At 63.9% G+C, this 43,196-nt stretch carries 46 protein-coding genes and 1 tRNA gene (1 of these 47 cut by a window edge); 24 read left to right on the top strand and 23 right to left on the bottom strand.

The window, feature by feature from the left end; all coding sequences use genetic code 11:
* Nucleotides 1-336: 336 nt before the first annotated feature.
* Both BMW89_RS33060 and BMW89_RS37590 read left to right on the top strand, forming a co-directional pair.
* A complete protein-coding gene (locus BMW89_RS33060; protein WP_143062876.1) occupies nucleotides 337-924 on the top strand; it encodes a hypothetical protein in 588 nt (195 codons plus the stop codon).
* A gap of 148 nt (nucleotides 925-1,072) precedes the next feature.
* The gene (locus BMW89_RS37590; protein WP_143062875.1) at nucleotides 1,073-1,372 is read left to right on the top strand and encodes a hypothetical protein; all 300 of its coding nucleotides are present in this window, start codon (nucleotides 1,073-1,075) and stop codon (nucleotides 1,370-1,372) included.
* A gap of 39 nt (nucleotides 1,373-1,411) precedes the next feature.
* On the opposite strand, the gene BMW89_RS33055 is transcribed toward BMW89_RS37590, so the two are convergent.
* Nucleotides 1,412-2,008 (bottom strand): hypothetical protein, encoded by a 597-nt coding sequence (locus BMW89_RS33055; RefSeq protein ID WP_092034520.1) that lies wholly within the window; start codon nucleotides 2,006-2,008, stop codon nucleotides 1,412-1,414.
* A 752-nt stretch (nucleotides 2,009-2,760) separates the two neighbouring features.
* Between BMW89_RS33055 and BMW89_RS33050 the strand changes: the two genes are divergently transcribed.
* Complete coding sequence (locus tag BMW89_RS33050) at nucleotides 2,761-3,213, top strand: VOC family protein (RefSeq protein WP_092034519.1); 453 nt, start codon at nucleotides 2,761-2,763, stop codon at nucleotides 3,211-3,213.
* Between the two features lie 292 nt (nucleotides 3,214-3,505).
* Nucleotides 3,506-4,144, top strand: coding sequence for a glutathione S-transferase family protein (locus BMW89_RS33045; protein ID WP_092034525.1), 639 nt, complete (start codon nucleotides 3,506-3,508; stop codon nucleotides 4,142-4,144).
* Nucleotides 4,145-4,260: 116 nt separating this feature from the next.
* On the opposite strand, the gene BMW89_RS33040 is transcribed toward BMW89_RS33045, so the two are convergent.
* Together BMW89_RS33040 and BMW89_RS33035 are read right to left on the bottom strand one after the other, a co-directional pair.
* On the bottom strand, nucleotides 4,261-4,506 hold the full coding sequence (locus BMW89_RS33040) for a hypothetical protein (RefSeq protein WP_092034518.1): 246 nt from the start codon (nucleotides 4,504-4,506) through the stop codon (nucleotides 4,261-4,263).
* Between the two features lie 25 nt (nucleotides 4,507-4,531).
* Nucleotides 4,532-4,606, bottom strand: a tRNA-Glu gene (locus tag BMW89_RS33035).
* Between the two features lie 223 nt (nucleotides 4,607-4,829).
* On the opposite strand from BMW89_RS33035, the gene BMW89_RS33030 reads away from it, so the two are divergent.
* The 8 genes from BMW89_RS33030 to BMW89_RS32995 all read left to right on the top strand — a co-directional run bounded on the left by BMW89_RS33030 (nucleotide 4,830) and on the right by BMW89_RS32995 (nucleotide 11,744).
* On the top strand, nucleotides 4,830-5,084 hold the full coding sequence (locus tag BMW89_RS33030; protein ID WP_092034517.1) for a PilZ domain-containing protein: 255 nt from the start codon (nucleotides 4,830-4,832) through the stop codon (nucleotides 5,082-5,084).
* 113 nt (nucleotides 5,085-5,197) lie between these two features.
* Nucleotides 5,198-5,836, top strand: coding sequence for a hypothetical protein (locus BMW89_RS33025; protein ID WP_092034516.1), 639 nt, complete (start codon nucleotides 5,198-5,200; stop codon nucleotides 5,834-5,836).
* A 165-nt stretch (nucleotides 5,837-6,001) separates the two neighbouring features.
* A complete protein-coding gene (locus tag BMW89_RS33020; protein WP_177196498.1) occupies nucleotides 6,002-6,628 on the top strand; it encodes a PilZ domain-containing protein in 627 nt (208 codons plus the stop codon).
* Between the two features lie 122 nt (nucleotides 6,629-6,750).
* Entirely contained in the window at nucleotides 6,751-7,764 is a 1,014-nt protein-coding gene (locus tag BMW89_RS33015) for an acyl-CoA desaturase (protein WP_092034514.1), read from the top strand.
* Nucleotides 7,765-7,859: 95 nt separating this feature from the next.
* A complete protein-coding gene (locus tag BMW89_RS33010) occupies nucleotides 7,860-8,117 on the top strand; it encodes a hypothetical protein (RefSeq protein ID WP_092034513.1) in 258 nt (85 codons plus the stop codon).
* 615 nt (nucleotides 8,118-8,732) lie between these two features.
* Nucleotides 8,733-9,773 carry a PrsW family glutamic-type intramembrane protease gene (locus tag BMW89_RS33005; RefSeq protein ID WP_092034512.1) on the top strand — a complete coding sequence of 347 codons (1,041 nt, stop codon included), beginning with the start codon at nucleotides 8,733-8,735 and terminating at the stop codon, nucleotides 9,771-9,773.
* A gap of 69 nt (nucleotides 9,774-9,842) precedes the next feature.
* Complete coding sequence (locus BMW89_RS33000) at nucleotides 9,843-10,421, top strand: HdeD family acid-resistance protein (protein ID WP_092034511.1); 579 nt, start codon at nucleotides 9,843-9,845, stop codon at nucleotides 10,419-10,421.
* 237 nt (nucleotides 10,422-10,658) lie between these two features.
* Nucleotides 10,659-11,744 (top strand): 3-deoxy-7-phosphoheptulonate synthase, encoded by a 1,086-nt coding sequence (locus BMW89_RS32995; RefSeq protein WP_092034510.1) that lies wholly within the window; start codon nucleotides 10,659-10,661, stop codon nucleotides 11,742-11,744.
* A gap of 54 nt (nucleotides 11,745-11,798) precedes the next feature.
* Here the strand turns inward: BMW89_RS32995 and BMW89_RS32990 are convergent, their stop codons facing one another.
* The 3 genes from BMW89_RS32990 to epmA are packed head-to-tail and all read right to left on the bottom strand — an operon-like array spanning nucleotide 11,799 to nucleotide 14,245.
* On the bottom strand, nucleotides 11,799-12,050 hold the full coding sequence (locus BMW89_RS32990; RefSeq protein WP_092034509.1) for a hypothetical protein: 252 nt from the start codon (nucleotides 12,048-12,050) through the stop codon (nucleotides 11,799-11,801).
* A 39-nt stretch (nucleotides 12,051-12,089) separates the two neighbouring features.
* Nucleotides 12,090-13,184, bottom strand: coding sequence for a lysine-2,3-aminomutase-like protein (locus tag BMW89_RS32985; RefSeq protein WP_092034508.1), 1,095 nt, complete (start codon nucleotides 13,182-13,184; stop codon nucleotides 12,090-12,092).
* Entirely contained in the window at nucleotides 13,181-14,245 is a 1,065-nt protein-coding gene (epmA, locus tag BMW89_RS32980; RefSeq protein WP_092034507.1) for an EF-P lysine aminoacylase EpmA, read from the bottom strand. The genes BMW89_RS32985 and epmA overlap by 4 nt, the downstream gene beginning before the upstream one ends.
* Before the next feature lie 162 nt (nucleotides 14,246-14,407).
* Between epmA and efp the strand changes: the two genes are divergently transcribed.
* From efp to BMW89_RS32965, 3 genes are all read left to right on the top strand, one after another.
* The gene (gene efp / locus BMW89_RS32975; protein ID WP_092034506.1) at nucleotides 14,408-14,974 is read left to right on the top strand and encodes an elongation factor P; all 567 of its coding nucleotides are present in this window, start codon (nucleotides 14,408-14,410) and stop codon (nucleotides 14,972-14,974) included.
* A 25-nt stretch (nucleotides 14,975-14,999) separates the two neighbouring features.
* The gene (locus BMW89_RS32970) at nucleotides 15,000-16,622 is read left to right on the top strand and encodes a M23 family metallopeptidase (protein WP_092034505.1); all 1,623 of its coding nucleotides are present in this window, start codon (nucleotides 15,000-15,002) and stop codon (nucleotides 16,620-16,622) included.
* 168 nt (nucleotides 16,623-16,790) lie between these two features.
* On the top strand, nucleotides 16,791-17,699 hold the full coding sequence (locus BMW89_RS32965; RefSeq protein ID WP_092034504.1) for an amino acid ABC transporter substrate-binding protein: 909 nt from the start codon (nucleotides 16,791-16,793) through the stop codon (nucleotides 17,697-17,699).
* A 97-nt stretch (nucleotides 17,700-17,796) separates the two neighbouring features.
* Here BMW89_RS32965 and BMW89_RS32960 read toward each other — a convergent pair whose 3' ends face one another.
* Both BMW89_RS32960 and BMW89_RS32955 read right to left on the bottom strand, forming a co-directional pair.
* On the bottom strand, nucleotides 17,797-18,300 hold the full coding sequence (locus tag BMW89_RS32960; RefSeq protein ID WP_092034503.1) for a cupin domain-containing protein: 504 nt from the start codon (nucleotides 18,298-18,300) through the stop codon (nucleotides 17,797-17,799).
* Between the two features lie 20 nt (nucleotides 18,301-18,320).
* The gene (locus tag BMW89_RS32955) at nucleotides 18,321-18,800 is read right to left on the bottom strand and encodes a carboxymuconolactone decarboxylase family protein (protein WP_092034502.1); all 480 of its coding nucleotides are present in this window, start codon (nucleotides 18,798-18,800) and stop codon (nucleotides 18,321-18,323) included.
* 54 nt (nucleotides 18,801-18,854) lie between these two features.
* Here BMW89_RS32955 and BMW89_RS32950 point away from each other — a divergent pair, with 54 nt between their 5' ends.
* A complete protein-coding gene (locus BMW89_RS32950) occupies nucleotides 18,855-19,382 on the top strand; it encodes a MarR family winged helix-turn-helix transcriptional regulator (protein ID WP_092034501.1) in 528 nt (175 codons plus the stop codon).
* Here the strand turns inward: BMW89_RS32950 and BMW89_RS32945 are convergent.
* From BMW89_RS32945 to BMW89_RS32935, 3 genes are all read right to left on the bottom strand, one after another.
* Nucleotides 19,379-19,564 (bottom strand): hypothetical protein, encoded by a 186-nt coding sequence (locus BMW89_RS32945; RefSeq protein WP_092034500.1) that lies wholly within the window; start codon nucleotides 19,562-19,564, stop codon nucleotides 19,379-19,381. The two genes, BMW89_RS32950 and BMW89_RS32945, sit on opposite strands and share 4 nt — an antisense overlap.
* An 85-nt stretch (nucleotides 19,565-19,649) precedes the next feature.
* On the bottom strand, nucleotides 19,650-19,901 hold the full coding sequence (locus tag BMW89_RS32940) for a hypothetical protein (protein ID WP_092034499.1): 252 nt from the start codon (nucleotides 19,899-19,901) through the stop codon (nucleotides 19,650-19,652).
* A gap of 62 nt (nucleotides 19,902-19,963) precedes the next feature.
* Nucleotides 19,964-20,224 (bottom strand): hypothetical protein, encoded by a 261-nt coding sequence (locus tag BMW89_RS32935; protein WP_092034498.1) that lies wholly within the window; start codon nucleotides 20,222-20,224, stop codon nucleotides 19,964-19,966.
* A 122-nt stretch (nucleotides 20,225-20,346) separates the two neighbouring features.
* Here BMW89_RS32935 and BMW89_RS32930 point away from each other — a divergent pair, with 122 nt between their 5' ends.
* On the top strand, nucleotides 20,347-21,576 hold the full coding sequence (locus BMW89_RS32930) for a lytic murein transglycosylase (protein ID WP_092034497.1): 1,230 nt from the start codon (nucleotides 20,347-20,349) through the stop codon (nucleotides 21,574-21,576).
* A 6-nt stretch (nucleotides 21,577-21,582) separates the two neighbouring features.
* On the opposite strand, the gene BMW89_RS32925 is transcribed toward BMW89_RS32930, so the two are convergent.
* From BMW89_RS32925 to recJ, 3 genes are all read right to left on the bottom strand, one after another.
* Nucleotides 21,583-22,380, bottom strand: coding sequence for an aldolase (locus BMW89_RS32925; protein ID WP_092034496.1), 798 nt, complete (start codon nucleotides 22,378-22,380; stop codon nucleotides 21,583-21,585).
* Nucleotides 22,381-22,476: 96 nt separating this feature from the next.
* The gene (locus BMW89_RS32920; RefSeq protein ID WP_177196497.1) at nucleotides 22,477-23,286 is read right to left on the bottom strand and encodes an SDR family NAD(P)-dependent oxidoreductase; all 810 of its coding nucleotides are present in this window, start codon (nucleotides 23,284-23,286) and stop codon (nucleotides 22,477-22,479) included.
* A 49-nt stretch (nucleotides 23,287-23,335) separates the two neighbouring features.
* Complete coding sequence (recJ, locus tag BMW89_RS32915) at nucleotides 23,336-25,177, bottom strand: single-stranded-DNA-specific exonuclease RecJ (RefSeq protein WP_092034494.1); 1,842 nt, start codon at nucleotides 25,175-25,177, stop codon at nucleotides 23,336-23,338.
* Nucleotides 25,178-25,456: 279 nt separating this feature from the next.
* Here recJ and BMW89_RS32910 point away from each other — a divergent pair, with 279 nt between their 5' ends.
* The 4 genes from BMW89_RS32910 to BMW89_RS32895 all read left to right on the top strand — a co-directional run bounded on the left by BMW89_RS32910 (nucleotide 25,457) and on the right by BMW89_RS32895 (nucleotide 28,563).
* Nucleotides 25,457-26,533 carry a methyl-accepting chemotaxis protein gene (locus tag BMW89_RS32910; RefSeq protein ID WP_092034493.1) on the top strand — a complete coding sequence of 359 codons (1,077 nt, stop codon included), beginning with the start codon at nucleotides 25,457-25,459 and terminating at the stop codon, nucleotides 26,531-26,533.
* Between the two features lie 229 nt (nucleotides 26,534-26,762).
* Complete coding sequence (locus tag BMW89_RS32905) at nucleotides 26,763-27,143, top strand: hypothetical protein (protein ID WP_143062873.1); 381 nt, start codon at nucleotides 26,763-26,765, stop codon at nucleotides 27,141-27,143.
* Nucleotides 27,144-27,390: 247 nt separating this feature from the next.
* Nucleotides 27,391-28,134 (top strand): SDR family oxidoreductase, encoded by a 744-nt coding sequence (locus BMW89_RS32900; protein ID WP_092034491.1) that lies wholly within the window; start codon nucleotides 27,391-27,393, stop codon nucleotides 28,132-28,134.
* Nucleotides 28,135-28,146: 12 nt separating this feature from the next.
* Nucleotides 28,147-28,563, top strand: coding sequence for a cupin domain-containing protein (locus BMW89_RS32895; protein ID WP_092034490.1), 417 nt, complete (start codon nucleotides 28,147-28,149; stop codon nucleotides 28,561-28,563).
* 25 nt (nucleotides 28,564-28,588) lie between these two features.
* On the opposite strand, the gene BMW89_RS32890 is transcribed toward BMW89_RS32895, so the two are convergent.
* From BMW89_RS32890 to BMW89_RS32865, 6 genes are all read right to left on the bottom strand, one after another.
* A complete protein-coding gene (locus BMW89_RS32890; protein ID WP_092034489.1) occupies nucleotides 28,589-29,593 on the bottom strand; it encodes a 4-hydroxythreonine-4-phosphate dehydrogenase PdxA in 1,005 nt (334 codons plus the stop codon).
* Nucleotides 29,590-31,128, bottom strand: coding sequence for a tripartite tricarboxylate transporter permease (locus BMW89_RS32885; RefSeq protein ID WP_092034488.1), 1,539 nt, complete (start codon nucleotides 31,126-31,128; stop codon nucleotides 29,590-29,592). The genes BMW89_RS32890 and BMW89_RS32885 overlap by 4 nt, the downstream gene beginning before the upstream one ends.
* A gap of 11 nt (nucleotides 31,129-31,139) precedes the next feature.
* On the bottom strand, nucleotides 31,140-31,622 hold the full coding sequence (locus tag BMW89_RS32880; RefSeq protein WP_092034487.1) for a tripartite tricarboxylate transporter TctB family protein: 483 nt from the start codon (nucleotides 31,620-31,622) through the stop codon (nucleotides 31,140-31,142).
* Between the two features lie 154 nt (nucleotides 31,623-31,776).
* Nucleotides 31,777-32,769, bottom strand: a complete 993-nt coding sequence (locus BMW89_RS32875; RefSeq protein WP_092034486.1) for a Bug family tripartite tricarboxylate transporter substrate binding protein — start codon at nucleotides 32,767-32,769, stop codon at nucleotides 31,777-31,779.
* A 53-nt stretch (nucleotides 32,770-32,822) separates the two neighbouring features.
* Entirely contained in the window at nucleotides 32,823-34,082 is a 1,260-nt protein-coding gene (locus BMW89_RS32870) for a CaiB/BaiF CoA transferase family protein (RefSeq protein ID WP_092034485.1), read from the bottom strand.
* An 11-nt stretch (nucleotides 34,083-34,093) separates the two neighbouring features.
* The gene (locus BMW89_RS32865; RefSeq protein WP_092034484.1) at nucleotides 34,094-34,888 is read right to left on the bottom strand and encodes an enoyl-CoA hydratase/isomerase family protein; all 795 of its coding nucleotides are present in this window, start codon (nucleotides 34,886-34,888) and stop codon (nucleotides 34,094-34,096) included.
* A gap of 115 nt (nucleotides 34,889-35,003) precedes the next feature.
* Here BMW89_RS32865 and BMW89_RS32860 point away from each other — a divergent pair, with 115 nt between their 5' ends.
* A complete protein-coding gene (locus BMW89_RS32860; protein ID WP_092034483.1) occupies nucleotides 35,004-35,669 on the top strand; it encodes a GntR family transcriptional regulator in 666 nt (221 codons plus the stop codon).
* Nucleotides 35,670-35,931: 262 nt separating this feature from the next.
* Nucleotides 35,932-36,915, top strand: coding sequence for an MBL fold metallo-hydrolase (locus BMW89_RS32855; protein WP_092034482.1), 984 nt, complete (start codon nucleotides 35,932-35,934; stop codon nucleotides 36,913-36,915).
* 46 nt (nucleotides 36,916-36,961) lie between these two features.
* On the opposite strand, the gene BMW89_RS32850 is transcribed toward BMW89_RS32855, so the two are convergent.
* Nucleotides 36,962-40,102 (bottom strand): efflux RND transporter permease subunit, encoded by a 3,141-nt coding sequence (locus tag BMW89_RS32850; RefSeq protein WP_092034481.1) that lies wholly within the window; start codon nucleotides 40,100-40,102, stop codon nucleotides 36,962-36,964.
* Between the two features lie 5 nt (nucleotides 40,103-40,107).
* Nucleotides 40,108-41,310 (bottom strand): efflux RND transporter periplasmic adaptor subunit, encoded by a 1,203-nt coding sequence (locus BMW89_RS32845; protein WP_092034480.1) that lies wholly within the window; start codon nucleotides 41,308-41,310, stop codon nucleotides 40,108-40,110.
* A gap of 270 nt (nucleotides 41,311-41,580) precedes the next feature.
* Between BMW89_RS32845 and BMW89_RS32840 the strand changes: the two genes are divergently transcribed.
* The gene (locus BMW89_RS32840; protein ID WP_092034479.1) at nucleotides 41,581-42,156 is read left to right on the top strand and encodes a TetR/AcrR family transcriptional regulator; all 576 of its coding nucleotides are present in this window, start codon (nucleotides 41,581-41,583) and stop codon (nucleotides 42,154-42,156) included.
* A 37-nt stretch (nucleotides 42,157-42,193) separates the two neighbouring features.
* Here the strand turns inward: BMW89_RS32840 and BMW89_RS32835 are convergent, their stop codons facing one another.
* Nucleotides 42,194-43,196: the end of an Ig-like domain repeat protein gene (locus tag BMW89_RS32835; protein WP_244547750.1), read on the bottom strand. It continues 1,151 nt past the right edge of the window; the window shows 1,003 of its 2,154 coding nt (coding positions 1,152-2,154); its start codon lies beyond the right edge, outside the window; the stop codon is at nucleotides 42,194-42,196.

Genomic DNA, 43,196 nt, shown 5'->3' with positions numbered 1-43,196 from the left:
GGAAACTGACGGTTCTTCCCTCTTGCTGCCACAGGTCATCCTCGGAATGCCTGTCACCGAGATTATCGTGTCTCACTCGAGGGGTGCAGTCCAGCCCTGTCACCGTAATTCTCGTTCTTGAGCTGCTGGCGCCGAGCTTCCTTCGCCGCATTGTGGATGTCGGTCAGAGCGTCGATCTATTGCTCCGACAGATTCATGCTCGAAAAGGCAGCAGTGAATTCAGCGCTCAGGCGGTTGTGAGGCTTGGCCATAGAAAGTCCCGCATCGAAATTGCTGGACAACCTTAGGGCGCTCGGCTCAGTTTCTCGCCCCTTACAACAGGGCATAGGGGGCACAGTGGCCAAGTTTCACGTTCAGGGACACCGCAAGCTGTACATCCACAACACGCTCGATCAGGGCGCGGACAATGCGAGGTCAGATATTGAGAAGAAGCTGAAGGACGGAGACCGCACAGGGATCGGCTTCGATTACATGACGTGCGGCATCATGCTGGCGTTCACCTTCGAGGCGCAGGTCAACTTCATGGGTACACGCTTCTGTACCCCCTGGAGTTACTTCGGGGTGTGGAAGGCTAAGGTCGAGACTGTCTTCAATGCACTAAAGATGGAATACGATTGGGCTAAGCGCCCCTTCATCTCGGCCCAGAAGATGAAAGTATTCCGTGACACCCTCGCGCACGGCAAGCCGGTTGACGAAAATCTCAACGAGGACTTTGAGGCAGCCACGATGGAAGAGGCGCGCGCGAAGTACAATTTCAAGCAAGCTTGGGAGGCGATGATGACCCACGAAGAGATCATGCAAGCCTACGACGACAACCAGCAGGTTTGGAAAATGATGCTCGAAAAATCCGGCATCAACATCATGGATACGCTCGATCAGATGAACCTCACCATTCACGCGATCAATCCGCCTTTACAAGGCTGACATTCTTGTGAGAGCTTGCTTCCCGGGCGCCCCGCCTTTCGTTGCAGTTCGGAGGGGCGCTCTCTCATTTCTGAGAGACGTGAATTTTCCCTTTTGAAGTATACAGACGGCGGCGTGATGATTCCTTTGCAACGAAAGGAAACTCATTATGCAAGACATCGGCTACGAATCTTATGCGGCACTGGCGCAAAGCCCGACTTGCCCGTCTAATCAACGTGACACACAATGCGCTTACGAAGTCCGCCGCCGTACATCGGGGCGCGGGGATAAGCTGTTGGCTGAATTAGAGACCGAGGAAGACGCCCTCGCCTACGTGGCCAACTTAGACCACGAGATCTGCGCCGAGATCACCATTCACGAGTTGAGCGACGAGCACCTGGGCTTTGACGAAATCTGCCTCGGACACTTCGTGTGGGATGCCGAGAGCGGCAAGTACGTTCAAGCGTAAGCGGAGGCGGTAACAGGCTGCACTGCGAAAAGCTGAGGGCTAAGCGACCTTTCTCCCGAGCTTCTTTAGATCCTTTATTGCCGCCGCCAACTCGGATCGAACGACGTGGATGTCAGACGCAATATTGCGCGCACTGCCTCCGTAAACAGTAGCCTCGCCGCTTATGACAAGCATAAAATTTTCCGATCCCGGCTTGAGATCGATTTCCGTTGGCTCGGAAGCGTAGTCCCAAGTCCCATAAACCGATAATCGCTGCGCCAGCGCCATCGAGTACCAATGCAGGATCGACTCCGTGCTGCGATCATCGCTGCTAAGCGCCATCTCGGCAACGGGTGTATCGCGAGTTGCGTCAAAGGCTTTACGGGCAGCATCTAGGAGACCGATCATTTCTGGCTCGGGAATATTTGCCGTGGCCGTGATCGATGGGAGTGCCGTGCTCGGCGGCACTTTTTCCAGATGAGCATTCCGATCCTTAAGGAAATCGATCTGCTTACGGACCCCCTCGTAGTGCCAACGGGCTAGTAAGTAACCAACGATCGCACCGATCAGAAGGACACCTCCAAACACGGCGAAGTTTGCCGAGATCAAATCCCAGCGACTAAGTAGATACTCCAAAACCTTATCGGGAATAGACATGGCTACGCTCGCTCCAACATCGGACAATACTCCATCGTGGCGCGAACCGGCATCGCGCGCGTGATTGACAGAAAGCCTGGGTGGAGCGAGAACCTTCGTTGTTCAGGCGGAGAGTCCTTCGGGATCCTCCACCCAGGCGTCGGACGATTCGCGTCGTCCGGCGCTTTTTTTATCCGGGAGTCGCGTGAATAGTCAGCGGCGGTTCACCAGTTTCCTCCAGTTTTACCCGGAAAGTTGTGGAATACCGCCATATACTTTGTGGATATCTCGAAAAGTTCAAAGGACAGAGTGTCCTAGGCTGTGGGTGGATTTGCCCCGAAACGATCACCGCAAACCAATATCGTTGACAAACAACGTAATCACCGAAATCGACACCGCAAACTTACACCGCAAATCATCACCACACACAGACACGTACAGACGACGACGCAAAGCATCACGCACGTCATCACCACGCCGATCATCGAAACGATCACCACAAGTAGCCATCAGCTATTGGTTATCCAACGCCCCGCCTTCGGCGCTATCCCCACCCTCCGCCCATGGGGGCGTATGAGCGGATGCTGACAGACACGGGCGATGCTGAGAGATCGGTGGATGGGCGCCTACGCCATCCCCAGAACAAACCAAGGTGAAGCCGCACGTAATCCGCACGTATGGTAGTGCCCCGATGCGGATTTTACTGCTATTTGTTGCCCCGTCGTGCCGGAATGGGCGGAAATTCTCACAACGTTCTCAGAAGGATAAGAAAAATGCGATACCTCCACACCATGCTGCGCGTGCGCAATCTCGATGTTGCGCTGAAGTTTTATCAGGATGCGCTGGGGCTCAAGGAGGTGCGGCGGATCGAGAACGACAAGGGGCGGTTCACGCTTCTCTTCCTGTGCTCGGCGGACGATCTCGAGGCGCTGAAGAAGCAGCCGCAGTCGCGCGGCGCGCCGCTGGTCGAGCTCACCTATAATTGGGACGAGGAGAAGTACGGCGAGGACCGCTTCTTCGGCCATCTCGCCTATGAGGTCGACGACATCTACGCCACGTGCGCGCAGCTGCAAAAGGCCGGCGTCACCATCAACCGTCCCCCGCGCGACGGCAACATGGCCTTCGTCCGCTCGCCGGATCTGCACTCGATCGAGCTGTTGCAGAAGGGCGAGCCGAAGGCGCCGGCCGAGCCGTGGTTGTCGATGCCGAATATCGGCCATTGGTAAGGCCCTTTCCGCAGGAACCAGCCCCCCTCGCGTGCGTTCTCTCTTCGACAATGCAATTGGAGGAGGACGCAATGGGACGAGGATTACTGCTGTGGATGCTGGGCGTGCCGATCCCGGTGATCATTCTGCTGTGGCTGTTCTTCGGCCACTGATCGACAGGCTCAATTTGCAAGGAAAGCTCCGCCGATGGCGGAGCTTTTTGCATGAGGGGCGCGCTGCAATGCGCGTCGCTCGTGGAATGAATTTCCGCTATCACCCCGCGGCAAGCGAAGAACGCCGCGGGAGGAATTTCATGCCGGACCACAAGCTCACGATCTGGGGCCGCGCCAATTCGGTCAACGTGCAGAAGGTGCTGTGGTGCCTGACCGAGCTTGGCCTCGCCTATGAGCGCATCGACGCCGGCATGGCGTTCGGCAAGACCCGCGAGGCCGACTATCTCGCGATGAACCCCAATGCGCGGATCCCGACGCTGGTCGAGGGCGATTTCGTGCTGTGGGAGTCGAACTCCATCATGCGCTATCTCTGCCTCGCGCATGGAAGCGGCACGCCGATCTATCCCGAAGAGCCGAAGAAGCGCGCCGGCGTCGACCGCTGGCTCGACTGGACGCTGTCGATGGTGCAGCCGGTCGACCGCCCGGTGTTCTGGGGCATCGTGCGCACGCCGCCCGCGGAGCGCGACATGATCAAGATCCAGCAGGACGCCGATGCAGCCGCAGAGGTCTGGGCGATCGCCGACCGCCTGCTGGCCACGCGGCCGTTCGTGGAGGGCGATGCGTTCACGCTCGCCGATATCGCGATCGGCTCTTATGCGCGGCGCTGGCTCGGCGTCGAAGGCATCACCCGGCCGGCGCAGCCGAACCTGACGCGCTGGCTCGCCGAGCTCGGCAAGCGGCCCGGCTTCGCACAGTTTGTCGCACCGCCGATGTCGTGAGCCGGTGGCGCGGCATAAGTTGCTCGAAGCGCGCGATGAATCGCCGCTTTGGCGCAGGCGCCGCCGCACTTGACGGCTACTGTGCATGGGGTTGTTTTCGCGGTTTTGTTCCGGGCCTAGCGCCGGACCGTGGTCTCGACGCTGACCGAGCCGCCGATCTTCACGCAGGTGCCGGTCGCCTCGACCATATGGAAGCCACGGCCATAGGAGGCGCAGGAGCCCGCCTTCGCGGTCCCGGCCGTGCCCTTCAGGGGTAAATTCTTGCCCGCCTGCGACGGCTCTGAGGCCGGAAGGCGCAGGCTCTCGGCGGCAGAAGCGGACGTCGTCAGGAGCGAGACGAGGATGAGGAGCGGGGCACGCATGGCCTCGGGTTCTAACCCGGACAGTTGGCGCTCCCTAGCGGAATCGAACCGCTCTCTCCACCGTGAAAGGGTGGCGTCCTAACCGATAGACGAAGGGAGCAAATGCATGGCCTCACCGCTTTGGACGGCACGGCCGCGCCGCACGAGTCGTGCCCGGCGGTTTGCAGCGGGCGAACGTATAATGTCCTTTGGGCCGGTGGGCAAGCCGTTCGGAACGGTCTTTTGGAACCGGTGGATAGCGCCGCCCCCGGCACCATTCGGCGGCGATTTCAACGGTTTCTTAGGGTTCCCTGAGTTAGCGCTGGAGCGGGAGATCTTTGCCGATGCCACCGCCCAAGAAGCGCGCAGCCCGCAAGCTGCTGTCGCAGCATGCCTGGATCACGCTCGACGGCGGGTTCGCGGCACGGCATTGCCTGGTCCAGGACATCTCGGCCTCGGGCGCGAAGATCACGATGGACGATGATGCAAGCCAGCTCCCGGGCGTGATCCGGATGGCGTTCGCGCGCGATGCCCGCACCGGGCGGAGCTGCCAGGTGGTCTGGCGCCGCGGCAAGTCGGCCGGCATCAAGTTCATCTGATCCTGATTTGATCCCCGGCGCACCGACGTCCCCTGGCTGGCGCGCACGGGCTGACGCCGATTTCCACTTCTCCGGCATGAACCTTCCCGACCCTCGCTGGCGACCAACAGGCCATGGAGCAGCGCAAATCAACCCCGGACGGCCCGTCGGCTGCGCCGCCGCCCTGGATACAGCGTGCGACGCCTTACGCGCCAGGCCGGCGCGCCAAGATGCTCGAGCACATGGCCCGCGCCAGATCGCTTCCGCAGCCGCAGACCGTGCCTGCGACGACGCGCGCGCGCACGAGCGGCATGGACATTCTCGGCGATGCCTTCGGTTACGCGGTCCTGTTCGGGGCCATCGCCCTGCTCTTCCAGTCGCGCATCCCGCTCTACCTCGGCGCCTTTCTCTTCCTCGACGACGGCGAGCGCATCGAGCTTGCGCTTGCAAGGATCGGCATCCGGTTCGAGCCCGATACGGTCGGCCCCGACATCATCAAGACCTTCGTATCGCTGTTCGGATGGTTCGCGTTGCTCGCGGCGTTGAGAGCGCCTGCCCCCGCCTGGCTCGCCGCGTGGATGCCGCCGGACACATCGTGGTCTTTCATCGCCGGCACCGCGCTTGCGTTCGCCATCGTCGAGGCGCTCGCAACGCTGGTGATGCGGCGCGCATGGCCATGGTTCGGATTTCAGACCAGGCCGAACAACCTGACCTGGGCGGCGATCAAATTCGCCATGGCCATTGGCGTGCTGGCTCTGCTGGTGCTCGGGTGACGCAATCGTGAGATCGCGGGCCACCTAAACGCGGCGCTATGCCGCCCAATCCGACTTGCGCATTTACCGGAAATTTACCCCTGCTCATGAGTGCCGGTATCATTTGCTTAGAATTTGATTGCTACCGTGAATCTACGGAAATACTCCGAAACACGATTGGCCCCCATGTCCGTCTCCGAGTTCCTCAGGCAGCGCGCAGTGGAAGTCACCGTGAGCGGCAGTTACTCGCTGCCGCGCTGGTACGATTGCGAGGGTAAGCTCCGCACCTTCGCCTGCCGCACCAAGCGTGTCTCGCCGTTCCGCATGATCGTGGACGTGCCCGTCGTCGGCAAGATCGGCGAGCGTGTCACCTCCTATTTCCAGGACTTCGGCGAATTCCAGTGCACCATCAGCGCAACGCTGAAGGCAGGCTTCCTGATGGAACTCGACATGACGCGGGCACGGCGCGCCTGGATGTCTGAAAAGCTCACCTGGCTGGAGAAGAAGCAGAAGGACGCCAGCGTCCTGGAGCATCGCAACGACGCCCGCTTCGTTCCGCAAGTCTCGCACACCTTCCTGACGCTCGCCGACGGCAGCACTCATTCCTGCTTCATCATCGACGTCTCCACGGCCGGGGTCGCGATATCCTGCGAATACGACCCGCCGATTGGAACCCCGCTTGCGGTGGGCGCCTGCGTCGGGCGCGTGATCCGCAAATTCGACAACGGCTTTGCGGTCAAGTTCGCCGAGAAGCAGCAGCGCGACGACCTGGTCCGGCTGATTGTCCGCTCGCCCTTGCTGCAATCGGCCTGATCCGGCCCGATCGATCTTAACTCTTTTTTAACTAAGGACTGGAGGTGGTGACCCCTGCGCGATAGGGTGTGACCCAGTACGTCCGCAATCATTGCGGGCTCTCACGTATTGGAAGTCCTGGAATGTCTATCGCTGATGCCGGGCTCACCCCGGCAGAGATCGCCCAGAGCACGAAGACCGCGCCCAAGCCGCAGCTTCCACCCGGCGTCATCACCGAGGGACCACTGGTGCAGGCCAAGCTGCGCGAGAGCTATCTCCTCCTCGGCATCCTCTATGTCGGTGCTGTCGCGGGCATCATCTGGGCCTTCACCCAGGGCCTCGGCAAGGTCGAGTTGTTTACGTTCGTCTGGATGTTCGCGCTGACGACATTCGGCATCGGCGCCGGCATGCATCGGCTGTTCGTTCATCGCAGCTTCCGCACCGGCCCGATCATGCGCGTGTTCTTCTGCGCCATCGCCCAGATGGCGGTGCAGGGCTCGATTGCGAAATGGGTCGCCAACCACCGCCGCCACCATCTCTATGCCGATGATGTCGGCGATCCCCACAGCCCGCAATTCGACGGCTTCGGCAATCGCTATGTCAGCGCGTTGAAGGGTTTTCTGCACGCCCAAGGCAGCTGGGTGTTCGACCATGCGACCACCGACAACGAATATTACGCCAAGGATATCCTCGCCGATCCCATCGCGATGTTCTTCGTGCGCACGCGTTGGGTCTGGTACGGGATGTCCGCGGTCTTCATCCCCGGCGTGATCGGCTACACCTTCGGCGGCGTACACACCATGGTCGGCTGCGTGCTGTTCTCCGGCCTGCTCCGCGCCTATCTGCTGATCTTCGTCAGCCAGTTCACCGGCTCGATCTGCCACGCCTATGGCTATCGCCGCTTCAAGGTCGACGATGCCTCGACCAACGAGTTCGTGACCACGATCCTCACCTTCGGCGAGGGTCTGCACAACAACCATCACCGCTTCCCGCGGGACGCCTATATCTCGCACGCCTGGTGGGAGATCGATCTCAACGGCCTGATCATTCTCGGCATGGAGAAGATCGGCCTCGTCCACGACGTCTTCCACGCCTCGCACCGTCAGCTCGAGCTGGCGTCCGAAGCGGAAGCGCGGGCGGCCTCGACGGCGCGCTGAACGCCGCCCTATCGCGGCCCCATTGCGGGATCAGCTTTTGAACGTCCGTGCCGTAAGGCCGGACGTCATTTGCAGACTTGCGATCGGGGGACCGAATGGCAGTCGACAAGGTCGAACTCGACAAAATCACCTGGGACAGGGTTGGCCGGGTCACCGAGCCCGGACGCTACATGTACACGTTCGGCTGGCTCACCATCACCGCCGGCGACCTCGATATCTGGAAGCAGTATCCGCAGGCGGCGTTCACCCTGCTCGCGCAGTATCCGCTGCCGGATCAGGCGACCGGCGAGGAATACCATCTCGGCGCTTTCGACGTTGCGCCCGGGCCGCGGCCGCCGTTCACGACCCACTAAGGGCCGTGGCGCGGCCGCTCCCGAGCCTTCTCCGGTTCCCCGATTCGAGCGGCCACAACGGTCATTTCGCGTAAGGAGCGATTGCGCAAACCGCGGGACCGCCTCGGAACGCATGGCATGAGCGTTGCTTAATCCTCGCCATGACCCATCTCGCTCCCCTGGACCAAGCCCTTCTGCTGCTGCTGATCTCCGCCTGTCTCGGCTCATGCCTGGTCCGCGCCTTCTGGGAGCTGGAGCAGGCCCGCGCCCGGCGTGCCTCAATGCACCGCAGGCGCACAACGAAGCGTGACTAGGCAGCTACCGGCCGCGGCGCCAAGGTAGCGAATGCCGCCTCTGGACTCGCCGCCGGGACACGTGCATCGTGAATCGAAGAAACCTTCGCATTCCATTGATCCAGCTAACCAATCGCGGCCTCGTGTCGGCGGCGGGATCGCTGCCATTGATAGCGAGCACGTCCCATCATGCAGTTGATTGCACTCGCATTCTCCACCGCGATCACTGCGCAGATGAACGGAAGCTGTCGCAGCTGTTAAGCGAGGCGACAGCAAGCGCATGACACATGGTCGCATCGGTAAAAGTAGATAAGCCGGGCCAGGGAACCTATTTTCGACGCCGATGTATCTGATTGAAGCGCTCCCCACCGTCATCGGAACTGCAGCCATCGCCCCGGCGCTGCTGATGCTGTGGCTCGTCATCGCCGCCGAGGAGCGCCCGGGGCCGCCGGCCCAGGTCTGGACCGCGTTCCTGCTCGGCGCGGCCAGCATTTCCCTGCTGGGCCTCGCCCGTGCCCCCTTCGCCAAGATGGTTGCGGCGCCCGACAACCCCTGGGCGGCGCTGGCCATGCATTCGATCTTCGGCGTCGCGCTGCCGGAAGAAGCCGTCAAGGTGATCGCCATCGTGCTGATCTCCTCGACCAAGCGGCGGACGTTTGCCAATCCGATGGACACCGTGGTCTATGGCGCCGCGGTCGGCCTCGGCTTCGCCGCCTACGAGAACCTCGCCTACCTCGTCCAACATGCCGAGATGTGGCGTTCGCTGGCCGCGCTGCGCAGCGTGCTGACCGTGCCGTTCCACGGTGCGCTCGGCATCATCGCGGGCGCCTACCTGACAATCGCCCGGGCCGGCACGGCGCTGGGCGCGAACCGCCACAATCGCGACTGGGCCCGCCTCTCCAGCCGCCTCCTGATCTTCGCTGGACCCCTCGCGCTGCATTCGGCCTTCGACTTCCCGCTGCTGACCTTGCAAAGGATGCCGGATCTGGATCCGACGCTGCGGATGTGGCTCGGCGCTGCGAGCCTGCTGATCGGCTTCAGCTCGATCGCCTTCGCCATCCGTCTGGTCCGGCGCGTCGCGCGCCACCATGCGCCCCGCACCGAAATCGCGCGGGAGCGGCTCAGCCAGCTGCGCCGGATGTGGGCGCTGCTGCTCGCCGGCGGCGGCGTCGGCTTCCTCGGCCTCGCCTTCGTGCTGACCTCGATCCATCACTGGCTGATCAACCCCGCGCGCAACCTGACGCTGGCGCTGATCCCGATCGGCTTCGTCTCGATCCTGCTCGGGCTTGCGCTCCTGATCGTCACGACCGCGATCTACATTCTCGGCCGCAACCGCATCCGCACCAGCGGCGAAGGTTTTTCGTCTGCGCACGGCGGCAGCTAGGCCGCGGGATGGCAAGTGTGCCGTGCGCGCACTAGATTAGGCACACGCCATTCGAGCTGGAGCTTAGCGATGACATCGCCCGAGGATCTTTCACGGCTGCAATCCGCCATGAGCCAAACGGTGAAGGCGCATTGGAAGGCCTTTTTGTTCGAAGGCATCCTGCTTGCCGTGCTGGGCATCGCCGCGCTGATCGTGCCGCCGCTCGCCAGTCTTGCGATCGCGATTGTCCTCGGCTGGATGTTTTTGATCAGCGGCATCGGCGGCCTGATCGTGACCTATTGGGCGCGCAGCACGCCGGGCTTCTGGTGGTCGCTGATCTCGGCGGCGCTCGCCGTGCTCGCCGGCATGCTGTTGCTGGCCCGGCCGATGCAGGCCGTGCTGACGCTGACCATCGTGCTCGGCGCCTACTTTCTGGCCGAGGGTGTCGCCACCATCATGTATGCGCTGGAGCATCGCCGCGAACTTAGCGGCCGCTGGTCGTGGCTGCTGATCTCGGGACTCGTCGACATCGTGATCGCTTTCATGGTGATCACGGGACTGCCGAGCTCAGCGGAATGGGCGATCGGAGTCCTCGTCGGTATCAATTTGCTGTTTGGCGGCGCCACCCTGATCGGCATGGCGCTGGCGGCACGCAACAGCAACAGTTGAGAGGCCCCGTCGCGCCCTGCGCCGTTTTGGGGGGTGACAACCCGCCAGCGGCACGCTATATGACGCTCCATGATCACCGTCGCCACCAGCTTTTATTGGTACTTTAGCTACGACAGCTCGCTGGCGGTGGGAGGATCACGCTCAATCTGACAAATTGCAGCATCTAGTCCGAACAGCCGCCAAATCCTGGCGGCTTTTTTATTGGCCGGCAGGTTCTCAAAATGACAGGAGCCCGCCGTGCTGAGCACGACAGACGATCTTCGTATCCGCGAACTGAAAGAGCTGAGCACGCCGGATGAGGTGATGCGGGAAGTCCCGCGCACGCTCACGGCAACGCGGGTGGTGATGGCGGCGCGCAACGCCATCCACGCCATCCTCAACGGCCAGGACGACCGCCTCCTGGTCGTGGTCGGCCCCTGCTCGGTGCATGACCCGAAGGCCGCGCTCGAGTATGCCGAGCGCCTTGCTGGCTTGCGCGAAGAGCTCTCCGACCAGCTCGAGATCGTGATGCGGGTCTATTTCGAGAAGCCACGCACCACCGTCGGCTGGAAGGGCCTGATCAACGACCCTGATCTGGACGGCAGCTTCGACATCAACAAGGGCCTGCGGCTGGCGCGCAACGTGCTGTCGGCGGTGAACAATCTCGGCCTGCCCGCCGGCGCTGAATTCCTGGACATGACGACGCCGCAATACATCGCGGATCTCGTGTCCTGGGCCGCGATCGGCGCGCGCACGACCGAGAGCCAGATTCATCGCGAGCTGGCCTCGGGGCTGTCCTGTCCGGTCGGCTTCAAGAACGGCACCGACGGCAATGTGCGCATCGCAGCAGACGCCGTGAAGTCGGCCTCGCATCCGCACCATTTCATGGCCGTGACAAAACTCGGCCGCTCGGCGATCGCCTCGACCGCAGGCAATGAGGACTGCCACATCATCCTGCGCGGCGGCAGCAAGCCGAACTACGACGCGGCGAACGTCGCGGAGGCCTGCAACGATCTGGCGAAAGCCGGCGTCGCGCCGCTGGTGATGGTGGATGCGAGCCATGCCAATTCGAGCAAGAAGCCGGAGAACCAGCCGCTGGTCATGACCGATATCGCCGGCCAGATTTCCGGCGGCGAGAACCGCATCATGGGTGTGATGATCGAGAGCAATCTCGTCGCGGGCCGGCAGGACGTGGTGCCGGGCAAGCCGCTCACTTACGGTCAAAGCATCACCGACGGATGCATCGACTGGGCGACGACCGAAACCACGCTCAAGCAGCTCGCGGACGCGGTTGAGATCCGGCGCAACACCCAGCGCGCGGGGCTGCACGAGCGGACGGCGTAAGCCTGAAATCGCGGGCGGGGCGAGCTGTCGCGCCCTGCCCGCAACTATCCTGCTCTAGCAGCCGCGGCAGATGCTCTTGATCTTCTTGTCGAGCGCCGCGTCTTCCTTGTTTACGGGATTGTTCGGATCGCTCAGATTCTTCTCGTTCGGCACCTCGCCGGCGCGCGGCTGTCGATGACCGACGGGAGCCTGCGGCAACGATCCAGAGCTCGCGCCGCTGGATGTCGATCCCTTGGTGCCGGTCTGCGCGACCGCCGTACCGCCAAGCAAGACCACGAGCGCTGCTGCCACCATGATCTTCTTCATGTCCTATCCTCCATTCTCAAACCGGCGTTCTCTCCCCCTTCAGCTCTCGGGCGGATAGAGATGAACGTCGCCACAATAGTCCACGATACGATAGCGCGTTTCCTGGTCCGCTTCACGCGCATCGGCTGCGGTATTTTGTGCCGCCAACACATAATTCGGTCCGACCGGCGATTTGCCGGCGCCACCGGGAATGTCGAGGACATAGTCAGGCTGGCACAGTCCTGATACCCGTCCGCGCAGCTGCCGCATTAAATCCTGGCCTTTCGCCAGCGTCGTTCGCAAATGCACGGTGCCCGGCGCGAGATCTCCGTGATGCAGATAGTAGGGCTTGATCCGGCATTCGACGAAAGCTCGCATCAAATCCGACAAAGCCGCGATGTTGTCATTGACCCCGCGCAAAAGCACGGACTGGCTCACCAGGGGAATTCCGGCATCGACCAGCCGCGCACAGGCGGCACGCGCCGGACCCGACAGCTCGCGCGCATGATTGGCATGCACTGCGACCCAGGTGGTCGCGCCCCGAACCTTCAGCGCCGCGACCATTTCGTCGCTGATGCGCGCGGGATCGGCCACGGGCACGCGGGTGTGAAGGCGGATGATCTTGACGTGATCGATGCCGGCGAGATCGGCCATGATCTCGCTCATGCGACGCGGCGAGAGCATCAGCGGATCGCCGCCGGTCAGGATCACTTCCCAGATCTCGCTGTGCGCGCGGATGTAGTCGATTGCCGCACGATAGGCGGTCTCCGACAGCGCATTCTCCTTGCCGGGGCCCACCATCTCGCGGCGGAAACAGAAGCGGCAATAGACCGCGCAGACGTGAACAAGCTTGAACAAGACGCGATCGGGATAGCGATGGACGATGCCTGGTACAGGCGAATGCGGGTGGTCGCCAATCGGATCGGCGTTCTCGCCCGGCTGCATCTCGAGCTCTGCTTCCGTCGGAACGAATTGCCGGGCGATGGGATCGTCGGGATCGGAATTGTCGATCAACTCGACCAGCGCCGGTGTGATCGCAACCGCGTAGCGCGCGGCGACGCGTTCCAGCGCGGGCAGCGCCGCGGCAGGCACGAGGTCCGCGGCCACGAGTTCGGCCGGCTCGCGCAAGGTGCGTGCAAGATTGGTCTTCGTCATCTCTCACTTAACGTTTCATTTGCAGGCGGTGTCCACACCACCTGATCAATTCGCGATGCGCCGCTCGCCAGCATCACCAGACGGTCGAAACCGAGCGCAACACCGCTCGCCTCCGGCATGGCTGCGACCGCGGCCAGAAAATCCTCGTCCAGCGGATAGGCCTCGCCGTAGCGGCGCTGCTTCTCCGCCATCGATTCCGTGAAGCGTTTGCGCAGCTCCTCGGCGTCGGTCAGCTCGCCAAAGCCGTTGGCGAGCTCGACGCCGCAGGCATAGACTTCGAACCGTTCCGCGACCCTGGGATCGCTAGCCTTCACCCGCGCCAGCGCCGCCTCCGGAGATGGGTATTCGAACAGAATGGTCAAACGCCCCTGCCCCAAATGCGGTTCGACATGCTCGACCAGGACCTTGCTGAAGATGTCCGACCAGGTGTCGTCCTCGGCGACGCGGATCTTGCCGGCTGCCGCCTCGGCGAGCGCGGCACGGTTACCCTCGTTGCCCGAGATTGTCGACAGCAGGTCTATCCCCGCGAACCGTTCGAAAGCGTCCGCGACCGTCAGCAGCTCCGGCTCGGCGAAGGGGTCGGCGGTCCGGCCGCGGAAGGAGAAGGCTCCGATCCCGGTCGCCTGCGCCGCGCGGGCAATCACGACGACGGTGTCGGCCATGATGGCGTCATAGGGCGCGCCGGCCCGGTACCATTCCAGCATGGTGAATTCGGGCAGATGCAGGTCGCCGCGCTCGCGGTCGCGAAACACCCGGGCGAACTCGAAGATTCGGGGCTCCCCGGCCGCCAGCAGCTTCTTGCAGGCGAATTCCGGGGAGGTCCGCAGGTATCGGCTGGCCCGGCTGCCGTCAGGCAGCACGATCTCGGTCCGGGGGGCGTGCAGATGGGTTTCATTGCCCGGGGAGACCTGGAGGACGGAGGTTTCGACCTCGACGAACCCCTGCTCGGCGAAAAAGCCCCTGAGAGACCCGGTCATGGCCCCCCTGGCCTGGAGGAAAGGCCGCCGGTCGAGGTGCCTCCCGGGCGACCAGAACGGGGAAATCGGCTTGTCCCCAGCCATCAACCCACCGCCCCGCAGGTCAGCAAAATGCTGGCTTCCAACGGCAAAATCAGTATGTTGCGGCCCGAAACGGTCGCCGAGGTCCGATTTGAGACCCCGAGTCCCCCCGAGATTTGACCACGTCCTGGCCGGAGCCGGGCCAAGCAAGCAGGAAATATAGCTTTGAGAGTCATCGCCAGTTCTATTCGCAAGGGCAACGTGATCGAGCAAGACGGCAAGCTTTATGTCGTCGTGACCGCCGAGAACATCCATCCCGGCAAGGGCACTCCGGTCAGCCAGATCGAAATGCGCCGAATCTCGGACGGGGTAAAGATCTCCGAGCGCTACAAGACCACCGACCAGGTCGAGAAGGCCACGATCGAAGAGCGCAACTACACCTTCCTCTATGAAGATGCTGACGGCTACCACTTCATGGACCCGGAATCCTATGATCAGGTCCAGGTGCAGAAAGACGTCATCGGCAACTCGTCCGCGTATCTTCAGGAGAGCATGACGGTCAAGCTGTCCATGCACAACACCACGCCGGTGTCGATTACGCTGCCACAGCGCGTGACGCTGGAAGTGGTCGAGACCGAGCCCGTGACCAAGGGCCAGACCGCCTCGTCGTCCTACAAGCCCGCGGTGCTCTCAAACGGCCTGCGCACCACGGTGCCGCCGCACATCGCAGTCGGGACCCGCATCGTGGTGACGACCGAAGACGGCTCCTACTCCGAGCGCGCCAAGGACTAAGCGAGGGATCGAGGACACGAAACAGGTGCCGCCGGGGGGCGAGACAGTGGTTGGGAAGAGTTTCCGCTTCGTCTCGCTGCTTCTGGCGTCGCTGTCGCTCCTCACCGCCACGCCGCTCGCAGCGGACGAGATTCGCAGCCCCTCGCTCACGGCCCTGCGCGTCGATTGGCGCGCAGCGCTCGACCAGCTCCGTGCCGAGGTCAACAGCCGCCCCCAGATCGCGGGTGACTTCATCTTCGCACCCCGCCGCTCGGTGCCGCGCTACGATCCGCGCGCGACGCCGGCGCTGGTGCAGCTCAACGCGGTCTCCTCGCAATTCTTCACCGGCATTGCCCGCAGCTCCGTGCCCGTGCTGCTGCCGTTCGACGCCGGCGCCTATCTCGAGGCCCAGCGCAGCGGCGCGCCGGCGAGCCTGACGCTGTCGCGCTATCAGGCCGATTTCAATCCCGTCGACATGTTCGAGGCCGGCCCCGCCGGCTACAGCGCCACGTTCTCATTCGAGCCCGGCGCGGGTGACGGCATGCCGAGCCGCGTCTACGCCAGGCCGGTCGAAGTGCAGATCACGGGCTCTGCGCTGCTCTATGACATCGCCGATCCCGCCGGCGGCAAGGGCGAGCCGCTCAAGCCGCTTGCGATCCTCTATCCGGACCTGCGCAGATTCATCCGGGAAGGCTATGTCCGCTACGCCTTCACCCGCTTCGGCGTTGCCTATGTCGTCTCCGTGCAGTGCCTGGACAGCGTCGCAAAACCGCGGCGGCTGGCCTGCAAGGAAGCCTACCCGGTTGCCGAGCGTTTCCTGAAAGCGCTGCGCCTCGCCGGCGGCCAGCGCATGCGGCCGCTGATGGAAATCGCCTCCGACATCGTCGATCGTCCCGCAGCGCGCTCGGCCGATTTCAGCTACCGGCCGAGCGGAGACATCATCCCGAACACCGGTTACCGCAACAAGAGCGGCCATCCCGACGTGATGGCCTATGCGCAGATCCGCTTTCCGCTGGAGAAGGCGCCCGCTTTCGTACGCTCGCAATCCTATGGCAAGCGCGACAAGAACGAGGGCCCGACCGCCTATCCCTGGCGCGATAATTTCTGCGAGTCCCGCAGCTTCGAAGTCTGGCAATGCGCCGGCGGTTATGGCCACCAGGGCGAGGACATCCGCGCGGCCGACTGCCCGCCATCAGGCGAAGGCCGCGAACCCTGTGATCCCAAGCAGCGCGCCGTCGTCGCGGTGCGCGACGCCATCGTGATCCGCGCCGCCAAGGACCAGGCCGCGACGCTCGAGATCAACAGCCGGACCGAGCACATCCGCTTTCGCTACATGCACATGAACCCGCAATCGATGAACGCCGATGGCCTGCTCAACGGGCGCCTCGTCACCGAAGGCGAAAAGATCGGCCTGGTCTCGAATTATCTCGACCATCCCGCCGGCACCTCGATGCACCTGCATTTCGACGTCCAGGTGTTCACCCGCGACGGCTGGATCTGGGTCAGTCCCTACGTCACGCTGGTCTCGGCCTATGAGCGGCTGATCCGCGGCCGCGGCCGTGAGGTCGGCCCCGAAATCGCGATCACGACCCAGCCGGTGGCACATGCGCTGCCGGAGGACGTGATCAAGCCGGACCAGCGTGAGGGATCGAGCAGCGAGGAGAATTGAGGCAGTTCACGCCTCGCTCCGCGGCGCACCTCGATGACAATCTGATGGCGGCCCCTTCCTTGGCGCGCGGGGCCCGACCGGCCAGCTCCAGATCGATCGAATGACCCGGCCTTCTCTGGCCCCAGAATTGCTTTGCCTCCGGCAGGCACACTGGAGGAAGGGAAGTACATGCGTAGTCTCACCACGGCGGCTGTTCTGGCCATCGCGTTCGCCATGCCGGTTCATGCGCAGGATCTGACCGGCACGTTGAAGAAGATCAAGGAGACCGGTGCGATCACGCTCGGGGTGCGCGACAGTGCCGTGCCCTTCAGCTATATCGACGAGAAGCAGAAGACGGTCGGCTACGCCATCGACATCTGCATGAAGATCGTCGAGGAGATCAAGGCCGAGCTCAAGCTGGACAAGCTCGCGGTCAACGAGAACCTGGTCACCTCGTCCAACCGCATTCCGCTGATGGCGAACGGCACCGTCGATCTCGAATGCGGCTCGACGACCAACAACGCCGATCGCCAGAAACAGGTGTGGTTCACCAACACGCATTTCCTCACGGCGAGCCGCTTCGTATCGAAGAAGGCCTCGAAGCTCGACCAGGTCGACGACCTCAAGGGCAAGGCCGTCGTCTCGGTCTCGGGCACGACCAACATCACCCAGCTCAACAAGGCCAATGCGGCCCGCTCGCTCGGCATCAACGTCATGAATGCCAAGGACGTCCCCGAAGCGTTCCTGATGGTCGAGACCGATCGCGCCGAGGCCTTCGTCATGGACGACATCCAGCTTGCAGCCATGATCGCCTCCTCGAAGGATCCCTCGCTCTATGCGATCAGTACCGGCGCGTTTTCCGATCCTGAGCCCTACGGCATCATGCTGCGCAAGGACGACGCGCAGTTCAAGGCCGTGGTCGATCGCGCGACCGCAAAGCTCTACAAGAGCCCGGAGATCGAGAAGATCTACAACAAATGGTTCATGGAGCCGGTGCCGCCGCGCGGCCTGAATTTTCACGTGCCGATGCCGGTGTCGATGAAGAAGTCGTTCGAGCATCCGTCCGACAATCCCGATCCGGCGTCGTACGGCGGCTAAAAAGCACGCGAGACACGTAGCCCGGATGAGCGAAGCGACATCCGGGGCTCTCACTGCGACTGTTCCCGGGTGTCGCTCCGCTCACCCGGGCTACAGATCAATCCAAAAGCGTCGTCAGCTGCGCGCCCTCGTCCGCCACAAACACCGCAATCAACTCGGCCGGCTCGGTGTTGCTGGCATTGGCCGACACCAGGTGCGTCGCGCCCGGCGGCTCGAAGAACGACTGGCCGACACCGAACGTTTCGACCGGGCCGCCGCCGAGCTGGGAACGGATCTCGCCCTTGGTGATGTAGGCGGTGACCGAGCCGGCATGCCGGTGCGGCCGCGAAAATCCGCCGGGACCGTAGAACACGCGCACGATGGTGACACGCTTGCCCGGCACGTTGGGCAACGCGTAGGAGCCGATCGGCTCGACCTTGTCGAGCGGCGAGCTCTCCGCAGCATTGGCGCAGAGCGGCGCGAACGCGCCTGATACGGTGTCCATCGTCACCGGCAGCGCCTTGCCGATAGCGAGTGCGCAGGCGAGCCCTCCGACAACGGCCAGTGCCATCGAACGCGACGGTACTGGGCACCGCGTGGTGGCCAAATTCATTGCAGTCATGACGGCCTCCCTCGTTGCAATCAAGACGCCGCGGCATTCGCCGCGACCGGCCGCTTCGCCGGCGTCCAGCGAAAGGCTGCGCCAAAGCGGTTCCAGACGTTGATCGAAGCAATGGCCGAGGTCAGGTACATCAGCTCGGTCTCTGAGAATTCACGCTGCACCTCGGCATAGACCTCGTCGCCGAAGCCGTTGGGCAGCAGGGTCAATGCCTCGGCCCAGGCCAGCGCTGCACGCTCGCGCGCCGAGTAGATCGGCGCTTCGCGCCAGACCGCAGCCAGATGGAGCTTGTCCGCGGGCACGCCGAGCCGCTCCGAGAGAAGTACATGATGCTGCACGCAGAAGGCGCAGCCATTGATCTGCGAGGCGCGCAGCTTGACCAGTTCGAGCAGCTGCTTGTCGAGGCCCGCCTTGGCCGCCACCTGGCCCAGCGCCAGCACAAGATCGTAGGCATCAGGCGCAATCCGCTTGAAATCCTCGTATTCGCTGCGGGCGTGTGACATTGCCGTTCACCTCGTGCTATTGTAAGACTACTTACATATTATAAGAGCACTTATATGTTGCGCAAGACGCCCGATATCACGAGATCGAAATCCCGGGGTAAAACCGCCGGGCCTGACGCTGTGCGCGTACCTGCTCCGGGCGAAGGCAAGCGCGGCGAAGAAGGCTATCTCGGTTATCTCTTGCGCCAGGCCCATGCCGCGGTCCGCCTGACGATGGAACGGACACTCGCCGATCTCGGGGTGACGTCACCGCAATTCGCGGTGCTGACGATGCTGAACGCCTATCCGGGACTATCAGGCGCCGATGTTGCCCGCCTTACCTTCCTCACACCGCAGACGGTGGGCGTCATCATTCGCAATCTCGAACGCGACGGCGCGATTCTGATGACGCCCCATCCCGTCCACGGCCGCATCCAGCAATGGACGCTGACGCCGCGCGGGGCGACGCTGCTGAAAGCATGCAGGGAGCGCGTCATCTCGCTGGAGAAGCGGCTTGCTGGCGGCCTCGATGCCAAGGCCGAGGCAAGCATTCGCCGATGGCTTGCTAACGTCGCAACTGAATTGCAGGACGACCAGGCCTAGTCGCCGCCGCCTCCGTCACCACCGCAGCCGCCGTCACCGCCATCCAAGAAGTCGCCGCCCGAGGCGCCGTCGCCATGGATTCCACGACCAAAGTTCTCGGCCATGATCATCAGGATCACGACGAACAGCCCAGCGCCGAACGGCCAGGGATTGGCACGGATGATGTCGAACAGCTCCCGCATGGGCGCATCATGCGCAGACGGAAGCGAATCGACCGTAAAAGGGCAGGCTTAAAAATGGGGATATCTGGCGTGGCGCAGGCGCGGCCTACCCGCCCTTCAACGCTTTCTTAACCTCGCCGTCGGGCCAGCTCTGCCCCGCAGCAATCACCCGCACGCGGCTCTGGTCGGAGCCACTCACCAGCACATGCGAACTCACCCGGTCGCGGCTCGGCTCCAGGTAAAGATCAGTTTCGGGCTTCCAGCTCAGCGTGGTCGCGAGGTCGCCGGCGAAAATCTGCCATTGCGATCCGTCGTCGAGCTCGACGACATGGCTTTCCGCATGCGCGCGTATCTTCATTCCACCCCGAATTCCTGATGAACAAAACTGGGCCCCAGCCCTGCAGCCGGGGCCCTGCTTCGTCAGTCGTTGTCGTGATGAATCACGGTCTTGCTGCGATTGCCGTATTCATCTTCCTTCTTGATCACCGTTGTGCGGTCGGACGGCTCGCGCTCCCGGATGACCGTGGTGCGGTCACGATCGCGGTCCCGCTCACGATACTCGTGAGACTGACCGACTGTCACGCCAGCACCGACCGGTCCGACATGAACGCCGACTTCATCAGCGAACGCAGGAGCCGCGATGGCGGTGACCATGGCGGCGGCAAACAGATATTTTTTCATTGTCTCATCCTCCAATGTGTGCGGAGGAAATGCGGGACTGCGACACTTTGTTCCGAGGATCCCAAATTCCCGTGTTCCCGGAACCTGCCCACAGACGCCGTGTTTCCCGGTAGAATGGCTCCATGAACCAAGCTGATTCCTCGGCCCATCACACCCGCCGCGCCCTGCTCCAATCGACGCTTGGCGCAGCCGCCTTGCTCGCATTCCCTGCACACGTCCTCGCCGCCCCAGCGGGATTCGACGAATGGCGCGAGGGGTTTCGTGCTCGCGCCATGGCAAAAGGCATTTCGGCCGCAACCTGGCAGCGCGCGATGGCGCGGGTCGAACCGGACATGAGCGTGTTCAAGCAGATGCGCAACCAGCCCGAATTCCACGAACAGGTCTGGCAATACATCAACCGCCGCGTCTCCGACTGGCGCATCATCAACGGCAAGATCGCGCTGAAGAACAACGAGGCGCTGCTTGCGCGGATCGAGCGCGATTTCGGCGTCGAGCGCGGCACGCTGCTGGCGCTGTGGGGCGTGGAATCTGCTTACGGCGATCCGCTGGTGCAGCAGAACCACATGACGCCGGTATTCCCATCGCTTGCAGCACTTGCCTGGAACGAGCCCCGCCGGAAAGCCTATTGGGAGACCGAGCTGATCAACGCGCTGCGCATCGTCGACAAGGGCTGGAGCACGCCCGAGCAGATGCAGGGATCCTGGGCCGGCGCGATGGGGCATTCGCAATGGATGCCTGAGGTCTGGCTCAATGTCGGCATCGACTATGACGGCGACGGCAAGGTCTCGCCATTCGGCAAGCCCGACGACGCGCTGGGCTCGACCGCAAAGTACCTCGTCAATCGCGGCAAGTGGCATCGTGGCGAACACTGGGGCTATGAGGTGCGCGCGTCCGGAGAGGCGAGCGGCACCCGGACCTATGCCGCGTGGACTTCAGCGGGTGTCACCCGCGCCGACGGCCAGCCGTTTCCACAGCCCAACGCAACCGCGCAGATGTGGACACCTGTCGCGGGCGGACCGACCTTCCTGCTCGGACCGAATTTCAACGCGGTGAAGAGCTACAATCCCTCGATGAACTATGCGCTGGCGATCTGCCATCTCGGCGATCGCTGCCTCGGTGCGCCGCCCTTCATCCAGCCCTTCCCCGGCTCCGAGCGCGCGCTGACGCTCGCCGAGGTGCAGGAAATGCAGACGCGGCTGACCAAGGCCGGTTTTGATACCGGCGGCACCGACGGCCGCGTCGGCAACGACACTATGAAGGCGATCAAGGATTTCCAGCAGCGCGCGGGGATTACGCCGGCGGATGGCTATGGCGGGCTGAAGGTGCTGGCGAAGCTGCGTCAGGGGTCGTAAGCGACCTCAGTGCCTATACTGCGGCTCTTCTGCGTCGAGCTGCCTGCGGACCGCCGCGAGATGCAGCCGCGCGGATTCGGAATCGCCATCGCGCATCTGCTTGTAGGTCTCGGCGGCGATGGCGGCATCGACCGGCAGCACCTTTCGTCCCGTCGACATCGCCAGCACCTGCACCTCGGCGGCGCGTTCGAGATAATAGAGATCGTCCCAGGCCTCCGCGATCGTCGGCGCCAGCACCATCACGCCGTGATGCTTCATGAAGACGATGTCGGCATTGCCGACGGCAGACGCGATGCGCGCACCCTCGCGGTTGTCGAGCGCGAGACCGTTATAGTCGCGGTCCACCGCCGTGCGGCCGTAGAATTTCAGCGCGGTCTGGCCGGCCCAGATCAGCGGATCGCCCTCGGTCATCGACAGCGCGGTGGCATAGGGCATGTGGGTGTGGAAGGCGACCTTGGCGCGCGGCAGGCGCTTGTGCATCTCGGCATGGATGTAGAAGGCGGTCGCCTCGGGCACGCCCTCGCCGTCGAGCACGTTGCCGTGGAAGTCGCAGACCAGGAGTTTTGACGCGGTCATCTCGCGGAAGACATAGCCATAGGGGTTGACGAGAAAGAGATCGTCATGACCGGGCACGACGGCCGAGAAATGGTTGCAGATGCCTTCTTCAAAGCCGTTGCGCGCGGCCATGCGGAAGCAGGCGGCAAGGTCCTCACGCGCCGTACGGATCGCGTCGGTGGCGAGGTCGGGCCGGTTCGAGCGGACGGGCTCAGGCGCGGGAGAGGACGAATGAAGGCTGTGCGCCATGGCGAAGAACACCTCTGTCGGTCGGGAGCTGTCCGCCTTTTACAGGGGCTGCGCCTGCGCGTCAGCCCCTGCGACCGCCACCCTGCCCTGCGCCTCTCACGCGCGCCGTGGCACCCCGCCGGCGTTCATGCCGCCGTCGATGACGAGTTCGCTGCCGGTGACGTAGCGCGAGGCATCTGACGCCAGATACAGCACGCCGGAGGCGATCTCCGCAGCCTCCCCGGCGCGGCCGAGCGGCGTGACGACGCGCGCACGCTCCTCGGGATCGATCGGCGCGTTCTGACCGGCGCCGGTCGCACCGGTCGGGATCTTGCCCCAGATCGGCGTATCGATGATGCCGGGATGCACGGAGTTGACGCGGATGCCGTCGCCCGCCGCCGCGCATTCCATCGCGATCGATTTGGCGAACAGCCGCACACCGCCCTTGGTCGCCGAATAGGCCGACAGGCCGGGCGAGCCGCGCAGGCCCGCGAGCGAGGACATCACGACGATCGAGCCGCCGCCGGTCTTGCGCATCAACGGCAGGCAGTGCTTCACCGAGAGAAATACGCCGTCGAGGTTGATCGCGTTTTGCTTGCGCCAGTCAGAGAGCGTCATGTCGACGATCGAGGGCACGGCAATGCCGATGCCGGCATTGGAGACCATGATGTCGAGCCGGCCGTAACGCTTTGCGATTTCGGCGACGACCTCGATCCAGCGCTCCTCAGAGGTAACGTCCTGCTCCAGGAAGATCGCCTTGCCGTCGGCCTTGGTGATGCGCTTGGCGAGCTCGGGGCCGCGCAGCTCGTCGATGTCAGTGATGACGACAGTCGCTCCCTCGCGCGCGAACAGCTCGACGATCGCCTCGCCTATGCCAGAAGCGCCGCCTGTCACCAGCGCGACCTTGCCCTCAACCTGCCCTGCCATGTTCACTCCCTTTTTTGTTGTTTGAGCGAGTTATCTTCTTCGCATGATCTTATCTAATCACGGACGGCCCCTGGTCCGGAAGCGCAACATCGATGACGCGGAATTGCACGCGCTCGGCGCCCTGATAGCGATCGACCGACAATGATCCAGCGACATGCAATTGCTGTCCGCGGTTCGCCACCAAAGCATTGCCAAGCTTCTGGCCGACCGAACGGAACGCAATGCCGTTGACGATGGCGCCATCGCCCGACTTGAAGCGTAGGCGCAGATGCGCCTGGCCGACCTCGTCGGCATAGACGAGCTGATGCGCCGGCAGCGCCAGCACGGCTTCCGGATTGCCGCTGCCGAAGGGACCGGCGCGGTTGAGCGTGGCCGCAAGCTCCGTCGTCACCGCGCGCGCCGAAACCGCGCCGTCGATGTAGAGCTCGTTGACATGGCGTGCCGCGGCGACGTCACGCGCCAGCGCATTTTCGAGATAGGCGCGAAACTCGGCGAGCTTCTCTTTACGCAGCGTCACGCCTGCGGCCATGGCGTGGCCGCCGCCCTTCAGCAGGATGCCATCGGTCACCGCCTGCCGAACCGCCTTGCCGATGTCGACGCCGGCGATCGAGCGGCCGGATCCGGTGCCGATGCCGCCGGGCTCCAGCGCAATGGCAAAGGCCGGCCGCGAAAACTTCTCTTTCAGGCGGGACGCAACTAGGCCGACCACGCCGGGGTGCCAGCCTTCGGACGCGGTGACGATGATTCCGAGCTTGTCCTCGAACCCGATCGAAGCCAGCGCCTCGGCTTCGGCCTGAGCTTCTGCCCCCTGCTCGATGACGCGGCGCTCGCTGTTGAGACGATCGAGCTCGGCGGCGATCCGCGCGGCCTCGACGCTGTCGCCTTCCAGCAGCAACCGCACGCCGAGATCGGCACGGCCGATGCGGCCACCGGCATTGATACGCGGCCCCAGCATGAAGCCGAGATGCCAGGCCTCCGGCGGGCCGTTGAGCCGCGCCACGTCCATCAGCGCGGTGTGGCCGACATGGTCGCGCCGCCGCATCGCGATCAGCCCCTTGGCGACGAAGGCGCGGTTGAGACCGATCAGCGGCGCGACGTCGGCGACGGTGCCGAGCGCGACGTGATGCAGCATGCCGAGCAGATCAGGCTCGGGCATCTCCGTAGTCCAGAAGCCGCGCTGGCGCAGCTCGCGGTTGACCGCAACCAGCGTCACCAGCACGAGGCCGACGGCTGCGAGATGGCCGAGGCCGGAGAGATCGTCGAGCCGGTTCGGATTGACCAGCGCGTCGACCTCCGGCAGCTCGGTGCCGGCCTGATGGTGATCGATCACGACGACGGACATGCCAAGGCGCTTGGCTTCAGCAAGCGGCTCGATGCTGGTGGTGCCGCAATCGACGGTGACGAGCAGCGTGGCGCCCTTTGCCGCGAGCCCACGAACCGCATCGACGTTCGGGCCATAGCCCTCAAAAATGCGGTCGGGAATGTGGATCAGCGGATCGAGCCCGCAATGGCGCAGGTGCCAGGCCAGCAACGCCGCCGAGGTCGCGCCGTCAACGTCATAGTCGCCGAAGATCGCGACCTTCTCGCCCTTCGTCGCCGCATCCGCGATCCGCTTGGAGGCAGCTTCCATCTCCGTCACCGTGAACGGATCCGGCATGAGCTTCCGGATGGTCGGATCGAGGAAGTCGGCAACCGCGTCGCTATCGACGCCGCGGCCCGCCAGCACCCTTGCCAGCAGCTCCGGCAATTGGTGCTGCTGCACGATGGCAAGCGATTTGGCCGCCCCCCGCGCGTCCAGCCGGTCGCGCCAAAGCTTGTCAGTGAGCGAACGCGCGACGCCCAGGAACGCCTGGGGCGTTTCGACGGGCAAGGCGGTGGCGGGCGGCGTCATGACGAACGGCTGACTGTTGGAACTCTGGGGACCCGGGCGATCACACGGATCACTGACTACCGGATTGGCCGGGAAACCACGGAGATTTGCAACGGCCGGGCGGCACAAAGCGGTGGATGGCCGCCCCGCAGGCCCGAGTGACTATCATTTAGGCATTCCGCCAAACAGCAAATTAAGCAGGCGTTAGGTTGAATCCTAGAAAAAGACTCGTATTCGATCTGTACGTGATTGTTCCGGGTTCATTGCAGATCAGGCCACATTGCCAAGGGAAGTCCCCCGATGTCTGCTGCGCTGGGTCTCAAAGCCAAGCCGATCGCCACCGAACCCGCCGACGATGATTCCGACATCTCCGCGCTGATCAATCGCCTGACCGCGGAGGTCAACCAGATCGCGGTCGACAAGACCAAGTCGATCCAGCAGATCACCAACCAGATGAAGATGCTGGCGCTGAACGCGCTGATCGAGAGCTCGCGCGCCGGCGCGCAAGGCGCGGGCTTCGCAGTGGTGGCGCAGGAGGTGCGCGGCGTCGGCCAGCAGGTCGAGACCATCGCGCGCGAGCTTGAATCCCAGCTGACGAAGCGCACCGGCGACCTCGTCTCCTCGATCGACCGCATGAGCCAGCGCTCGCGCGGCGAACGCATGGTCGATTTGTCGCTGAACGCAGTCGAGCTGATCGACCGCAACCTCTATGAGCGCACGTGCGACGTGCGCTGGTGGGCGACCGATTCCGCCGTGGTCGATTGCGCGGCCTCGCCCGCGCCGGCGGCTGTCACGTACGCTTCGCAGCGCCTCGGCGTGATCCTCGGCGCCTATACCGTCTATCTCGACCTCTGGCTCTGCGATCTCGACGGCAACGTCATCGCCAACGGCCGCGCGGATCGTTTTCATGTGGTCGGCCAGAACGTCGCCCACACCAAATGGTTTCGCGAAGCGAAGACCCTGCGTTCCGGTGACGATTATGTTGCCGGCGACGTCGAGAGCCAGTCCCTGCTCGGCAACGCGCAGGTCGCAACCTATTGCGCCAGCGTCCGCGCCGGCGGCCAGGCCAACGGCGCGCCGATCGGCGTGCTCGCCATCCATTTCGACTGGGAGCCGCAGGCCCGCGCGATCGTGCAAGGCGTCCGCGTCGGCGACAACGACAAGGCCCGCGTGCTGCTGGTCGACTCGAATTTTCGCGTCATCGCCGCCTCCGACGGCCATGGCATTCTGAGCGAACGCATCGCGCTCTCGCTCAACGGCCAGCGCTCCGGCTTCTATCAGGAACGCTCCGGCACGATGGTCGCCTTCCATGCCACCCCGGGCTACGAGACCTATCGCGGGCTCGGCTGGTACGGCGTGATCGTCTGCGGGGCGTGAGGCGCCAAAACAAAAGCTGCGAAAACAACCCCATGCACAGTAGAATGGGGCTGATAACATTGGGCTTTTCGGCCAGTCCGACCGTTTGACCCGTCGGGCAAAACACTGGCAATCTGCAATGATTGCATAATCCGTTGTTGGTGCATCTCGGGGGATGGTTCGCCCGTCACAGATGCGCCCAAACACCTTCCTACAAATCCGGCATCCGGCATCAAGCGTGAGGAAGCCCATGCTGCATACGGCTGGTCTAGCCTTGGCGATGATCGTGCTGCTCGCTGCTCCTGCGACTTCGCAGGAAAAATGCCCTAAATTGACGCGGCTGTACGCCGAGGCTGATGCGGCATTGAACAAGACAAACGGGCTCGCGGCACAAGAACGTTGCGATGCCTATGTCCACGTCTCTGTGGCGTGGGCCGACATCGCCAAATACGCGCGTGATCAAAAGGAAGCTTGCGACATCTCAGCGGCTTCGCTGAGCGACATCGACCAATTTCATCGTGAGGCGGTCGCGGATCGCGTCAGCGCCTGCGGCGGCATCCGCAAATCGACACTGCCCGGACGCGAGCGCGGGCGATACACATTTCCCCCGGAAATCCGATCGCACTGGTGAGCCGTATCCTTGCCGGCAACCGATTACTCATACGGCCAGCGGACGTCCACTCAAGCTACACGGCAATAACCCTGACCAATTGCTGTCTCAACGCAACGGCATGTCTTGAGCACTTTTCGGCAACGCAGGCCGATTCCAGGCAAGAGCCTGCCCCATTGCTCCTGTAAAATACGGCTCGCATCAGGAGCGCGTGGGCGCCACCCGACTTCAATCGTCCCACGCTCGCAAAATTCCAAGGAGACAGGCCATGAAGATCGTTGTGATCGGCGGCACCGGATTGATCGGATCCAAGCTCGTGGCGAAGCTGAAGCAGCAGGGCCACGAGGCCGTGGCAGCTTCGCCGAAATCAGGTGTGAACGCCGTGACCGGAGAAGGCCTCGCAGCAGTGCTGGCGGGCGCGGATGTCGTCGTCGACGTTGCCAACGCGCCGTCGTGGGAGCCGGCCGCGGTGCTCGATTTCTTCCAGCGTTCGAGCACAAATCTCCTCGCAGCAGAGGCCGCCGCGGGCGTGAAGCACCACGTGGCACTGTCGATCGTGGGCACCGAACGATCGCCAGACATTGCATATTTCCGTGCCAAGCTCGCCCAGGAGACCATCATCAAGTCCTCTGCGGTCCCCTACTCGATCGTGCGCGCCACCCAGTTTTTTGAATTCCTCGGCGCCATTGGCGAAATGGGTGTGATTGACGGCAAGATCGTCGTTCCCTCGGCCCAGTTTCAGCCGATCGCGGCCGAGGACGTGGCCGATCGCCTCGCGGAAGTCGCAATAGGCCGGCCGCTCAACGGCACGATCGATATCGCAGGGCCTGAGAAAGCCCCCTTCAACGAATTCGTCGCGCGCCGCCTGAAGGCGTCGGGCGACGCCCGTGCGGTGGTGGGAGACCCGAAGGCAACGTATTACGGCGCCCCCATCGACGACACGTCGCTGAATCCGCTGGGCGAAGCGCGGCTCGGGAAAATCCCGCTCGCAACATGGCTCGCAGGCCTCTGAGAAGGACATCCCATGCCCAGATTGCTGATCGCAACAGCGGTTTATGCCGCGTCAATCCTGACCGCCCATGCGGCAGAGCCGGCAGCACCATTGGCAAAAGTGTCGGTCGTGTTCGACCAGGCGCTGCCGAATGTCCCCGGCAAGAGCATGAAGGGCGTACTGGTCGAGTACGGTCCGGGAGGCTCCTCGCCGGCCCACATGCACCCGCGCTCCGCCTTCATCTATGCCACCGTCCTGGAAGGAGCGATCCGCAGTCAGGTCAACGACGAACCGGCCAAGGTCTATCACAAGGGAGAGAACTTTTTCGAGCGCCCCGGCGATCGCCATGCCGCCAGCGCCAATGCCAGCGATACCGAGCCCGCAAAACTGCTGGCCGTGTTCGTGGTTGATACAGCCGACAAGGAGCTGGTGACGCCGATCGCGAAGTGACGCCCGGCCAAGGATCAGCCCGGGATCAGCCAGCGCGCCGCTGCGCCATCTCCGCCGCGAGCAGCAGCGCAGCACGGCTCGCACCGATCGAAGCGATGCCCTGTCCGGCAATGTCATAGGCGGTGCCATGAGCGGGCGTGCAGATCGGAAATGGGAAACCACCGAGCAGGGTGACGCCGCGATCGAACCCCATCAGTTTCATCGCGATCTGACCCTGGTCGTGATACATCGTCAGCACGGCATCGAAGGCACCGTTCTTGGCGCGCAGAAACACCGTGTCGGCGGGAAACGGGCCCTCCACGGCAATGCCGTCGCGCTGACCGGCCGCAACCACGGGGGCGATCACATCGATCTCTTCGCGGCCGAAATTACCGCCATCGCCGGCGTGCGGGTTGAGGCCGGCGACCGCAATGCGCGGCCGCGGGAAGCCGGCGTTGCGCATGCAGGCATCGGTCAGCTTCAGCGCACGATCGATGCGTTCGCTGGACAGTCGCGCAGCGACGTCCCTCAGCGGGATGTGCGAGGTGACCCGTGCGTTCCAGAGCCGGTCGAGCACGTTGAATTCACTCGCCGGGGTCTTGAGACCGACCACTTCCGCGGAAAACGCGATCTCGTCGTCATACTCGGCGCGAGCGAGCCGCATCGCCTGCTTGTTGAACGGCGTGAAGCAGACGGCGTCGACGCGGCCATCGCGCCCGAGTTCGAGCGCGCGCCGGTAATTGGCCAGCGCGAATTGTCCGCCGGCAAGGGTCGCGGTCTTCGGTTCGACCTGCCCGGGATCGAGATGACCGAGATCTACAAACAGCGCATCGCCCTTCGCCGCCCGAAGGTCAACTCCCTGCTCCACCATGGTCATATCAGGCTTGACGCCGGCGACCCGCGCGCCCTCATCGAAGATGCGGCGGTCGCCGATCACGACGATCCGGCAGCTTGCGCGGATATCGTCCTGCACCACAAGCTTCGCCGTCAGCTCCGGGCTGATGCCGGCGGGGTCTCCCATGGCCAGTGCGATGAGCGGCTTTGCGGTCATATGATCACCTTCTCCTGAGCAGTCGTCTCATTGGTGGGCGGCGCAGGCTTGCGAAAGAGGTGCGCAAGCTGCAGCACGAGCGGAAGCAGCAGCAGCACGATCCCGGCCACGATCAGGCACGTCACCAGCTTGTTGGCGAAGAAGATGGCCAGCGATCCCTTGGACATCAGCATCGACTGCCGGAACGCATCCTCGGCCTTGTCGCCGATGACGATGGCGAGCACCAGCGGCGCCAGCGGATAGAACAGCTTTTTGAAGAGATAGCCGACGACCCCAAAGCCGAGCATCATGACCACGTCGAGATAGGAGTTCGACACCGAATAGGCGCCGACGACGCAGATGATCACGATCAGCGGCGCGATCACCACGAAGGGAATCCGCATCAGGGCGGCGAACACCGGGACGGTCAGCAGCACCAGCACGACGGCGACGATGTTGCCGACATACATCGAGGCGATCAGGCCCCACACAAAATCCTTCTGGTCGACGAACAGCATCGGCCCGGGATTGAGACCCCAGATCATCAAGCCGCCCATCATGACGGCCGCCGTCGCCGAACCGGGAATGCCGAGCGCGAGCATCGGCAGCAGCGCGCTGGTGCCGGCGGCATGATCGGCGGTCTCCGGCGAGATGATGCCTTCGACCTCGCCGGTGCCGAAATAGCGGCCGCGGCGCGAGAAGCGGCGGGCGATGCCGTAGCTCATGAAGGACGCCGCGGTCGGGCCACCCGGCGTAATCCCCATCCAGCAGCCGATCGCAGCGCTCCGCAGCAGTGCAACGCCGTGCCGCGGCAGGCGGCCGACCGCACGAAACACCTCGCGCCAATCGATCTTGGAAGACACTGCGCGGGCGTGAAACTCCTCTTCGACCGCGACCAGGAGCTCGCCGATGCCGAACAGGCCCATCACCGCGACGACGAAGTTCACGCCCTTGACCAGCTCGTCGACGCCCATGGTAAGGCGGACGCTTCCGGACACCGTGTCGATGCCGATGGCGGCGATCGCAAAGCCGATCGCCAGCGCCACGACAGTCTTGATCGGCGCCGCGCCGCCCATGCCGACGAAGCTCGCGAAGGCCAGGAAATAGACCGCGAAATATTCAGCCGGCCCGAAGGCGAGCGCGACCTGCGCCACCCAGGATGCGAGGAAGGTGATCAGGATAACGCCGATCAGCGCGCCGAACGCCGCCGAGCCGAAGGCGGTCGCAAGCGCTGTGGTCGGTCTTCCATCGCGCGCCATCGGATAACCGTCGAAGGTGGTTGCGACAGAGGATGGCTCGCCCGGAATGTTGAACAGGATCGAGGTGACGGAGCCGCCGAACAGAGCGCCCCAATACATGCTGGAGAGCAGGATGATCGCCGAGACCGGCTGCATGCCGAAGGTCAGCGGCAGCAGCAGCGACACCCCGTTCGGCGCGCCCAGCCCCGGCAGCACGCCGACGAGGATGCCGAGCAGCACGCCGATCACCATCAGCGCCAGATGCGGCACGGTGACCGCGATGGTGAAGCCGTGAAGGAGTTCCCCGAGATTATCCATCGGCCACGCCCTCAGAGGCCGAGCGCGGCGGCGAGCGCACCGTGCGGCAGGCTCACCTGGAACATGCGCTCGAACACGACGTACAGCCCGATTGCCGTCGCAAGCGCCATGGCGAGCGCGCGCGGCACGGATTGATGCCGGGGGATCGCCAGCACCGCGAAGATGTAACCGGCCGAGGCGAGATAGATCCCGGCCAGCGGGATCGCCGCAACGAAGATCGCGGCCGGCACGAACAGGCCGGCAATCCGGCGCAGCTCGATCGGCGTGATCGCGATGGGGACATTTGCCAATGAGGCAACTGGCAGCACGCCTCGCACCAGATTGTAGAGGCTCCCCAGCACGATGATGATGCCGGTCAGAAACGGGAACGTGCCGGAATCGACGCCTGCGCTCGACCAGCCGATGCCGTTGTCCAGGCTCTGGACCACCACCGCCACACCAAAACTGCCGGTGAGGACGGCTGTCGCAAGTTCAAGTGCGCGACGCGAGATCATGGCGCGGTCCCTTTGAAGGCTGAGCTATCCCATGTGACAGCGGGGAGCCTGCCGAGAGGGTCTGATATCTCGCAGCAACACGCGACCTCATCCTGAGGGCCCGCCGCAGGCGGGCGTCTCGAAGGATGGCCGCAAGCGACCTGCCCGCCACCTCTCACTTGACCAGCCAGCCTTGCTCGCCCGCAACCAGCCTGACGTGCTCGAGGTCATCCTTGATGAACTTGTCGAACTCGGCGCCGGTCAGGAATGTTTCCACCTGGGAGGTCTTCTCGATGTAGTCCTTCCATTCCGGCGTCGCCTGCACCTTTTTCATCAAGTCGACATAGAACGCGGCCTGGTCCGGCGTGACCTTGCCGGGCAGCCATACCGTGCGCGGCTGCTCGTATTGCTTGACGTCAAGGCCCTGCTCGGCACAGGTCGGCACGTCGCCCCAGCCTTCGGTCGCGGTGACCTTGGCGCCCTGCGGCAGCCGCTTCGGGCTGAAGACGCAGAGCGGGCGCTGCGTGCCGCCGCGCCATTGGCCGAGACTCTCGCTGGGATTGTTGACGTGGGAATCGAGGTGTCCGCCGGCGAGCTGCACGGCGGTCTCGGCGCCGCTCTTGAAGGGGATGTAGGTCAGCTTGATCTGACCGGCCTTCTCGATCATGCGGGTCAGTACCTCGTCGGTGTCCTTGGACTGCGCGCCGCCCATCTTGAAGTCGCCCGATGCGGCCGCCTTCAAATAATCGCCCGCGGTCTTGATAGGCGAGTCCTGCTTGACCCAGAGCAAAAACTCGTCCTGCGCCATCGCTGCGATCGGGGTGAGATCGGTGTAGTTGAAGGCCACCTTGGAGACGAGCGGCTGCTGCCAGGCGTTCGAGGTGCCGAAGATCACCTTGTAGGGATCGCCGGCGGACGCCTTGCCATAGACATAGCCTTCGGCGCCGCTGCCGCCGCCCTTATTGACGACGACGATCGGCTGGTCCGTCAGCTTGTATTTGGTGATGATGTTCTGCACCGCGCGGGCGATATTGTCGGTGCCGCCGCCCGGCCCTGCCGTGGCGATGAACTCGATCGGCTTTTGCGGCTGCCAAGCCGAGAGCGCCGGCACCGTGCCGGCGAGTACGGCCACAGCCGCGGACAGCAGAAGCTTTGACGTCCCACCCATGATTTCCTCCAGCTTTTTCTGTTTTGTTTTTTATGGTTGTATCGATAACCCGGTCAGGCGACGCGTTCCTCGCGTCTTCCTGAGCCTAAGACGATTGCGCCTTCTTTTTCGAGCGCTTCGATCTGCTTCTGGTCGAACCCGTACTCGGCCAGCACCTCGCTTGTGTGTTCACCGTAGACCGGCGCGCCCGTGCGCACTTTGCCCGGGGTCTCCGAAAACTTGACGGGAAGCCCGATCGTCTTGACGGGACCGAGCGTGGAGTGCTCGACCTCGACGACCATCTCGCGCGCGATCGTCTGCGGATCGCTCAGCGCCTCCAGCATGTCGTGCACGGGTCCGCACGGCACGCCCTTCTCGTCCAGCGCTGCCAGCCAATGCGCCCGCGACTTCGTGCGGAAGCGCTCGCTCAGGACCGCTTCGAGCTGCTTCAAGTTCGCCATGCGGTCGGCGCCGTTGACGAAACGCGGATCGGCGGCGAGCTCACCCGCGCCGAGCGCTTCCAGCATCAACAGCCAATGCTTCTTGTTGGCGCCGCCGACCACCAGCCAGCCGTCGGAGGCCTCGAAGGCCTGATACGGTGCGTTGAGCGGATGGGCCGAGCCCATTGCGCGTGGCGCGGTGCCCGCGGCCAGTGCGATGGTGGACTGCCAATAGGTCTGCACCAGCGCGGCCTCGTAAAGCGAGGTCTCGACCCACTGCCCTTCACCGGTCTTGAGGCGGTGCGTATAGGCGGCCAAAATGCCCATGCTTGCGAGCAGGCCGGCGGTGATGTCCGATAGCGGTGGGCCGCATTTCACGGGCGGACCGTCGGGGCGTTCGCCGGTAAAGCTCATGATGCCGCTCATGGCCTGCGCGACGAGGTCAAATCCCCTGCGGTCCTTGTAGGGGCCGGTGCGGCCGAAGCCTGATAGCGAGCAATAGATCAGCGATGGATGCTGCTTGTGCAGCGCCTCATAGCCGAAGCCGAGGCGCTCCATGGCGCCCGGCGCAAAATTCTCGACCAGCACGTCGGCGTCGGCGATCAGCCGCCGCAGCACTTGCTTGCCGCCTTGGGTCTTGAGGTCCAGCACGATGCCGCGCTTGTTGCGGTTCATCATCAGGAAGGAGGCCGCCTCGTCGCCGATCTTCGGCGGCACCGAATGGCGGGTGTCGTCGCCGTTCGGCGATTTCTCGATCTTGATGACGTCGGCGCCCATGTCGGCGAGCATCAGGGTGCAGGTCGGCCCGGCCATGACATGGGTGAGATCGACGACCTTGAGGCCGGCAAGCGGTCCCTTGCGAGGTGAGTTGGATTGCGATCGATCGCTTTGCATCGGGGGGCGTCCTATTGGCCGCGCCACTGCGGGGCGCGCTTGTTGAGGAAAGCATCGAGCCCTTCGCGAAAATCCTGGCTCGTGTAGCACATCAGGATGAGGTCTTCGCCCTCGTCCCGCGTCAGCCGCTTTTGCAAGCGAGCGACCGCCTGCTTGGTCGCGGTCAGCGTCAGGGGGGCGTGGCTGGCCAGGAGACGGGCGAGCTCATCGGCGCGCTTGTCGAGCGCTGCGATGTCATCGACGACCTCGCCGAGCAGACCGACGCTTGCGGCTTCCGTGGCATCGATGAGACGCGCGGTAAAAATCATATCCTTGACGCGGGCGGCGCCGATCAGCGCGGTGAGACGGCTGACATTGGACATCGACAGGCAATTGCCGAGCGTACGCGCGATCGGAAATCCGATCTTCGTGCTTGCCGTGCCGATACGCAGGTCACAGGCGGCGGCAATCCCCGCTCCGCCCCCGGTGCAGAACCCGTTGATCGCCGCAATCGTCGGCACCCGGCACTGCTCGAGCGTGGTGAGCACGCGGTCGATCCGGTTCTCGTAGTCGATGGCGTCCTGCGGCGTCTTGAACTCGCGGAACTGGTTGATGTCGGTGCCTGAGGCAAAAGCCTTGTCGCCGGCCCCGCGCAGCACCAGCACCTTGATCGCATGATCGCGGTTAGCCTCTTCGCAGATCGCCGCGAGCCGTTCGTACATCGCGAACGTGAAGGCGTTGCGGGCCTGCGGGCGGTTGAAAATGATCCAACCGATGCCGTCCCTGCATTCAAAAACGAGGTCTTCCGCCTCCGCAGCCTGGTCCATTTCCCATGCCCCTGTGTTTTTTACATTTTTGAATGCAAAAATTTGGATTTTCAAGCTATAATCTCGGTTCCTTCGCCGATTAATTCGCTTTTGAATGCAAAATAGAGATTGACCTATGCTTCACGAAGAGGTGGTCGGCCGCATCCGGGCCATCCTGCTCGACGGTGAAATCCCGCCGGGCGCGCGCATTCCCGAGCGCGAGCTGTGCGAGCGGCTCGAGATCTCGCGCACGCCGCTGCGCGAGGCGCTCAAGGTGCTCGCCGCCGAAGGCCTCGTGCAGCTGCTGCCGCATCGCGGCTCGCGCGCAGCAAAACTGACCGACAAGGACATGCGCGACCTGTTCGAGGTCTGCCAGGGTCTCGAGGCGCTGGCCGGCGAACTCGCCTGCGAGCGCATCACCGATGCCGAGATCGGCGCGATCGCCGCTGCGCATGCGGACATGGTGCGGCATTATCGCGAGGGCGATTTGATCCAGTACTATCGCGGCAACCGCGCCATTCACGAGGGCATCGTCGCAGCCGCCGGCAATCCCGCGCTGACCGGGCTCTACGCCTCCGTGACCGCGCGCATCCGCCGCGCGCGCTACGTGACGCCGATGACGCCGCAGCGCTGGGCGTTCGCCGTCAGCGAGCACGAGGCGATCCTCAACGCGCTGCAGCGGCGCGATGGCGCCGGCCTCTCGCACATCCTGCGTGCGCATCTGCGCCACAAGCGCGAAGAGGTTTTGCAGGCGGGCTTTGCCGAGACGGAAGCAAACGACCTCGCGCTGCGGATCGCGTAAGACGGCGGACAGTCGCCCGCAGCGCAGCCCGATGTTCGTGCGATGGAATACGCGCGTCGTGACGCGAGAGCGACCGTACATCATGGTGTCATCGAACACAATCGTGACACAATCATCGATTGCTTTCGATATAGCCTGCAATTCGAAAACCAATTCCACTTGCTAGCTTGTCTGAACCGGCGCAGCATCGCTGCGTGGGCCCGAGGGCCGAACATCACGCGCGAAAAATCGTGCGGATCAAAACAGAAAATGGAGGAAACGCATGACACGCGATGTCTCACGTCGATCCCTGCTCGCGCTCGGTGCAGGCCTTGGTGTTGGCCTTGGTGCCAGCACACTGCTCGGCAGCAGCGCGATCGCACGCGCGCCCAAGCTCGGCACACAAACTCCCTATTGGCACCGCTTCATTCTCGGCGATGCGGAAGTGACCGTCGTATCCGACGGTCCGCTGCCGCTCGGCGATCCCTCCGGCACCTTCACCGGCGTTTCCAAGGAAGAGGTGAAGAAGATGCTGGCGGACAATTTCCTGTCGCCGGACAATGTCGTGCTCGAGCAGAACTCTCCGATCGTGAACACCGGCGACAAGCTGATCTTGTTCGATACCGGCATGGGCTCATCCAAGATGTTCGGCCCCACCACCGGGCGGCAGCAGAAGAGCATGACCGAGGCCGGCATCAAGCCCGGAGACATCGATGCCGTGGTCTGCTCGCATGCCCATATCGACCACATCGGCGGCATCGTGGACGACGGCGGCAAGCCGCTGTTTCCGAACGCGCAGATTTACATTTCCCAGACCGATTTCGACTTCTGGACGGACGAGGGCAAGCTCGGCAGCCCGGTCAAGGATTTTGTGGTTCACGCCCGCAAGAACCTGCTGCCGGTCCGTGACCGCATCGTCTTCTTTAAGGACGGCCAGGAATTTCTGCCGGGCGTGCAGGCGATCTCGGCGCCAGGCCACACCGTCGGCCACTCCATCTTCATGGTCTCGTCTGCCGGCAAGTCGTTCGCCTTCCTTGGCGACCTCTCACACCATCCCGTGCTGCTGCTCGAGCGTCCCCGGATGGAATTCTCCTACGATACCGACCCGAAGCAGGCGGCCGAATCGCGCGTGAAACTGCTCACCATGCTTGCGGCCAACAAGACGCCTGTCATGTCCTATCACTTCGCCTGGCCGGGCTACGGGCATGTCGCCAAGGCCGGTGACGGCTTCCACTACTATCCTGAACCGATGCAGATGACGTTGTAGCTTTCGAGCGCAAGTCCGGGCGGCGCGTGTCGCCCGGACTTGTGATCTATTCCGCGGGCTCCGCAAGCGGCGCCGAGGCGGCAGCATCCGTCCGCGCGCCCGGGAAGATGCGCTTGACCAGCACGAACAGCGCGGGGACGAAAAAGATCCCCAGCACGGTTGCCGCGATCATGCCGCCGGCAACGCCGATGCCGACCGCGTTCTGGCTGGCGGAGCCCGCCCCTGTCGCCACCGCCAGCGGCAGCACGCCGAGGATGAAGGCGAGCGAGGTCATCAGGATCGGACGCAGGCGCTGGCGCGCCGCATGCAGCGTGGCGTCGACGAGGCTGCGGCCAGCCGCGATCTGCTCCAGCGCGAATTCGACGATCAGGATCGCATTCTTCGCGGCGAGACCGATCGTGGTAAGCAGGCCGACCTGGAAATAGACGTCGTTGGCCTGGTTGAACAGCGTCGCTCCGACCAGCGCGCCGAGCACGCCGATCGGCACCGTCAGTATCACCGCGAACGGCACCGACCAGCTCTCGTACAGCGCGGCAAGGCTGAGGAACACGATCAGCAGCGAGATCGAGTACAGATACAGCGTCTGGCTGCCGGTGAGCCGCTCCTGGAACGACAATCCGGTCCATTCGTGGCCGTAGCCTTTCGGGAGCTTGGCCATCTGCTCTTCCACCGCCTGCATGGCGACGCCCGAGCTGACGCCCTGCCCCGCCTGTCCCTGAAGCTCGACGGCTGCAACGCCGTTGTAGCGTTCGAGGCGCGGCGAACCAAAGCTCCAGCGATCGGTCGACAGCGCCGAGAACGGCACCATGGAGCCTGCCGTGTTGCGGACATACCAGCGGCCGATGTCGCTGGTGTCCATCCGGAACGGCGCATCGCTTTGCACGTAGACCTGCTTGACGCGGCCACGGTCAATGAAGTCGTTGACATAGGCGCCGCCCCAGGCCGCCGACAGCGTGGTGTTGAGATCGCTCAGGTTGACGCCGAGCGCGGTGGCCTTGGCCTGGTCGACGTCGAGGTTGAATTGCGGTGTATCGTCCTGGCCGTTCGGCCGCGCCTGCGCCACGCGCTTGTCCGCCCCGAGCTGGCCGAGCAGCTGGTTGCGCGCCTGGATCAGCGCCTCGTGACCATTGCCGCCGGTGTCCTGGAGGTAAAGGTCGAAGCCGCCGGCATTGCCGAAGCCGGGAATCGAGGGCGGCAATATGGCAAACACCATGGCGTCGCGGATCTTTGCGAAGGCGCCCATGGCGCGGCCAACCACGGCCTGCGCCGAGGTCGCAGGACTCTTGCGCGCGTCGAACGGTTTCAGGCTGACGAAGGCAAGACCGACGTTCTGCCCCTGGCCGGCAAAGCTGAAGCCGCTCACCGCGAACACGCCTTCCACGGCGTCCTTCTCGTTATCGAGGTATTGATGCTCGACCTGCTTGATGACCTCGAGCGTGCGCGCCGAGGTGGCGCCGACCGGAAGCTGGATCAGGGTCATGATCGTGCCCTGGTCCTCTTCGGGCAGGAACGAGCTCGGCAGCCGCTGAAACAGGATGACCATGGCGGAGACGATCGCGACGAAGGCGATCATGACGCCGGCGATACGCCTGACCGCCGCGCCCGCGCTGCGCTGATAGCCATCGGCCATGCGGTCAAAGCCGCGGTTGAACAGCCCGAACAGGCCGCGCTGGCTGCCATGATGTTTCGGCGGCTTCAAAATGGTCGCGCACAAGGCCGGCGTCAGCACCAGCGCCACCAGCACCGAGAGCAGCATGGCGGTGACGATGGTCAGCGCGAACTGCCGGTAGATGATGCCGACCGAGCCGTTGAAGAACGCCATCGGGATGAACACGGCGGAGAGCACGACGCCGATCCCGACCAGCGCGCCGGTGATCTCGCGCATGGATTTCTCGGTCGCCTCGCGCGGGCCGAGATGCTCCTCGACCATGACGCGCTCGACGTTCTCGACCACGACGATGGCATCGTCGACCAGCAGGCCGATCGCCAGCACCATCGCGAACATCGTCAGCGTGTTGATGGAATAGCCGGCCAGCGACAGCACGCCGAAGGTCCCGAGCAGCACCACCGGCACCGCGATGGTCGGAATGATGGTGGCGCGCCAGCTCTGCAGGAACACATACATCACGACGAAGACGAGGACGATCGCTTCGAACAGTGTGTGCACGACCTTTTCGATCGACAGCTTGACGAACGGCGTGGTGTCGTAGGGATAGATGACGCGGAGCCCCTGCGGCATGGTGGCACTGAGCTGGGCGATGCGCGTCTTCACCGCTTCCGCGGTCGCAACCGCATTGGCGCCGGTCGCAAGGCTGATGCCCATGCCTGAAGCCGGCTTGCCATTATAGCGCGCGGTGGAATCGTAGGATTTCGAGCCGAGCTCGACCCGCGCGACGTCGCCGATGCGGACCGTCTGGCCCGACGACGCGGTGCGCAGGATGATGTCCTTGAACTGCTCGACGGTCTGCAGCCGGCTCTGCGAGGTGATGGTGGCGTTGAGCTGCTGGCCGCCCACGGACGGAAGTCCGCCGAGCTGGCCGGCGGTAACCTGGGTGTTCTGGGCCTGGATCGCCGTCGTGACGTCGCCCGGCATCAGATTGTATTTGGCGAGCTTGTCGGGATCGAGCCAGATCCGCATGGCGTATTCGGAGCCGAACAGCTGCACCTGGCCGACACCGGCGACGCGGCTGATCGGATCGTTGATCGAGGACGCCACATAGTCGGCGATGTCGCTGGCACTGAGCCGGCCGTCCTCGGAGACGAATCCGAGCACCATCAAAAAGCTCGACGACGATTTCACGACCTTGATGCCCTGCTGCTGCACCACCTGGGGCAATAGCGGGGTCGCGAGCTGGAGCTTGTTCTGTACCTGCACCTGGGCGATGTCGGCATCGGCCTCGTTGGTGAAGGTCAGCGAGATCTGCACGACGCCGGTCGAGGTGCTCGACGACGACATGTACTGGAGATAGTCGAGGCCGGTCATGTTCTGCTCGATGACCTTGGTCACCGAGTTCTCCGCGGTCTCGGCGTTGGCGCCGGGATAGGTCGCCGTGATCGTGACGACGGTCGGGGCGATCTGCGGATATTGCGCGATCGGCAGCCGCATGATCGCGAGCACGCCGCCCAGCATGATCAGGATGGCGATGACCCAGGCGAAAATCGGCCGCTTGATGAAGAAATGCGACATGGCGGTTATTGCTCGGTTGTCGCAGCCGCAGGCCGCGCATCGGCCTGCCGCGTCGGGTTCACCGCAAGGCCGGTCGCCGGATCCACTGCGACCTCGACTGTCTTCACGGCGGCGCCGGGGCGCGCCTTCTGGGTGCCATCGACGACGAGGCGATCGCCCGCATTGGCGCCTGATCGCACCAGCCAATTGCCGTCGACGTCCTCGCCGAGGTCGAGCGTGCGCTGCTCGATCTTGTTGTCCTTGTCGACGAACAGCGCCACCGCCTGCCCCAGCGGATTGCGCGAGACCGCGCGCTGCGGCACCAGGATCGCGGCCGGATCGACGCCGGCGACGACCCGCGCACGCACATACATGCCGGGCAGCAGCGCGCGCTCGGGGTTGGCGAAGATCGCGCGCGATGAGACCGAGCCGGTGCTCTCGTTGACGCTCGCATCGGTGAAGCCGTATTTGCCCTTGTGGCCGTAGGTCTTGCCGCTCTCCATCAGAAGCTCGACCTGCACGCCATCAGCGGGACGCTTGAGCTTTCCGCCCGCGATCTGGCTGCGCAGGCGCTCCATCTCGGAGGTCGACTGGTCGAGATCGACATAAACAGGGTCAAGCTGCTGGACCGTCGTCATCGCGGTCGCTTGGCTCGCGGTGACGAGCGCGCCCGGCGTAATGGTGGACTTGCCGATCCGGCCCGAGATCGACGCGGTGACCTTGGTGCGATCCAGCGAGATCGCGGCGGTGTCGCGGTTGGCCTGCGCCGCCTTCACATCGGCCTCGCCCTGCTTGTAGGCGGCGACCGCGTCGTCGACGTCCTGCTGGCTCGCGGCATTGGTCTGAAGCAGCTGGGTCTTGCGCGCGGCTTTCAGCTTGACGCTGACCAGCGTCGCGTCCGCCCTCTGCACGGCGGCCTCGGCACTGGCCAGCGCGGCGTTGTACTGGACCGGATCGATCTCATAGAGCAGGTCGCCCTCCCTGACCTCGGCGCCCTCCACGAAGTTGCGCTTGAGCAGGATGCCGGTGACTTGCGGTCGGACTTCGGAGGTCTGGTAGGCGACGACGCGGCCCGGCAGGACCGTCGAGATTTTTGCCTCCTGCGGCTTCAACGTGATCACGCCGACTTCCGGCGCCACCTGCGCTGCCGGCTTCTGGCTCTCCTCGCCGCAACCTGCGAGCAGCAGCAAGGCAATCAATGGAACAGCGCGGGCGATCGGGGGACGCATGATGTCGATCCATGTGATGGTGTTGCGGACCGACCTGAGGCGAGATCACGGCAACAGAAACATTCGGAAACTCTTCGGTTTCCATTGGGAAACTTGGTAGTTTCCTTCTCCGAAGTCAAGTGCTAGGCTTGCTTCACATTTCCGTTCAAGCAGTCGTGAAGCGGCTCATATTCGGCGGCAGTTATGGCAAGAGCATCGATCAGTCGCGGGCGCCCCGCGGGCACGCCCTCTCCGCAACGAAGCGTTAACCTTCCCGCGCCGGACGCGCGCATGGCGCAGTTGCTGGCGGCGGCGAAGGACACCTTCACCAGCAAGGGTTTTGCCGCAACGACGATGGACGACATCGCCGGCGCCGCGGGAATGTCGAAGAAGACGCTCTACAAATTATTCGAGAGCAAGACCGAGCTGTTCCGCGCGATGCTGCTGGGCAGCCTGCCCAAGGTTCATTTCGCGGACGTTTCCCTCGAGGGACCGCCGTCGGCGCGGCTACGGCACTCGCTCCGCAAAATTGCCGACGTCGCGCTGGCACCGGGCGAGATCGCGCTGCATCGCCTGATCATCGGCGAGCGTCAGGCCTCGCCGGGCCTCGGCCGCATGTTCGCCGAGGTCATTTTGGAGAACGGCACGGACGACGTCGCGGACCTGCTCAAGACAGTGCGTCTGGAGCCGCGCCTCGCAGGCTTGCCGCTGCGTTTCGTCGCCGAGATGCTGCTCGGCATGGTGTTCAGCCACGACCATTTCAGGCTGCTGACCGATGACGGATTCCGGCCCAATCGACGCATGCTGGACAAGCGGATCGATCTTGCGATTGCGATGTTCTGTGCGCCTGAAGATCAGGCCGGATAGCCGGACACGCCATTCCCGCGCGCCGGCCGCAGCTCGCTTATCGGGCTCCGAACGGGACCGATGCGCGGGCACGGTAGGTCCACAGACCCACATTGCCGCCAAGACCCGCGCGCTCGGCGCCGAGCGCAATCTGCCCACCATTGGCAAACTGCGCCGTGACGCCACCCACGGCGCGCGCCGACCAGCCGTCGAGCGCGTAGGCCGTCGGAACGGTCCCGAGGATCAGGAGCTGCGCTGCGTCGTCGCGATTGAAATAGTAATCGCTGTAGACACCGGCATAGGGCGCGATCTGGGTGCCCGGCGATATTGTGAAGGGATAGGCGACCTTTGCACCGGCGCTGGCGCGGCCGGTGGAGAAGTTGCGCGCCGCCTGCTGCGTCCCGAGGGTGTCGGTGTAGGCGTCTTCGTGCTCCCACAACGCATAGACGCGCAGCGATGGCTCGAGCTGCCAGCCCATCGCCGCGTAGGTCCCGGTGAAACCGCCGGTGACAAGAAGCCGATGGCCGGTGAAATTGGCTGAAGCGAGCCCTGAAGAACCATCATAGCCAATGCCCGAATAGGCGACACCCGCGTCGAAGCGCAGGCTGGTGGCCATCAGCCAGCCGAGATAGGAGCCGACCGTCCAGCCATCGCCCTTGAGGCGCCCCTGGAGCGCGTCGGAGCGATAGTCGAAGGTCTCGTAGCCGCCGAGCGCGCCGACCGCGAGGACAGGCGTCGCCTTCCATGTCAGGCCAGCCAGCAAATTGACCTGGTTTCCATACAAGGTCGAGGCCGTGGCGGGCGCACCGAGCACCGGTGCGGACCAGTGGTCGAGCACGGCACCGCGCACCTCGGCCCAACCGAACCAGTCCGGCGAAGTCCTTCTCAGGGGCGTCGCCTTGACGGGCGCAGCATAGGCCAGGGCGTCGAAGGCGTTGTCGATGCGGGCCGGAGACGCGCTGGACCGCGCGGCAGGATCCGCGGACAGAGCCAACGCGTTCTGCGGGAGTCCCGCTCCCGCCGGGTCCCCGGCATTCGGCGTCTCGGCCGCGAAATTGAAG

This window comes from Bradyrhizobium sp. OK095, from assembly GCF_900109945.1.
GTDB lineage: Bacteria > Pseudomonadota > Alphaproteobacteria > Rhizobiales > Xanthobacteraceae > Bradyrhizobium.
Note: the sequence above shows the minus strand (reverse complement) of the source record. Positions and strands in the feature narration are given on the sequence as shown.

Excerpts from the sequence above, each read along its gene's own strand:
- BMW89_RS37590 (WP_143062875.1), top strand. The coding sequence starts at position 1,073 with ATGCAAGACATCGGCTACGAATCTTATGCGGCACTGGCGCAAAGCCCG.
- BMW89_RS33055 (WP_092034520.1), bottom strand. The coding sequence starts at position 2,008 with ATGTCTATTCCCGATAAGGTTTTGGAGTATCTACTTAGTCGCTGGGAT.
- BMW89_RS33050 (WP_092034519.1), top strand. The coding sequence starts at position 2,761 with ATGCGATACCTCCACACCATGCTGCGCGTGCGCAATCTCGATGTTGCG.
- BMW89_RS33045 (WP_092034525.1), top strand. The coding sequence starts at position 3,506 with ATGCCGGACCACAAGCTCACGATCTGGGGCCGCGCCAATTCGGTCAAC.
- BMW89_RS33040 (WP_092034518.1), bottom strand. The coding sequence starts at position 4,506 with ATGCGTGCCCCGCTCCTCATCCTCGTCTCGCTCCTGACGACGTCCGCT.
- BMW89_RS33030 (WP_092034517.1), top strand. The coding sequence starts at position 4,830 with ATGCCACCGCCCAAGAAGCGCGCAGCCCGCAAGCTGCTGTCGCAGCAT.
- BMW89_RS33025 (WP_092034516.1), top strand. The coding sequence starts at position 5,198 with ATGGAGCAGCGCAAATCAACCCCGGACGGCCCGTCGGCTGCGCCGCCG.
- BMW89_RS33020 (WP_177196498.1), top strand. The coding sequence starts at position 6,002 with ATGTCCGTCTCCGAGTTCCTCAGGCAGCGCGCAGTGGAAGTCACCGTG.
- BMW89_RS33015 (WP_092034514.1), top strand. The coding sequence starts at position 6,751 with ATGTCTATCGCTGATGCCGGGCTCACCCCGGCAGAGATCGCCCAGAGC.
- BMW89_RS33010 (WP_092034513.1), top strand. The coding sequence starts at position 7,860 with ATGGCAGTCGACAAGGTCGAACTCGACAAAATCACCTGGGACAGGGTT.
- BMW89_RS33005 (WP_092034512.1), top strand. The coding sequence starts at position 8,733 with ATGTATCTGATTGAAGCGCTCCCCACCGTCATCGGAACTGCAGCCATC.
- BMW89_RS33000 (WP_092034511.1), top strand. The coding sequence starts at position 9,843 with ATGACATCGCCCGAGGATCTTTCACGGCTGCAATCCGCCATGAGCCAA.
- BMW89_RS32990 (WP_092034509.1), bottom strand. The coding sequence starts at position 12,050 with ATGAAGAAGATCATGGTGGCAGCAGCGCTCGTGGTCTTGCTTGGCGGT.
- BMW89_RS32985 (WP_092034508.1), bottom strand. The coding sequence starts at position 13,184 with ATGACGAAGACCAATCTTGCACGCACCTTGCGCGAGCCGGCCGAACTC.
- epmA (WP_092034507.1), bottom strand. The coding sequence starts at position 14,245 with ATGGCTGGGGACAAGCCGATTTCCCCGTTCTGGTCGCCCGGGAGGCAC.
- BMW89_RS32965 (WP_092034504.1), top strand. The coding sequence starts at position 16,791 with ATGCGTAGTCTCACCACGGCGGCTGTTCTGGCCATCGCGTTCGCCATG.
- BMW89_RS32960 (WP_092034503.1), bottom strand. The coding sequence starts at position 18,300 with ATGACTGCAATGAATTTGGCCACCACGCGGTGCCCAGTACCGTCGCGT.
- BMW89_RS32955 (WP_092034502.1), bottom strand. The coding sequence starts at position 18,800 with ATGTCACACGCCCGCAGCGAATACGAGGATTTCAAGCGGATTGCGCCT.
- BMW89_RS32950 (WP_092034501.1), top strand. The coding sequence starts at position 18,855 with ATGTTGCGCAAGACGCCCGATATCACGAGATCGAAATCCCGGGGTAAA.
- BMW89_RS32945 (WP_092034500.1), bottom strand. The coding sequence starts at position 19,564 with ATGCGGGAGCTGTTCGACATCATCCGTGCCAATCCCTGGCCGTTCGGC.
- BMW89_RS32940 (WP_092034499.1), bottom strand. The coding sequence starts at position 19,901 with ATGAAGATACGCGCGCATGCGGAAAGCCATGTCGTCGAGCTCGACGAC.
- BMW89_RS32935 (WP_092034498.1), bottom strand. The coding sequence starts at position 20,224 with ATGAAAAAATATCTGTTTGCCGCCGCCATGGTCACCGCCATCGCGGCT.
- BMW89_RS32930 (WP_092034497.1), top strand. The coding sequence starts at position 20,347 with ATGAACCAAGCTGATTCCTCGGCCCATCACACCCGCCGCGCCCTGCTC.
- BMW89_RS32925 (WP_092034496.1), bottom strand. The coding sequence starts at position 22,380 with ATGGCGCACAGCCTTCATTCGTCCTCTCCCGCGCCTGAGCCCGTCCGC.
- BMW89_RS32920 (WP_177196497.1), bottom strand. The coding sequence starts at position 23,286 with ATGGCAGGGCAGGTTGAGGGCAAGGTCGCGCTGGTGACAGGCGGCGCT.
- recJ (WP_092034494.1), bottom strand. The coding sequence starts at position 25,177 with ATGACGCCGCCCGCCACCGCCTTGCCCGTCGAAACGCCCCAGGCGTTC.
- BMW89_RS32910 (WP_092034493.1), top strand. The coding sequence starts at position 25,457 with ATGTCTGCTGCGCTGGGTCTCAAAGCCAAGCCGATCGCCACCGAACCC.
- BMW89_RS32905 (WP_143062873.1), top strand. The coding sequence starts at position 26,763 with ATGCTGCATACGGCTGGTCTAGCCTTGGCGATGATCGTGCTGCTCGCT.
- BMW89_RS32900 (WP_092034491.1), top strand. The coding sequence starts at position 27,391 with ATGAAGATCGTTGTGATCGGCGGCACCGGATTGATCGGATCCAAGCTC.
- BMW89_RS32895 (WP_092034490.1), top strand. The coding sequence starts at position 28,147 with ATGCCCAGATTGCTGATCGCAACAGCGGTTTATGCCGCGTCAATCCTG.
- BMW89_RS32890 (WP_092034489.1), bottom strand. The coding sequence starts at position 29,593 with ATGACCGCAAAGCCGCTCATCGCACTGGCCATGGGAGACCCCGCCGGC.
- BMW89_RS32885 (WP_092034488.1), bottom strand. The coding sequence starts at position 31,128 with ATGGATAATCTCGGGGAACTCCTTCACGGCTTCACCATCGCGGTCACC.
- BMW89_RS32880 (WP_092034487.1), bottom strand. The coding sequence starts at position 31,622 with ATGATCTCGCGTCGCGCACTTGAACTTGCGACAGCCGTCCTCACCGGC.
- BMW89_RS32875 (WP_092034486.1), bottom strand. The coding sequence starts at position 32,769 with ATGGGTGGGACGTCAAAGCTTCTGCTGTCCGCGGCTGTGGCCGTACTC.
- BMW89_RS32870 (WP_092034485.1), bottom strand. The coding sequence starts at position 34,082 with ATGCAAAGCGATCGATCGCAATCCAACTCACCTCGCAAGGGACCGCTT.
- BMW89_RS32865 (WP_092034484.1), bottom strand. The coding sequence starts at position 34,888 with ATGGACCAGGCTGCGGAGGCGGAAGACCTCGTTTTTGAATGCAGGGAC.
- BMW89_RS32860 (WP_092034483.1), top strand. The coding sequence starts at position 35,004 with ATGCTTCACGAAGAGGTGGTCGGCCGCATCCGGGCCATCCTGCTCGAC.
- BMW89_RS32855 (WP_092034482.1), top strand. The coding sequence starts at position 35,932 with ATGACACGCGATGTCTCACGTCGATCCCTGCTCGCGCTCGGTGCAGGC.
- BMW89_RS32850 (WP_092034481.1), bottom strand. The coding sequence starts at position 40,102 with ATGTCGCATTTCTTCATCAAGCGGCCGATTTTCGCCTGGGTCATCGCC.
- BMW89_RS32845 (WP_092034480.1), bottom strand. The coding sequence starts at position 41,310 with ATGCGTCCCCCGATCGCCCGCGCTGTTCCATTGATTGCCTTGCTGCTG.
- BMW89_RS32840 (WP_092034479.1), top strand. The coding sequence starts at position 41,581 with ATGGCGCAGTTGCTGGCGGCGGCGAAGGACACCTTCACCAGCAAGGGT.